Annotated in this window: 44 protein-coding genes, 1 pseudogene and 1 riboswitch (2 of these 46 running past the window's edge); of the genes and pseudogenes, 17 read left to right on the top strand and 28 right to left on the bottom strand. The window is 66.5% G+C overall.

Annotated features, from left to right (window positions below; all coding sequences use genetic code 11):
* On the bottom strand, positions 1-695 hold the start of the coding sequence (locus tag BBSC_RS05905; protein WP_033517506.1) for a CTP synthase. The gene continues 967 nt to the left of window position 1, outside the view; 695 of the gene's 1,662 nt are visible here — the first part of the coding sequence; the start codon lies at positions 693-695; its stop codon lies off the left edge, out of view.
* Positions 696-783: 88 nt separating this feature from the next.
* Positions 784-2,310: a DUF2142 domain-containing protein gene (locus tag BBSC_RS12810; protein WP_051923190.1), complete on the bottom strand. Its 1,527-nt coding sequence runs from the start codon at positions 2,308-2,310 to the stop codon at positions 784-786.
* A gap of 50 nt (positions 2,311-2,360) precedes the next feature.
* Between BBSC_RS12810 and BBSC_RS05890 the strand changes: the two genes are divergently transcribed.
* The gene (locus tag BBSC_RS05890) at positions 2,361-3,554 is read left to right on the top strand and encodes a CTP synthase (RefSeq protein ID WP_144414431.1); all 1,194 of its coding nucleotides are present in this window, start codon (positions 2,361-2,363) and stop codon (positions 3,552-3,554) included.
* A gap of 208 nt (positions 3,555-3,762) precedes the next feature.
* Here the strand turns inward: BBSC_RS05890 and BBSC_RS05885 are convergent, their stop codons facing one another.
* From BBSC_RS05885 to aroC, 3 genes are read right to left on the bottom strand one after another with little or no spacing between them, the layout of a single operon-like run.
* Positions 3,763-4,212 carry a type II 3-dehydroquinate dehydratase gene (locus BBSC_RS05885; RefSeq protein ID WP_033517512.1) on the bottom strand — a complete coding sequence of 150 codons (450 nt, stop codon included), beginning with the start codon at positions 4,210-4,212 and terminating at the stop codon, positions 3,763-3,765.
* Positions 4,213-4,268: 56 nt separating this feature from the next.
* Positions 4,269-5,900 carry a bifunctional shikimate kinase/3-dehydroquinate synthase gene (locus BBSC_RS05880; RefSeq protein WP_033517513.1) on the bottom strand — a complete coding sequence of 544 codons (1,632 nt, stop codon included), beginning with the start codon at positions 5,898-5,900 and terminating at the stop codon, positions 4,269-4,271.
* Positions 5,897-7,090: a chorismate synthase gene (gene aroC / locus BBSC_RS05875; RefSeq protein WP_033517515.1), complete on the bottom strand. Its 1,194-nt coding sequence runs from the start codon at positions 7,088-7,090 to the stop codon at positions 5,897-5,899. The genes BBSC_RS05880 and aroC overlap by 4 nt, the downstream gene beginning before the upstream one ends.
* 50 nt (positions 7,091-7,140) lie before the next feature.
* Between aroC and BBSC_RS05870 the strand changes: the two genes are divergently transcribed.
* On the top strand, positions 7,141-7,608 hold the full coding sequence (locus BBSC_RS05870; RefSeq protein ID WP_033517517.1) for a prepilin peptidase: 468 nt from the start codon (positions 7,141-7,143) through the stop codon (positions 7,606-7,608).
* 31 nt (positions 7,609-7,639) lie between these two features.
* Here the strand turns inward: BBSC_RS05870 and mltG are convergent, their stop codons facing one another.
* The 6 genes from mltG to BBSC_RS05840 form a co-directional block, all read right to left on the bottom strand.
* Positions 7,640-8,821, bottom strand: coding sequence for an endolytic transglycosylase MltG (gene mltG / locus BBSC_RS05865; protein ID WP_033517519.1), 1,182 nt, complete (start codon positions 8,819-8,821; stop codon positions 7,640-7,642).
* On the bottom strand, positions 8,818-9,288 hold the full coding sequence (gene ruvX, locus BBSC_RS05860; protein WP_033517521.1) for a Holliday junction resolvase RuvX: 471 nt from the start codon (positions 9,286-9,288) through the stop codon (positions 8,818-8,820). The genes mltG and ruvX overlap by 4 nt, the downstream gene beginning before the upstream one ends.
* 7 nt (positions 9,289-9,295) lie before the next feature.
* The gene (gene alaS, locus BBSC_RS05855) at positions 9,296-11,974 is read right to left on the bottom strand and encodes an alanine--tRNA ligase (RefSeq protein WP_033517523.1); all 2,679 of its coding nucleotides are present in this window, start codon (positions 11,972-11,974) and stop codon (positions 9,296-9,298) included.
* Between the two features lie 109 nt (positions 11,975-12,083).
* Positions 12,084-12,323, bottom strand: a complete 240-nt coding sequence (locus BBSC_RS05850) for a hypothetical protein (protein ID WP_033517525.1) — start codon at positions 12,321-12,323, stop codon at positions 12,084-12,086.
* Positions 12,323-12,706, bottom strand: coding sequence for a DUF948 domain-containing protein (locus tag BBSC_RS05845; RefSeq protein WP_033517527.1), 384 nt, complete (start codon positions 12,704-12,706; stop codon positions 12,323-12,325). Before BBSC_RS05845 ends, BBSC_RS05850 begins: the two co-directional genes overlap by 1 nt.
* 100 nt (positions 12,707-12,806) lie before the next feature.
* Entirely contained in the window at positions 12,807-13,481 is a 675-nt protein-coding gene (locus BBSC_RS05840; RefSeq protein WP_033517528.1) for a histidine phosphatase family protein, read from the bottom strand.
* A 52-nt stretch (positions 13,482-13,533) separates the two neighbouring features.
* On the opposite strand from BBSC_RS05840, the gene BBSC_RS05835 reads away from it, so the two are divergent.
* Complete coding sequence (locus BBSC_RS05835) at positions 13,534-13,899, top strand: phage holin family protein (protein WP_033517530.1); 366 nt, start codon at positions 13,534-13,536, stop codon at positions 13,897-13,899.
* A gap of 111 nt (positions 13,900-14,010) precedes the next feature.
* Positions 14,011-14,976 (top strand): hypothetical protein, encoded by a 966-nt coding sequence (locus BBSC_RS05830; RefSeq protein ID WP_033517532.1) that lies wholly within the window; start codon positions 14,011-14,013, stop codon positions 14,974-14,976.
* Between the two features lie 788 nt (positions 14,977-15,764).
* Here the strand turns inward: BBSC_RS05830 and rpsD are convergent.
* The 6 genes from rpsD to BBSC_RS05800 form a co-directional block, all read right to left on the bottom strand.
* On the bottom strand, positions 15,765-16,391 hold the full coding sequence (gene rpsD / locus BBSC_RS05825; protein WP_033517534.1) for a 30S ribosomal protein S4: 627 nt from the start codon (positions 16,389-16,391) through the stop codon (positions 15,765-15,767).
* 288 nt (positions 16,392-16,679) lie between these two features.
* Entirely contained in the window at positions 16,680-17,489 is an 810-nt protein-coding gene (locus tag BBSC_RS05820) for an ABC transporter ATP-binding protein (RefSeq protein WP_033517536.1), read from the bottom strand.
* 1 nt (position 17,490) lies between these two features.
* On the bottom strand, positions 17,491-18,705 hold the full coding sequence (locus BBSC_RS05815) for an ABC transporter permease (protein ID WP_033517537.1): 1,215 nt from the start codon (positions 18,703-18,705) through the stop codon (positions 17,491-17,493).
* Positions 18,706-18,838: 133 nt separating this feature from the next.
* Entirely contained in the window at positions 18,839-19,234 is a 396-nt protein-coding gene (locus BBSC_RS05810; RefSeq protein ID WP_033517539.1) for a DUF4418 family protein, read from the bottom strand.
* 507 nt (positions 19,235-19,741) lie between these two features.
* Complete coding sequence (locus BBSC_RS05805; RefSeq protein ID WP_033517541.1) at positions 19,742-22,426, bottom strand: ATP-dependent helicase; 2,685 nt, start codon at positions 22,424-22,426, stop codon at positions 19,742-19,744.
* Positions 22,427-22,575: 149 nt separating this feature from the next.
* Positions 22,576-24,618 carry an acyltransferase family protein gene (locus BBSC_RS05800; protein ID WP_081892937.1) on the bottom strand — a complete coding sequence of 681 codons (2,043 nt, stop codon included), beginning with the start codon at positions 24,616-24,618 and terminating at the stop codon, positions 22,576-22,578.
* 198 nt (positions 24,619-24,816) lie between these two features.
* Between BBSC_RS05800 and BBSC_RS05795 the strand changes: the two genes are divergently transcribed.
* Positions 24,817-25,398, top strand: a complete 582-nt coding sequence (locus BBSC_RS05795) for a xanthine phosphoribosyltransferase (RefSeq protein WP_033517543.1) — start codon at positions 24,817-24,819, stop codon at positions 25,396-25,398.
* A 156-nt stretch (positions 25,399-25,554) separates the two neighbouring features.
* Complete coding sequence (locus tag BBSC_RS05790; protein ID WP_033517545.1) at positions 25,555-26,901, top strand: nucleobase:cation symporter-2 family protein; 1,347 nt, start codon at positions 25,555-25,557, stop codon at positions 26,899-26,901.
* 52 nt (positions 26,902-26,953) lie between these two features.
* Here BBSC_RS05790 and BBSC_RS05785 read toward each other — a convergent pair whose 3' ends face one another.
* Positions 26,954-28,174, bottom strand: a complete 1,221-nt coding sequence (locus BBSC_RS05785; RefSeq protein WP_046726250.1) for an MFS transporter — start codon at positions 28,172-28,174, stop codon at positions 26,954-26,956.
* Between the two features lie 283 nt (positions 28,175-28,457).
* On the opposite strand from BBSC_RS05785, the gene BBSC_RS05780 reads away from it, so the two are divergent.
* Positions 28,458-29,447, top strand: coding sequence for a hypothetical protein (locus BBSC_RS05780; protein ID WP_033517547.1), 990 nt, complete (start codon positions 28,458-28,460; stop codon positions 29,445-29,447).
* Here the strand turns inward: BBSC_RS05780 and BBSC_RS05775 are convergent.
* The 3 genes and pseudogenes from BBSC_RS05775 to BBSC_RS05765 all read right to left on the bottom strand — a co-directional run bounded on the left by BBSC_RS05775 (position 29,434) and on the right by BBSC_RS05765 (position 31,544).
* The gene (locus BBSC_RS05775; RefSeq protein WP_033517549.1) at positions 29,434-29,850 is read right to left on the bottom strand and encodes a VOC family protein; all 417 of its coding nucleotides are present in this window, start codon (positions 29,848-29,850) and stop codon (positions 29,434-29,436) included. The genes BBSC_RS05780 and BBSC_RS05775 overlap by 14 nt on opposite strands.
* A gap of 57 nt (positions 29,851-29,907) precedes the next feature.
* Positions 29,908-30,633: pseudogene (locus BBSC_RS05770) on the bottom strand (MFS transporter); the annotation flags it as partial.
* 122 nt (positions 30,634-30,755) lie between these two features.
* Positions 30,756-31,544, bottom strand: coding sequence for an SGNH/GDSL hydrolase family protein (locus tag BBSC_RS05765; protein ID WP_144414430.1), 789 nt, complete (start codon positions 31,542-31,544; stop codon positions 30,756-30,758).
* Positions 31,545-31,710: 166 nt separating this feature from the next.
* On the opposite strand from BBSC_RS05765, the gene BBSC_RS05760 reads away from it, so the two are divergent.
* Positions 31,711-33,189 carry an ATP-binding protein gene (locus BBSC_RS05760; RefSeq protein ID WP_033517551.1) on the top strand — a complete coding sequence of 493 codons (1,479 nt, stop codon included), beginning with the start codon at positions 31,711-31,713 and terminating at the stop codon, positions 33,187-33,189.
* A 127-nt stretch (positions 33,190-33,316) separates the two neighbouring features.
* Here the strand turns inward: BBSC_RS05760 and BBSC_RS05755 are convergent, their stop codons facing one another.
* The 5 genes from BBSC_RS05755 to BBSC_RS05740 all read right to left on the bottom strand — a co-directional run bounded on the left by BBSC_RS05755 (position 33,317) and on the right by BBSC_RS05740 (position 40,247).
* Positions 33,317-34,732, bottom strand: coding sequence for an ABC transporter permease (locus BBSC_RS05755; RefSeq protein ID WP_033517553.1), 1,416 nt, complete (start codon positions 34,730-34,732; stop codon positions 33,317-33,319).
* Complete coding sequence (locus BBSC_RS05750) at positions 34,719-35,957, bottom strand: ABC transporter permease (protein WP_033517555.1); 1,239 nt, start codon at positions 35,955-35,957, stop codon at positions 34,719-34,721. Before BBSC_RS05750 ends, BBSC_RS05755 begins: the two co-directional genes overlap by 14 nt.
* 142 nt (positions 35,958-36,099) lie before the next feature.
* Positions 36,100-37,071, bottom strand: coding sequence for an ABC transporter ATP-binding protein (locus BBSC_RS05745; protein ID WP_033517556.1), 972 nt, complete (start codon positions 37,069-37,071; stop codon positions 36,100-36,102).
* Between the two features lie 215 nt (positions 37,072-37,286).
* On the bottom strand, positions 37,287-38,165 hold the full coding sequence (locus tag BBSC_RS14370) for an HAD-IC family P-type ATPase (protein ID WP_051923187.1): 879 nt from the start codon (positions 38,163-38,165) through the stop codon (positions 37,287-37,289).
* A gap of 3 nt (positions 38,166-38,168) precedes the next feature.
* Positions 38,169-40,247, bottom strand: a complete 2,079-nt coding sequence (locus BBSC_RS05740; RefSeq protein WP_197074453.1) for a cation-translocating P-type ATPase — start codon at positions 40,245-40,247, stop codon at positions 38,169-38,171.
* A gap of 458 nt (positions 40,248-40,705) precedes the next feature.
* Between BBSC_RS05740 and BBSC_RS05735 the strand changes: the two genes are divergently transcribed.
* The 3 genes from BBSC_RS05735 to tenA all read left to right on the top strand — a co-directional run bounded on the left by BBSC_RS05735 (position 40,706) and on the right by tenA (position 43,602).
* Positions 40,706-42,034, top strand: a complete 1,329-nt coding sequence (locus tag BBSC_RS05735) for a sensor histidine kinase (protein WP_033517577.1) — start codon at positions 40,706-40,708, stop codon at positions 42,032-42,034.
* Positions 42,031-42,693, top strand: a complete 663-nt coding sequence (locus BBSC_RS05730) for a response regulator transcription factor (protein ID WP_033517579.1) — start codon at positions 42,031-42,033, stop codon at positions 42,691-42,693. The genes BBSC_RS05735 and BBSC_RS05730 overlap by 4 nt, the downstream gene beginning before the upstream one ends.
* 35 nt (positions 42,694-42,728) lie before the next feature.
* Positions 42,729-42,827: riboswitch (TPP riboswitch) on the top strand.
* A gap of 61 nt (positions 42,828-42,888) precedes the next feature.
* Positions 42,889-43,602, top strand: a complete 714-nt coding sequence (gene tenA / locus BBSC_RS05725; protein ID WP_033517581.1) for a thiaminase II — start codon at positions 42,889-42,891, stop codon at positions 43,600-43,602.
* A gap of 101 nt (positions 43,603-43,703) precedes the next feature.
* Here the strand turns inward: tenA and BBSC_RS05720 are convergent, their stop codons facing one another.
* Positions 43,704-44,621: a cation transporter gene (locus BBSC_RS05720; protein ID WP_033517582.1), complete on the bottom strand. Its 918-nt coding sequence runs from the start codon at positions 44,619-44,621 to the stop codon at positions 43,704-43,706.
* A gap of 407 nt (positions 44,622-45,028) precedes the next feature.
* Between BBSC_RS05720 and BBSC_RS05710 the strand changes: the two genes are divergently transcribed.
* Positions 45,029-47,908: a transglutaminase domain-containing protein gene (locus tag BBSC_RS05710; RefSeq protein ID WP_081966302.1), complete on the top strand. Its 2,880-nt coding sequence runs from the start codon at positions 45,029-45,031 to the stop codon at positions 47,906-47,908.
* 153 nt (positions 47,909-48,061) lie between these two features.
* On the opposite strand, the gene BBSC_RS05705 is transcribed toward BBSC_RS05710, so the two are convergent.
* A complete protein-coding gene (locus BBSC_RS05705; RefSeq protein ID WP_033517588.1) occupies positions 48,062-50,539 on the bottom strand; it encodes a phosphoketolase in 2,478 nt (825 codons plus the stop codon).
* A 465-nt stretch (positions 50,540-51,004) separates the two neighbouring features.
* Here BBSC_RS05705 and guaA point away from each other — a divergent pair, with 465 nt between their 5' ends.
* The 5 genes from guaA to BBSC_RS05680 all read left to right on the top strand — a co-directional run.
* The gene (gene guaA / locus BBSC_RS05700) at positions 51,005-52,567 is read left to right on the top strand and encodes a glutamine-hydrolyzing GMP synthase (protein ID WP_033517590.1); all 1,563 of its coding nucleotides are present in this window, start codon (positions 51,005-51,007) and stop codon (positions 52,565-52,567) included.
* Between the two features lie 290 nt (positions 52,568-52,857).
* Positions 52,858-54,339: a DUF1846 domain-containing protein gene (locus tag BBSC_RS05695; RefSeq protein ID WP_033519501.1), complete on the top strand. Its 1,482-nt coding sequence runs from the start codon at positions 52,858-52,860 to the stop codon at positions 54,337-54,339.
* A gap of 154 nt (positions 54,340-54,493) precedes the next feature.
* Positions 54,494-56,164, top strand: coding sequence for a phosphate acetyltransferase (gene pta / locus BBSC_RS05690; RefSeq protein WP_033519502.1), 1,671 nt, complete (start codon positions 54,494-54,496; stop codon positions 56,162-56,164).
* A gap of 352 nt (positions 56,165-56,516) precedes the next feature.
* Positions 56,517-57,206: a PadR family transcriptional regulator gene (locus BBSC_RS05685; RefSeq protein ID WP_033519503.1), complete on the top strand. Its 690-nt coding sequence runs from the start codon at positions 56,517-56,519 to the stop codon at positions 57,204-57,206.
* Position 57,207: 1 nt separating this feature from the next.
* Positions 57,208-57,671: the 5' portion of an ABC transporter ATP-binding protein gene (locus BBSC_RS05680; RefSeq protein WP_081893004.1), read on the top strand. Its footprint extends 343 nt past the window's final position; the window shows 464 of its 807 coding nt (coding positions 1-464); the start codon lies at positions 57,208-57,210; its stop codon lies beyond the right edge, outside the window.

The raw sequence follows: 57,671 nt of genomic DNA, 5'->3' as shown, positions 1-57,671 counted from the left end.
ATGGACTGGTTGAGCGGGCGGTCGGAGCGCAGCACGAGCGCGTCGGGCGAAATGCCGAGCTGGCGCAGCATCATCACGGAGTGCTGGGTCGGCTTGGTCTTGAGCTCGTGGGCGGCGGAGATGTACGGCACCAGCGAGACGTGCACGAACATGCAGTTCTCCGGGCCGAGGTCGCGGCGCACCTCGCGCGCGGCCTCAAGGAACGGCTGGGACTCGATGTCGCCGACCGTGCCGCCGATCTCGGTGATGATCACATCGACGTCGTCGGACGCCTGGGCGCGCATGCGCGACTTGATCTCGTTGGTGATGTGCGGGATGACCTGCACGCACTGGCCGAGGTATTCGCCGGCGCGCTCCTTGCGCAGCACCTCCTGGTAGATCTGGCCGGTGGTGACGTTGGCCTTCTGGCTCAGGAAGACATCGAGGAAGCGCTCGTAGTGGCCGATGTCGAGATCGGTTTCGGCGCCGTCCTCGGTCACGTAGACCTCGCCGTGCTGGAACGGGTTCATCGTGCCCGGGTCGACGTTGATGTACGGATCGAGTTTCTGCTGCAGGACGTGGATGCCACGGCTGCGCAGCAAGCGGCCAAGTGAGGATGCGGTCAGGCCCTTACCGAGTGAGGAGACAACGCCGCCGGTGACGAAAATATGTTTGGTGACGTGTTCTTGAGCATTGCCATGTGTTCTTCTAACCATGGAATTTCACTCTATCATTCGCATATGACTCGGCGTGTTACCGATAACGGTATTCCGCAACAGCGAAGGCGCCTGCCGCAACGGTCTGTCAGCGTGCGGGTGCCGGGCTGCGCTGCGGCATAGCCGGACGGCGAAGCGCGCTGACGGCCTCGGCGCCGCACAGCACGCCCAGCACGGCCAACGGCAGGAAGTAGCGATGCTGCATGCCGTCGATCATCGGGGATTCTGCCGGCGTATACTGCAGCCACAGCGCCAGATACGTCAGCAGCATGATGCCGACGATCAGCACCGCCGCGAACCACCAGAACGCCGCATGAACCGGTCGCAGCACACGGCGTGCGGTGGCGGCTGCCAGGACGATCGCCATGCCGGCGATGGCGATCCAGCAGCACCGGATCACCACGGAATCGGGCCGGTTGCCCATGTTGGACCGGCCGGTGACGATGCTCAGCGCGATCGCCTTGACCACGGCAATCATGGTTGCGGGATCGGCGAGCAACGCATGGCGGCGCGCGATCATCTCCTCATATGGCACCAGCATCGGCGTGGTGACGAACCAGCCGGTCACAGACATCCAGAACATCAGCCACGCGGCCGATACGGCATTGCCGGCCACGCCGATCCACAATCGGGGATCGCGCCAGACCGGGACGGCGGCGGACGGGGACGCACCGGATGGGGATGCGCCGAACGGCGATACGCCAACGCCCCGCTGGAGCCACGGCACGGCGAGCGCCAGCAGCATCAACGGCGCATAGGTGAGCTTGCACATCGCCAGCATCAGGCATACGCCCGCCAATGCGGCGCAATAGCCCTTTCCAACCCGTCGGTACATCGTACGGAACACCATGCAGGACAGCAGGAACGCCAACGCCTGAGTCAGGCTATCGGCGGAGATCGCAAACGAATAGCGATGGGTGACCAGCGGGCACAGCATGACCAGACCGACCAGAATGCGCCATCGCGGCAACAGGGCGACCGCGCCCGCCGTGCAGGCCGCGTAGACGACCAGCATGATCGCCTCCGCGAGATGGTAGGTGATTCCCGCGTCCAGCCCCAACGCCTTGCCTACCGCGAATCCTGTCAGTTGCGGCAGGTAGACGGCGGGAGTGTTGGTGGCGGTGTTGTTGTACGGCACATCCGCGCCGGCGTCGTCCGACGCCGTGATGGTATCGACCAGCACCGCGTTGGGATCGTAGCCGTCATAATGCGTCTCGGAGTATTCGATCCATTGCCAGTCCACGCGGCCGCCAACGTTGCCGCTGCCGTCGCCGCCGTGCAGACGGCTCATCGCCTGCACCGGGCGGGCGAGCACATCGCCGTTGAGGATGCCGTCGACACGGTAAACATGCGACCATACGTCGGGGATGTGCCCGGGCGCGGTGACCGCCATATAGCCGATGCCGCCCAGCAACGTGACCGCCAGCACGATCCACGGCATGACGGCGCGAAGCACGGCAAGGGCTCTGGCGGAGGCGGTCTTGCCGGATGGTGCGCCGGATAGCACGCCGGATGATGTGCCGGATGACGGCGTATCCGCCCGCCGGTGATGCGGCGCCCGGTGCCGGGCGCTTGCCCCGTCCTCGCTCGGAGGCAGCCTCTTCGCTCCTCGCATGGCCCGTTCTCCTTCTACCGCTCAAGCACCATCCACAGGCCCCGGCCGGGATGGTAATTCCACGTCACATCAATATCATCCCACGAATCGCTGATATCCATATCCCACCGTCATTAGTTCGTCGCGTCAAACTTTTCGCCCACACCTATTATTTGTCACCAAGCAAGTCCCAGTCATCCCGAACTTCTCAGCCGGGTTATCCACAACACGCCGAAGGGGCTTCCCTGCGTCCACAACGCCCGGAAAACCGTCGATGCAATGGTTCAAGGCGGTATGGTCTGGGCATGAGAACCAACGATTCCATCAATCGGCTTGCGACCGAAGCGCGACGGGGACGGCGATGCATCGCGCCATCCAGCCCGGCGGAGGATCGCGCGCTGCGCCGACGCGCCGCGGTCGGGGAGATGACCAAACCGTTCCCGGGCCTGTTCATTTGCACCGAGTATTGGAACCAGCTCGTCGCCAGCGAGAGAATCGTTCATATCGCCCGGTCATTGGCGGGCCGGCATCCGCAATGGGTGTTCGCCGGACCGACCGCGGCGGCCATCCACGGGTTCGAACATCAGTGGTCCATTCACGAGGACGGCGTATTCATCGTGAGCAGGCATGCCCAATCCGGCCGCAACAAATATGGCGTCAATCGCATCTACATGACGGACGATCAGGCACTGATCGTGCAGAGTCTGGCCGTCACGTCGCCGGCACGCACCGTGCTGGACTGCGCGCGTTTCCTATCATTCCATCATGCGCTGCCCATCGCCGATTCGGCGTTATCCATGCATCCGGATCTGCTGGAGCGAATCGGATCGCTGCGTTGCCGCCGCGACCGCACGCCGGTGGAGCGCATCATGCGATACGCCAACCCGCTCAGCGACAATGGGGGCGAATCCCTTGCCCGGGCGATCATGATCGAGGAGGGGTTCCCGGTCCCGGCATTGCAGCGCGTGTTCACGGACCCGCGGGATCCGCGCCACTGGTACCGCGCCGACTTCACATGGTCGTTCCCCGATGGCCGCATCATCGTGGCGGAATATGACGGTCTGCGCAAATATGTCGATCCGACGATGACCGACCGGCAATCGATCAAATCCGTGGTACATCAGCAAACCCAGCGGGAACGGGATCTTATGGCATGGGGCGTCACGGCGATAGTGCGTTTCGATTATGAGGATGCCGTCAGACGCCAGCCTTTGGCGAACAAGCTGGTCCAGGCCGGAATCCCCCAGTACGCCCGACCGTGGTAGCACGGAATACTCCCTACTTTTACACGCCAAAACCTCTTTTTGCGTGTAAAACCCGGGACCGCCGCCCGCCTATTCCCGGGTTCTACACGCGAACGGCCCCATTAGCGTGTAAGAATCGGGAGTCCCATACGGCAACTCCCGGGTTTTACACGCCAAAAGGGGTTCTGGCGTGTAAAACCCGGGAGCAGGCAGACGCAGCAGCAGCGGATCAGGCGGCGAGCAGATGGGCGATGGCTTCCAGGGCGAGCTTGTAGCCGTAGAAGCCGAGGCCGGTGATGGTGCCGGTGGCGACCGGGCTGATGACCGAGCGCTTGCGGAACTCGTCGCGAGCGGAGGGGTTGGAGATGTGCACCTCCATCAGCGGCAGCCCCGCGTCGCCGATCATGTGGGCGGCGTCGGCCAACCCGTACGAATAGTGCGTGAAGGCGGCCGGGTTCATCACCACCGGGGTCTTCTCGTCGACGGCCTGATGCATCCATCCGATGATCTCGGCCTCGTCGTCGGTCTGGCGCACCTCCACGTCGAGCCCGAGCTCGGCGCCCCACGCGGTGCACAGCCGGCGCAGCTCGGCAAGGTCCTGCCGCCCGTACACATCGGGCTGGCGCACACCAAGGCGCCCGAGGTTCGGTCCGTTGACGACGATGACTTTGATGGTCATGATGACGCTCCTTGCTACTGGTTCTTAAGATTGCCTGCCGACCTGCCGCCTGCCCGTCACCGGCCCGGCCGGATGCGGCGGAAGGCCTCCTCGACGGCCTCGGCCGGCGGGTTGTCCAAATGCACCGGGTGGCCGATCGAATCGAGCACCACGAAGCGCAGCGTGTTGCCGCGCGCCTTCTTGTCGCGGTGCATCAGGGCGAGCACGTCCTCGAACGAGCCGCCGTCCCACGAGGTCGGCAGGCCGAGCGAGGCGAGCAGCGAACGGTGGTAGTCCACCAGATCGGCGTCGATGTAACCGCACAGGTGCGCCAGCTCGGCCGCATAGACCATGCCGACGGCCACCGCATTGCCATGGCGCCAGCGGAAATGCTCGAGCTTCTCGATCGCGTGGCCCATGGTGTGCCCGTAGTTGAGGAACTCGCGCAGGCCGGCCTCCTTGAGATCGGCAGAGACGTGCCGGGCCTTGACGCGCACCGTGCGCTCGATGAGCTCGGCCACCACGTCCTCAAGATCGGAGCCGAGCAGCGAGGCGCCGTCGAAGGCGCGCAGCTCGGCCGCATGCTCCTCGAGGATGCGCAGGATCTCCGGGTCGGAGATGAATCCGGATTTGGCGACTTCGCCGAGCCCCTCGATGAAGATGTCGTTGGGCAGCGAACCCAGCGTGGTCATATCGGCCAGCACGCCGGCCGGCGTATAGAACGAGCCGACCAGGTTCTTGCCGACCTTGGTGTTGATGCCGGTCTTGCCGCCGGTGGAGGCGTCGACCATCGCCAGCAGCGAGGTCGGGCAGTTCACGTAGCGGATGCCGCGCATCCATGTGGCGGCCACGAATCCGGCCAGATCGGTGGCCGCTCCCCCGCCGACGCCGACGACCGCGTCGGAGCGGGTGAAGCCCTCGTCGCCGAGGCGCTCCCAGATGCCGTTCGCCACGGTGATGGTCTTGCCGGCCTCCGCATCGGGAATGACGATGTCGGACACCTGGTACCCGGCCTGCCGCAGCAGGGCGCGGGCGCGGTCGGAATGCCGCTGCACCGGCTGGGTGTGGATCAGCGCGATGCGCGCCGGCTTGCCGCCCAGCACGGCGGGCAGATGGTTCATCGCGCCCTCGCCGATGCGCACGTTGTAATCGTCGGCCGCGACCACGTCGACGTGGACGACACGCTCCTCGATCATGTTCATCACCTTTCTCGCCGCCATCTGCGGCGTGGAACCATGGGTCCGCACATGCACGTTGGCAACCCGGTCGAACACCGGATCGCGCTGCCGGTACAGGCGCATCCAACGCTCGTTCGCGTCGCCGCCGTCGAGCATCGGGCGGCCGCCGCCGCGGTTGGCGCGTTCCATGGCCTCCTGCGGGTCGGCCTGCAGATAGATCACACGCCCCCCGTCCGCGACGTACGCCGCCAGCGCGTCCTGCGTGGCGGGGGTCATCGGGGCACCGCCGCCGAGCGCGAAGATGCCGCCGAAACCGTCGATCGTGCGGCGGATCAAATCGCTCTCGACCTCGCGGAACGCGGGTTCGCCGTACCGCGCGAAATAGTCGGGGATGCGCATGCCGACCTCGCGCTCGATCTCCAGATCGGCGTCCCGGAACGGCAGTCCCATCATCTGCGAGACCTCGCGGCCGACCCGGGTCTTGCCGGCGCCCATCATGCCGATGATCACGGCAACGGGATGAGTGCTCATCTCATGTGCTCCGGCCAGGAGGCGAGGTAGCCCTCGGCGTTGCGGCGGATCTCGTCGACGCTGTCGCCGCCGAATTTCTCCAGCACGAAGCGGGCCAGCGTCAGGCGCACCATCGCCTCGGCCACCACGGAGGCCGCAGGCACGGCGGTCGAATCGGAGCGCTGGTTGATGGCCTGCGCCGCGTCGCCGTTGGCCACGTCGACCGTGCGCAGCGCGCGCGGGATCGAGGGGATCGGCTTCATCGCGGCGCGCACGCGGATCGGCTCGCCGTTGGACATGCCGCCTTCGATGCCGCCGGCGCGGTTCGACAGGCGCGTGATGCGGCCGTCCTCGCCCGGCACCATCTCGTCATGCGCTGCAGAGCCGGCGCGCACCGCCTCGCGAAAACCGTCACCGACCTCCACGCCCTTGATGGCCTGGATGCCCATGAGCGCCCCGGCCAGAGCCGCATCAAGACGACGGTCCGACTCCACGTAGGTGCCCAGACCGGCCGGCACGCCGTAGGCGATCACCTCGACCACGCCGCCGACCGTGTCGGCGTTCGACTTGATCTCGTCGATGCGCGCGATCATGCGCGCCTCGGCGTCCTTGTCCAGCGTGCGCACCGGCGAGGCGTCGAGCGCGGCGACGTCATCGGGGGTCGGCAGCACGCGATCAGCAGTATCGTCCACGCCGGCTCCCCCGATCGAGATCACGTGCGCGACCGTACGGATGCCGAGCGTCTGCTCGAGGAGCAGGGCCGCGATCTGGCCCAGAGCCACGCGCGACGCGGTTTCGCGTGCACTGGAGCGCTCGAGCACCGGGCGGGCGTCGTCGAAGCCGTACTTGCGCATGCCGGTCAGATCGGCATGGCCCGGGCGGGGGCGACTCAGGGGGGCGTTGCGCCCCTCACGGGGAAGTTCGTGGTCGAGCGGATCGGCGCTCATCACCTCGACCCACTTGGGCCATTCGGTGTTCGCGATCTCCACGGCGACCGGCGAGCCGAGCGTGAGCCCGTGACGCACGCCGGTGAGCAGACGGACCTTGTCCTGCTCGAACTTCATGCGCGCGCCGCGGCCGTAGCCGAGGCGGCGGCGCGCCAACGCCGCGACGATGTCGTCCGTGGTGACACCGACGCCCGCGGGAAGCCCCTCGATCATCGCGACCAATGCCTCGCCGTGCGATTCTCCAGCCGTCTGCCAACGCAACATATGCGTGCTCCTCACTTTCGAAAAACCAACTTCGGGCTATTGTAGCGGTTATGACATACCTTGCGTTGCTTCCCGGTCTGATCTGTGGACTGGCGGTCGGCGTCGAAGACGTACGCCACCGCCGCGTGCCCCGCGCGTGGATCGCCGTCGGGTGTCTGCTGCAGCTGGTCGCGATCCTGATCTACGCCCTGGCGGCGAACAACCTGTTCGCGCTTCCGCAGGCCATGCTGTTCGCCGCGCTCAGTGCGGCGGTGCAATGCCTGCTGGCGCTGATCCGGCCCGGCGCGCTCGGTTTCGGGGATGTGACCTGCACGCTGATGACCGGTCTGGGCGTCGGCATGCTCGGTCTGGGCGCCGTGGTCGCATGGTGGCTGGCGATGGGGCTGATCGGCGTGGCGTGGACGCTGCTGTGGATACGGTTCGACCCGCAATCCGATTCGCCGTACGCGGGCAAGGCGCCGTTCGCTCCGGTGATCGTGATCGCGGGTCTGGTGGCGGAACTGGTGTCGTTGGCGTGACGCGGCCATGTCGCGCCAACGGCCGGGGTGATCAGTAGTCGGGGTTGTTCGACTCCCACGTCCGCAGTTCGGCGACGAACTGCTCGAACTCGTCGGCGCTGCTGGTGAACTTGGTCTCGCCGGTCTTGAGGTTGACCGTGCAGAAATACGTCCAGTCGCCCTGCTCGGGGTCGAGCGCGGCCTTGATCGCGCTGTCGCCGGGATTGCTGATCGGCGTCGGTGGCAGACCGGTGTGCTTGCGCAGGTTGTACGGATTGGAGTCGTCGGCCAGCTGGTCGTTGGTCAGATCGGTGCCTTTGATGCCCAGGCCATAGGCCACGGCCGAATCCATACCCAGGGTCATGCCCTGGTCGAGACGGTTGTCGATGACCCTGGTGACCTTGCCGTAATATTCCTCGGAATTCACCTCGGCTTCGGCGATGGACGCGATCTTCAGGATGTCCTCGCGCTTGGCGCCGGCCGGCACGCCCAGCTGGTCGAGCTTGGCGATGCGGGCGTCGACCATGCCCTTGATGATCTCGGTCACGCTGCGGTTCTGCACGTCATAGGTGCCCGGTTCGAGCCAGCCTTCGAAACTGCCCGATGCCTCGGACGGCAGGATGCCGGAGCCGCCGCCCTCGACGACGGTCTTGAACTCCTTTTCATCGATGCCGCTGAGGGTGGCCGCGCTGACGATCACGTCGCTGAGCCGTTCGCCGGGGCGCACCTCGAGGAATCCGCTCGCCTTGGACTGATCGGACAGGATGGCGACCACGTCGGAGGCCTTCATATGCGTCTTGAGCGTATAGGTGCCCGGGTAGAGCACCGCGCCGTTGCCGGACACGGTGCTGGTGAAGGCGGCCTCCGACTTGACGATGTCGGCCTTGACCAGATTCTTCGCCACGTCGACGGCGCTCTGGCCCTTGTCGACGGTGAACGACACCTCGGTGTCGCCGGGGCCGGCGTAGTCCTCCACCACCGAGCTGTCGGCGCGGTTCGCGGCGCGCCACGCCTTGATCATGCGCAGGCCGAAGAAGCCGCCGACGGCGAGCAGCGCCACGATGACCACGATGCTGATCGCGACGGCAACGCGCTTCTGCTGGCGGCGCCTGCGGCGGCGGCGCATTTCAGCGCGTGATTTCGGGGGCAGCGGCGGCTTGTCCGAAGACGCCATGCCGCGATCATCGACCCAGTGGGTGTTATCGGCGAAAAAATCCTCGATATCCTCAGTCACTGATCCGCTCCCTTGTCTTCTCGTCCATCCAATGCCGACTGCAGTATCACCACCGCCGACTGCTGGTCAACCACCGGACGATGCTTCCGACCGGAGACATGCGCCTGTTGCAGTTGTCTGTGAGCGCTGACCGTCGTCAGCCGTTCATCCACCAATGTTACCTGAGGAAGCTGCGGGATCCGGCACTCGCCCTCATCCATCAGATTCCGTATCCGTTTCGTAAGATTCACGGCCCAGCGGCGCGCCTTCTTGGCGCTTTTGCCCTCCGTGCCGTCGAGCATGAGCGGCAACCCGACCACGACGTGGTCCACCGATTCGTCCTCGATGACGTCGATGACCTCGTCCAGAGCCTGGAACGAGTCGCCGTATACCCTGATGTTGCCTATCGGATGCGCAAAGGTGAGCTCAGGGTCGGACAACGCGAGTCCGACCCTGGCATCACCCAGATCAATGCCGAGCCATACCACCGGCTGCTCAGCCCCTCATCGCCTCGTTCGCCAAGGCCTCGAGCGCCGCGTCGATGCGGGTCGCATCCACGCCGCCGCCCTGGGCGAAGTCCGGCTTGCCGCCGCCACCGCCGCCGAGCATCTTGGACGCGCCGCGCACCAGATCGCCGGCCTTGATGCCGGCCTTGCGCGCGGCCTCGTTGGTGGCCACGGCGACCATCGGCTTGTCGTCCTCGGACACGCCGGCCAGCGCCACCACCACGGGGGTGTCGTCGCCGAGACGGCCGCGCACGTCGAGCACGGTCTTGCGCAGCGCGTCGAAGGAACCGAAGTGACCGACGTTCTTCACCGCGGTCTTCACCGGAGCGGTGGATTCGCGCGTGTCGGCCACCAGCTGCGGCACGGCCGCGGCCAGCTGGTCCTCGTACATGGCCGCCAGACGGCGATCGGATTCCTTGAGCTTGGCGAGCAGCGTGTTCACGCGCTCGGCCAGCTCGTCGGGGCGGGCGTTGAGCTTGTCGCTCAGCTGGGAGACGAGCGCGTGCTCGCGCGCGCCGTACTCGTAGGCGCTCTGGCCGACCAGCGCGTCCACGCGGCGCACGCCGGAGCCGATGGAGGCCTCGGACAGGATGTTGACGGCGCCGATCTTGCCGACGCGGTCGACGTGCGTGCCGCCGCACAGCTCGCGGCTCCAGCCGTCCTCGCCGATGGTGACCACGCGCACGATGTCGCCGTACTTCTCGCCGAACAGGTGCATCGCGCCCAGCGCGATCGCGTCGTCGAACTTCATCTCCTGCGTGGTGACCGAGAGGTTGTCGCGCAGGCGGTCGTTGACGCGCGCCTCGACGGCGCTCATCACGCCCTTGGTCGGCGCCTTGGACCACTGGAAGTCGAAGCGCAGGCGGTTCGGGGCGTCCTCGGAGCCGCGCTGGGTGGCCTGCGGGCCGAGCTCTTCGCGCAGCGCCTTGTGCACCATGTGCGTAGCGGTGTGCGAACGGGCGATCGCGCCACGGCGGTCCACGTCGATGTTGGCGCTCACCTGCGTGCCGACGACCAGCGTGCCTTCGGTCAGGCGGCACTGGTGGACGATGAGGTCCTTGATCGGCCTCTGCACGTCGTCGACCTCGAGCACCGCACCGTCGTCGGACAGGATCTCGCCCTGATCGGCGAGCTGGCCGCCGGCCTCCGCGTAGAACGGCGTGCGGTCGAGGATGACCTCGACGGTCGCCGGGGCGGTGACGGCGGGGACGGAGCCCTTACCCTCCTGCATGATGCCGAGCACGGTGCCGCGCGCGGACAGGTCGGTGTAGCCGAGGAAGTCGATCGGGCCGGCCAGCGTCTTCTTGAAGTCGTCGTATACGGACAGATCCACGTTGTGGCGCTTCTTCAGGGCGTCGGCGCGGGCGCGGGACTTCTGCTCGCTCATCAGCTCGCGGAACTTCGCCTCGTCGACCTTCACGCCCTGATCGGCGGCCATCTCGAGCGTCAGCTCGATCGGGAAGCCGTAGGTGTCGTGCAGGGTGAACGCGTCGTCGCCGGAGACGGTCGGGTCGCCGGTCTTCTTGGCGTTGCTCACGGCCACGTCGAGGATCTGGATGCCGTTCTCGAGCGTGCGGCGGAACGCGTCCTCCTCGCCGTAGGCGGCCTCGGACACGTCGTGGAAGGTCTTGTCGAGCTCCGGGTAGCTGGCGACCATGGCGTCCTTGGAGACGGGCAGCAGCTCGGGGATCACCGGATCGGTGACGCCGAGCACGCGCATCGCCTGCACGGTGCGGCGCAGCAGGCGGCGCAGCACGTAGCCGCGGCCGACGTTGCTCGGGCGCACGCCGTCGGACATGATCATCAGCGCGGAGCGCACGTGGTCGGCCACGACGCGGAACTTGACGTCCGCCGCCGCGTCCTCGCCGTACTTGCGGCCGGACAGCCGTTCCGCGGCCTCGATGACCGGGAACACCTCGTCGGTCTCGTAGATGTTCTGCTTGCCCTGCATGAGGTAGGCGAGACGCTCGAGGCCGGCGCCGGTATCGATGTTCTTCTGGTCGAGCTCGCCGACGATGTGCATGTCGGTCTTGGACTTGACGTTGTCGACCGCGTAGTTCTCGAACACGAGGTCCCAGATCTCGATGAATCGGGTCTCGTCGGCCGCGGGGCCGCCGTCCTTGCCGTACTCGGGGCCGCGGTCGACGTAGATCTCGGAGCAGGGGCCGCCGGGGCCGGGGCCGCCGGTGGTCCAGAAGTTGTCCTCCATGCCGAAGATCTGCATGTGCTCGGGGTCGAAGCCCTCGTTCCTCCAGATCGAGCGGGCCTCTTCGTCGTCGGTGTAGGTGGTGACCCACAGCTTCTCCGGGTCGAAGCCGTAGCCGCCCTTGTCCTGCGGGGTGGTCAGCAGCTCCCACGCGAAGTGGATCGCCTCCTCCTTGAAGTAGTCGCCGAAGGAGAAGTTGCCGAGCATCTGGAAGAAGGTGCCGTGGCGGGTGGTCTTGCCGACCTCGTCGATGTCGAGCGTGCGCACGCACTTCTGGTTGGAGGCCATGCGCTTGTACGGCGGGGTCTGCTCGCCGAGCAGGTACGGGATGAACGGCACCATGCCGGCGATGGTGAACAGGGTCGTCGGGTTGGGCGAGATCAGGGACGCGGACGACACCACGAGGTGATCGTGCTTGCCGAAATAGTCAAGATAGCGCTTCGCGATTTCTGAAGTGCGCATGAATGGTTGAACTCCTTGCATGATCGGGCGCAACGGCCCGCAACAGTTGTCGAAAATGAATTATGAAAGCGATTGCTGATCGGCTGGTTTCCACAACGCAGCGCGCGTATCAGCGGCTCACGCGCTGGGCATAGGTGGTGTTGAGCTCAGCCTCGCGGGCTCGACGGGTCGCGTTGAATTCATTGATCAGGCCTTCGAGGGTCCGCATGGTCACGTGATCCTGATCGGGACCAAGCACGAACTGGCGCATCGCATCGGGCGTATTGGCCTTCACGTACGCATTCGCCTTGGACACGGCGATCACGCCGGCGGCGAATCCGACGCCGAACCAGAACAGTCGTTTGAACATCACTCCCCCTTCGCGGACTGTCCGTCGTTATGCTTCACGAAAAACGACTGTGCCGTGCTCTTGAGCGCGTACGCGGCCGAGGCGATCTTGATGATCGGACGGCCAAGGAACGAACCGTACAGATCGGTGAGAGCGCCGACGTTGTTGGCCGTGGTGGATGCCGCCGCGGAGATCCGGTTGACGTCCTCGAGCGACTTGTTCACTTGCTTGACGGTGGTCACGCCCTCGTCAAGCGCCGGGATCGCGTGCTCCCCGGACTGCTTGACCGTGTCGGCGATCTGATCGAACAGTTTGCCTAGACGGATCAGCGGGTAGATCAGGAAGCCAGCAAGGACCGCGAACGCGATCGCCGCGATCAGGCCGGCGATATCTCCAACACCCATCATGAACCTCTTTTCAGCATCACGGCGCAGGGCCGCACACAGTACCCGCACCAGCCTAACGAACGGCCCAGACCGTATCCGGCTTCGGGCCGCCAGTGCGTCACTGGTTGTACGACGCGATGGTGATCGCCTGGTCGAAGGGCTTGCTCGTGTCGAAGTCGAGCACGGTGACCGATCCGTTGGCCGGCCGCTCGCTCAGGTCGAGGTCGCTGCCGCCGAAGCGGCGCCCCAAGCTCAGCAGCGTGTTGCCGTGGGAGATCTGCAGCACGTCGTCGCCGTCCTTGAGATCCGGATTCGCGGCGATCAGCGCGAAGGCGCCCTCGACGCGCTCCCAGTACTCGGCGTCGGATTCCGCATCGTGGAACGGGTCGGCCTCCTTGAGGAAGTCGCGCGTGGCGGCGAGCCCGAACTTGGAGACGATGTCGTTGTAGCTCTTCGCGCCGTGGGGGCCACCCGCCGCGGTCCATGCCATCGACATGTCCTGGCCTTCGAAATAGCCGTAGCACTGCTCGCGGAAGTGCATGTCGGACACCAATTTCGGACGCGCGTGACCGGCCGCCTCGTTGATGTCGAGGATGCGCGCGGCGGTGATCTGCGCGCGGGAGGTGTCGGAGCAGTAAGCCGCGGCGAAGTCGAAGCCGCGCAGCTTGGCGCCGGCCTTGTCGGCGTCGGCGAGCCCGGATTCGGTCAGCGGCGCGTTGCACCAGCCCTGCAGTCGGTTGTAGCGGTTGAACGTGGTCTGCCCATGGCGGACCAGATGCAGATGCAGAATCATGGTTATGATTATGTCACCATATCGCCATGGTTGCTCGCGTAGGCTTGGGGTTATGAGTCATTTTCTTTCCCGTTGGTTGGTATTGACGATCGCGGCCGGCGTCATGGTGGTGGTGCTTCCCGGCATGGAGGCGGTCGGCGAGCCGCCGATCCTTGGCATCGGCGCGTTCGCGCTGTTCATGGCGTTGATCAACGCCTCGATCAAGCCTGTCGTGCATATTCTGGCCTTGCCGTTTTCCATCCTGAGTTTCGGCATCATCGCCTTGGTGATCAACTGGCTGTTCATGCGTCTGGCATCATGGCTCGCCCTGTCGCTGTTCGGCGTCGGCGTGATCATCGACGGATTTCTGTGGTCGGTGCTCGGATCGCTGATCATGACGATCGTCTCCGGTCTGGTCACCGACGTGATCGGCGAATAAGTCGGTCACTTATCCACAATCGGTTATCCACAACACGCCGAGAGTGCCTCCGTGCGTGCACCATGGCCGGTTTCCCGTCTGCGGCCGGAATATCCGCGGTAGCGTTGCCGCATGAAGCCCCATCGAAGAATCATCGAGCTGCTCGGCGAAGCGCAGCGTGCGGACCGATGCGCCATCGCACCGAACAGCGCCGATCATGCAGCGCTGCTTCGCCGCGCGCACAACGGCGAGATCGCCAATCCGTATCGGGGCCTGTTCGCGGACGCCGGGTACTGGAGCCGTCTCGACCCGTCGCAGCAGGCACTCCATATGGCACGGACCCTGACCCTGATGCATCCGCGTTGGGTGTTTGCCGGCCCCACCGCGGCGGCCATCCACCGGTTCGAGCACCCATGGTCGATCCATGGTCCCGGACTCTATATCGCCGATGACGTCAACGGTTCCGGCATGCGGCACAACACGAGGCTTCACCGCGTCTACATGCCGTCCATCCCGATGTGGAAGGTCGACGGCATGCGGGTCACCTCCGCCGCGCGCACGCTGGTCGACTGCGGGCTGTTGCTGCCATTCACCAAAGCCCTTGCCATCTTCGATTCGGCATTCAGAATGACCGCCGTCACCGACGACGAGGTCATGGCGATCTGCGCCGGCATGCGCCGCGACTGCACCGACGTCGAACGACTGCTGGCGTATACGGATGCGCGCAGCGACAATGGGGGCGAGTCGTTGATCCGCGGCGTCATGATCGAAGAGGGATTCGCCGCGCCCGAATTGCAGCAGGTATTCGCCGATCCGGAGAACCCGTCCCACCAGTATCGGGTCGATTTCATGTGGCGATTGCCTGACGGGCGTATCGTCGTGGCGGAATACGACGGCATGACCAAATACGTGGATCCGGCCATGACGGACCGGCGGTCGATCAAAGCAGTGGTCAATCAGCAAACCCAGCGGGAACGATGCCTTCTAGCCTGGGGCGTCAACGCCATTATCCGGCTCGACTACGATGATGCCGTCAACAGAGCGTCGCTGGTCGGCAAACTGCTGCAGATCGGCGTGCCGCGCCGCGGTACCGCGTAGCAAACGGTTGGGTAACAGGCTGGTTCTCGGACACTTTCAACGCCACAGCCCCACCTGGCGTAGAGAAAGGTTGGGTAACAAACCGGTTCTCGGACACTGTCTACGCGTGGAGTCGTTTCAGCGTAGAGACCGGTTGGGTAACAAGCTGCTTCTCGGACACCTTCTACGCCACATGGCTATCCAACGTAGAGGACGGTTGGGTAACAACTTGGTTCTCGGACACTTTCAACGCTGGGAGGGGCTACGGGGTAGAGAACGTCCGAGAAGCAGATTGTTACCCAACCGTCTTCTACGCCGGATGGCCGTACGGCGTAGAAGGTGTCCGAGAACCGGTTTGTTACCCAACCTTTCTCTACGCCAGGTGGGGCTGTGTCGTTGAAAGTGTCCGAGAACCGCACTGTTACCCAACCAGTTTCTACGCCGAAACGGTCCCTCCCACGCGTAGAAAGTGTCCAAGAACCAAGTTGTTACCCAACCGGTTTCTACGCCAAATGCTCGCCTGGCGTAAAGAACGTCCGAGAACCAACCTGTTACCCAACCGGTTTTTACGCCGGATGGCCGTGTGGCGTAGAAAGTGTCCGAGAACCAAGTTGTTACCCAACCGGTTTCTACGCTGAAACGACTCCACGCGTTGAAAGTGTCCGAGAACCGGCCTGTTACCCAACCGGTCTCTACGCCCAAAAACCTACGGCGTATAAAAAAACACGAACGCCCCGGGCGTGAGCCGCGGGGCGTTCGTGCGTATGTATGTCCTTAAGCTGTAAATTCTTACAGTAAGTGGATCCAGATCAGCGAGCGTAGAACTCGACGACGTACTGGATGTTGACCTGCACCGGGATCTCCTCGGCTTCAGGCTTGCGGGTCAGGGTGGCCTTCAGGGAGGCGAGGTTCACGTCGAGGTAGCCGGGAACCGGGGGCAGCACATCGCGGTGCGTGCCTTCGGCGGCGATCTGGAACGGAACGGTGGCCTGGCTCTTGGCCTTCACCTGGATGGTCTGACCGGGCTTGACGCGGTAGGACGGGCGATCCACGATGTTGCCGTCGACAAGGATGTGACGGTGCACCACGAACTGACGGGCCTGGGCGGTGGTGCGGGCGATGCCGGAACGCAGGACCAGGTTGTCGAGGCGGGTCTCGAGATCGGTCAGCATCGCGTTACCGGTCTGGCCGGAGGTGCGGGTAGCCTTCTCGTAAGCGGCGCGCAGCTGCTTCTCGGACACGCCGTACTGGGCGCGAAGACGCTGCTTCTCGCGCAGACGCACCGCGTAATCGGACTCGGTGCGGCGGCGGGTGCGGCCGTGCTCGCCGGGAGCGTACGGACGCTTTTCGAAGATGCGCTGAGCCTTGGGGGTCAGTGCGATGCCGAGGGCGCGGGAAAGACGCACCTGACGGCGGGAACGCTGAACGTTCGTCATTGGTTTAATCCTTTGTTTGTTCTGTCGTTGTCTGAACGGAACGCGGCCCCTGCGGAACCACGTTGAGCCAGCCTCTCCAGCGCTTGTTCGTGCCAGGCACGAACGGCAGGAATCCTTGCGAACCCCGGTCGCCGACCCGCTGACGGGCTAAGGCTCCAGACGGCACACGCCTCGCGGCGCACACCAATCATCAACTATACACACAAGGTACGGACAGCTGGCGCGCCGTCCCGACCACCGCCACAGCCTGCGGCGCATGCCGTCGGCATGGCCCGGACGGCACCCGGCTCAGGCCTCGGCCAGCACGCCGCGGTCCATCCGGTAGATGCGGTCGGCGTACTCGAGCGCGTCGGGATCGTGCGTGACCATGAGCACGGCGGTGCCGCGGCCGGCCACCTCGCGCAGCAGACGCATGACGATGGCCGTGCTTTCGGCGTCGAGATCGCCGGTCGGCTCGTCAGCAATCAGCAGCTTCGGCCGGTTCATCAGCGCACGCGCGATGGACACGCGCCGCATCTCGCCGCCGGACAGCTCCTTCGGATAGCAGGAGGCCAGATCGGCGACCTGCAGCAGGTCGAGCAGCCGGGTCGCACGGCGCTCGAGCGCATCCGGCGCGGCCGCTTCGGCCACCGGCGCCGGCGCGATCACATCGGGCATGCCAGAAGCCGGCGCGGCACCCGCGGGATCGTCCGCAACGTCACCGTCCGCAACATCGCCATCCGCCACGTCGCCGTCCAAGCCGTCATCGTCCACGACGGCGTGCCCCGACAGCACGGCCGGCAGGATCACGTTGTCGATCACGCTCAGGTTGGGCAGCAGCGTCTGGCTCTGCGTGACGAAACCGATCACCTGGTTGCGCAGGGCCGACATCTCGCGGTCGTTGAGCGAGACGACGTCGCGCCCGTCGAGCGTGGCCGTGCCGGAGGTCGGCTTGAGCAGCCCGGTCACCAGGTTGAGCAGGGTGCTTTTGCCGTTGCCGGACCGGCCGACGATCGCGACGAACTCCCCCGCGTCGACGTGCAGGTTCACATGGTCGACGGCCGCGAACGCGCTGCCACGACGGGTGAATTCACGGGTCAGATCCTTGATGTCGAGCATGTCACTCCCCCTCGCGCAGCGTCAGATAGGTTTCGGGCGCGGACAGTTTCACCGCGGTGGCGATCGAAGCGATGAGGCCGGTCGCCACGGCGAACGCGAGGCCGATCACGGCCAGCGCCAGCACGCTGCCGGCGCCGGTCTGCAGATACGGCAGCTGCAGTTGCCGACCGATCAGCGAATTGAACGGCAGGATCACCAGTGAGGCCAGCGCGATGCCGATCACGCCGCCGACGGCGCCGAGCAGGGCCGATTCCCTGACGATCAGGCCGATCAGCGCGCCGCGGGTCGCGCCCATGATGCGGTAGGCGGCGAATTCGCGCTTGCGCTCGTTCATCGCCGACGAGAACACGGCGAGCAGCACGATCAGGCCCATGACCCAGAACACGGCGACGAACACGCTCATGTATCCGGTGAGCGCGTTCAGGCTGGTGCGCGTGGTGGCCGTGACACCGCCGGGATAGACGAATCCGAGCCCCTCAAGACCGGAGGCGTTGGTGATGTTGTTGGCGACGGCGGCGGCGCTGTAGCCGTCCTTGACCTTGACGAGCACGGCGGACACGGCCTTGTCCGCATACTCCTGCGGTACGGCGGTGTGGCCGACCGCCGTGGAATACTCGATCACCCGCGGCACGGTCGCGGTGTTGATGAACACCGAATTGTCCAGGCTCGTGCCGGTGGCGGCGAGCTGCGCGGCGACGGGGAACTCGTGCCCGTACAGCTTGATCGCGCCGTTCTCGGAGACGTTGATGTTCGATCCGACCACGGCCTCGCCGTCGGCCAGCGTGCCGTCGAACTGCGAGGTGATCCACGGGGTGATGACGAAGTCGGTTTTCGGGTTGAAGCCGATGATCTGCACCTTCTCGTCGCAGCAGGCGGCCGCGAGCGACGAGATGTAGGTCTGGGCCGTCGCCTGGGCGATGCCGTCGGCCTTGTTGACCAGCGATTCGATGTCGTTGGTGAAGTAGAACGTGTTGGAGGTCGTGGAGTTGGTCAACAGCGCTTCGGCCTTGGCCTTGGTGTTCTGCGGCACGACCATGAGATCGGCGCCCATCCGCTCCTGCATGCTGTCCAGACCGTTGCGCAGGTTCAGCGACAGCAATGCGCCGCCGTAGAACGCGATCGAGAGCATGGTGACCACGATGATCAGGGCGGCCGTGCGGAACGGCTTGCGTTTGAGATTCTCCAGCGGCAGGCGCTTGAGCGTGATATGGGCCATGGGGGTTCCTGATGTGACGAGGGGTGATGAGGGATAACGAGAATCGACGAGGATCGGCGGGGCCGAGGACGGATGACGCCGGCCGCCTTGTTTTCGGGCGGCCGGCGCGCTTGATCCGTTCGGCCTACTTGGCTTACTTGGCCGGCTTGGCGTCGAGGTATGCGGCGACGAGCGCGCAGACCGCCGCCAGAGCGCCGAGCACGATCAGCGTCGGGCGGGTGGCCATGTGGCAGTGCATCATCGCGCCGGAGCACACGCCGATGAGCACGGTGGGCACGGCGATGGCCAGCAGCGCGTTGAGCGCGACGGCGATGTTCAGCCCGGCCCGCATCTGCGGCTTGACGAACAGCCCGATCACGCCGAGCAGCGCCATGACGACGCCGATGCCGAGCACGGCCTGGGCGGTGTAGTGACAGGCCATCGGCATGTCGTCCTTGACCTCGCACACATGCGCGAAGGTCTGCGGACCGACGGCGATCAGTACGCCGAAAATGATGGCGGGCAGCGTGGCGAACAGTTTTCTGGTCATGTTTTCCTCTCTGGTCATACCTACTGCAGATGACCGTTGGAGATTATTCCAGTCGCGGAATCGAAAAACAAGCCTTGATTTTTTATTTTTCGCCGATATAATTGCGCGCCTGCGGGGTTAATGGGGCATAGCACCGGAGGATAGCCGAAGGCCTGGCATTGCGGTGTCTCGACCACCCCCAGTCGGCTGCGCCGACAGCCCCCGCCAGCGGGGGCATGAACCACCTACGCATTAACGAGATTGATCACGAGAACGAGCCATCATAAGGCCTTCTTCTGCCGGCTCCCCTCCCTGAGGGGATCTGTCCGCGAAGCGGGCTGAGGGAGCGTTCCTGTACACGCACATACAGGCTGTTCCGTTATGACCCCCCTCAGTCGCCTACGGCGACAGCTCCGATCGAAATGCTCGTCAGAGCTTTTCGATTGCTGAGCCGTCATGGGGAGTCCGGTGGACTTCCCATAGGCGAAGTGAGCGGCTTCGCCGCGAAGGCTCCGATCGAAATGCTCGTCAGAGCTTTTCGATCGGAGCGACGCGTAGCATCAGGCGCTTGACGCCGTCGGAGCCGAAATCGACGGTGATCACCGAGTTGCGGCCCTTGTCCTGCGTGTCGACGATCGTGCCGAGCCCGTACTGGTCGTGCGTGATCCTGTCGCCGATGTGGAAATCGGCGATGTTGAGATTGTTGTCCTTGCCGAGCGACGACGACGGCACCGCCTTGGACGAGGAACCGGACGACTTGGGCGCGACGCGGCGCGTCGTGACCTTGCCGCCGCGGGACGACCCGTACGAGCCGTAGCGGGAACCGAAGCCATACCCCGAACCGGAGCCGTACCCGGAGGAGCCATGCCCCGAGGAACCGGACGACCCGTACGACCCGCCGTACGTGGCCCCGGAGCCGAACCGGCGCGACGAGCCGGAGGACGACCCGTACGCCGACCCGGACGACCCCGAACCGTATCCCCCCGATCCGCGGCCGGAACCACCGCGGGAACCGTAGGACGACCCGCCGAAGGTCGTGCCGCTGAAGTCGTCGTCATCCCATCCGCCGAACTCGTCGTCGAACCCGCCGTTGGACCAGTTGGATCGCATGCGCTCCACGCCGGCCTCGCGCCGCTTCCAATCGATCAGCCCGTCGGGGATCTCGTCGAGGAACTGGCTGGGCAGCATCTCGTTGGCCTGCCCCCACTGGGCGCGCACCGCCGCGCGCGTCACGTACAGGCGCCGCTTGGCGCGCGTGATGCCAACATAGGCGAGCCGCCGCTCCTCGGACAGTTCGCTCGTGTCCTCCATCGCGCGCGAATGCGGGAAGGTCCCCTGCTCCATGCCGGTGAGGAACACGACCGGGTATTCCAGGCCCTTGGCGGTGTGCAGGGTCATCAGCGTGACCTTGCCCGAATCCTCGCCCTCGGACGGCAGCTGGTCGGAATCGGCCACGAGCGCGGTGGTCTCCAGGAAGCCGGCCAGCGTGGCGTCGGGCGTGTTCTGCTCGAATTCGGCGGCCACGGACTGCAGCTGGGACAGGTTCTCCACGCGCGAGGCATCCTGCGGGTCCTCCGACTTGCGCAGCTCGTCGAGCAGACCGGACTTGGACAGCATCTCGGCGACGATCTCGCTCGGCTTGCCGTCGTGGGCGACGGCGAACTCGTGCAGGCCGACCATCAGATCGCGGAAGGCCTTGAGCTGCGTGGCGGTGCGCGTCGGCACGCCCTCGACCGACTCGATGTTCGCGATGCCGGCGTAGAAGGTGGTGGCGTGCGCCTCGGCGTAGCCGGCCACGATCGCCTCGGCGCGGGCGCCGAGCCCGCGCTTGGGCACGTTCATGATGCGCCGCATGTTCACGTCGTCGGCCGGGTTGACGATAGCCTGCAGGTAGGCGAGCGCGTCCTTGATCTCGCGCCGCTCGTAGAAGCGCGTGCCGCCTACCAGCTGGTAGGGCAGCCCGGCGTTGATCAGCGCCTCCTCGAGGGACCGGGACTGCGCGTTGGCGCGGTACATGATCGCCATATCCGAATACGCGATGCCCTCCTCGGCGTGCAGCCTCGCGATTTCGGTGCCGATCCACGCCGCCTCCTGCTGCGCGTTGTCGGCCGCGTAGCCGACGATCGGCTCGCCCTTGCCGAGCGCGGTCCACAGCTTCTTCGGCTTGCGGCCCTCGTTACGGGCGATCACCGCGTTGGCCGCGTCGAGGATCGTCTGCGTGGAGCGGTAGTTCTGCTCGAGCATGATCGTCTTCGCGTTCGGGAAGTCCTGCTCGAAGTCCTGGATGTTGCGGATGTCGGCGCCGCGGAAGGCGTAGATCGACTGGTCGGAATCGCCGACCACGGTGATCCACGCCTGCCCTTCGCGCCCGGCCGCCACGGCGGTCGGGGACGTCGCGGCGCCGGGCGCTCCGGCGCCCTCGACCCCGGCGAGCTCGCGCACGAGCACGTACTGCGCGTGGTTCGTGTCCTGGTACTCGTCGACGAGGATGTAGCGGAACTTGTGGCGGTAGTAGTCGGCGACCATCGGGTCGGCGCGCAGCAGCTCGACGGTGCGGCCGATCAGATCGTCGAAGTCCACCGCGTTCGCGGCGGCGAGGCGGTACTGGTATTCGGCGTACATCACCGCATACAGCTCCTCGACGTTGCCGAACCGGCCCATCTGGTAGCCGCGCTGGCCTGGCTTGTAGTCGGGCGCGTACTGCCTGAGCGCGTCGCGCCAGTCCTGAAGGTTGTTCTTGTAGTCGGAGATGCGCCCGAGGATCACGCGCGGCGTGTAGCGCTTGAGATCGACGTTGAGGTCGGCGCCGATGAGCTTGACGAGCCGCTCGCAGTCGGCCGTGTCGTAGATCGAGAACCCGGAGTTCAGGCCGATCGACTTGCCGTCGCGGCGCAGGATGCGCACGCAGGCGGAGTGGAAGGTCGACACCCACATGCGCCGGGCGACCGGGCCGATCAGGCCTTCGAGGCGCTCGCGCATCTCGGCCGCGGCCTTGTTGGTGAAGGTGATCGCGAGGATCTGGCTCGGCCATGCGCCGAGCTGGCTGAGGATGTAGGCGATGCGCCGGGTGAGCACGCGCGTCTTGCCGGAACCGGCGCCCGCGCCGATGAGCAGCGCCGGCCCGCGGTACTGCACGGCCTGCGCCTGCTGCGGGTTGAGGTCGCCGACCAGTTCCTCGGCGGTCCTTGCGATGAGATCCGGATCCTGTTGCACGCTACTCCCCTTGCCTGTATCGATGTCGCCCGCCGTCGCCGCGCGCCGCGGGGACTGCCCGCGCCACGCCGTGCTCGACGCCATATATGTCTACCACATCGTTCGGTCAGCGCCGCCCGGCCAACCGAGCCGGGCCGCCGACCGCGCGATCACCCGTTCCGGTGGTCGCCCGCGTCGTCGGGCTGGTCGCCGACCGGCGGCCGGGCCGCGATCCACGAGGTGATCGTGTCCTTGATCGTCGCCGCGTACAGGTTCTGGCCGTCCGGCTCCGGGTGGATGCCGTCGCTGGACAGCATTTCGGGATGCGCCCCGATCGCGGTGCTCCAATCGACGAGCATCGACGTCGTCGGGTGCGCGCGCACATAGTCGGCGGCCGCCTGATTGGCGACCGGTATCCAGCTGCGGTCGCCGTAGCCGTTGACGATGACCAGGATGTGCCCGTCGCCGGCGGCGTCCGCGATCTGGCCAAATTCGTCGACGGTGGCGGCCGAATTGGTGTTCAGGGAGACGACGACGTACCGGCGCAGCTGGCCCTCCACCTTCATCTGCGCGACGATGTCAGGGGCCGTAGTCACCGCGCGCGAGACCTGCGCGTCGATGACGATGCCCGGCAGCAGGGATTGCAGCGCCGGCGAGGCACCGACCGTGACCGAATCGCCGATCACCGTGATCTGGTCGCCGGTCAGGTTCCGCTCGGCCTCGGCCTTGGCCTTGGCCCGGCGCTCGGCCTCCTCCTTGGCGCGCTTCTTGGCTTCGGCCGCGGTGGCGGCGTCGGCCGTGCGCTGCTGGCGCTGGCCGTCCAGCGCGCTCTGGTTGCGTTCGAGCATGGCCTGCACGCTGGATTTCGCCGGAGCGGCCATGAGGCCGAACGCGAATCCGGTGACGGCCAGCACGACGACCGGAACGGTGACCAACGCGCGCAGCCACGCCGGCACGGCGAAGGCGCGCGCCCCCGCGGCCGGCATCCGCATGGCTTGGCCGGCCGGCCGATACGCCGGCATCGACTGCGACGCGAACGGGCCCTCCGGCACCGGAGCGGACGCGGGGATGCTGCCGACGCTCGAGACCGTGCGCGGATGGCCGCCGGCGGACGGCTGGTCGGACGCGCGATGGAGCCGGGTCCGCGACACCAGCGCGGAGACCGGGCGTTCGGCCATCCACCACGACAGCGCCGCCATCGCCACGCTCAGGGCCAGGGTCAGCAGATAGACCACCCAGACATACCGGCCGCGCAGCTGCGGGAACAGCAGCTGGACCAGCAGATAGAGCGGCCAGTGCCACAGATAGATGCCGTACGAATACTTGCCGAGCAACGCGAGCGGGCGCCACAGGAACAGGCTGGGCATCCAGGATCCCTCGGCGATGCTGCCCGCGATCAGGGCCACGGTCAGCACGGCGGCGAGGACCAGCCCGCCGCGGAATGCCGACTCGTTCTGATCGATGCGCGGCATGAGCAGGATCAGGCCGATCAGGGCGGCCGTCGACAGCCATGGCGCCGCCGCCCGCACCGGCTGCGACGCCGGGGAGCCGGCCGTCTCGTGGCGGTGCACCGCAAACGCGAGCGCCATGCCGAGCAGCAGCCCGAAGCAGTGCGTGTCGGTGCCGAAATAGACGCGGGTCGGATCGTCGCCGGGCCGGTACAGTATCCACATGCCGGCCGCGGACAGCGCCGCCAACGCCACGGCCACACCGATGCGCGCCGCTGCCGCCCGGATGCGGCCGAGCAGCGCCACGATCAGCGGCAGCAGCACGATGGCCTGCGCCAGCAGCGCGACGAACCACAGGTGCCGCAGCAGCTGCGGCGAGGTCATGGCGAAGTAGCTGCCGCCGGAGGCGATCTCGTACCAGTTCGAGCCGAAGACCACGGCGGCGAGGCTCTTGGCCGGCATGCCGACGAGCGCGTCGTGGTCGATGAGGAATCCTAGGGACGTGGCCGCGGCGATCATGAACGCCATGCCGGGCCACAGCCTGGCCAGACGGCGCACGTAGAAGCGGCCGACCGCTATCCGGCCGGTCCGTTCGCGCTCGCGCAGCAGGCTGGTCGTCAGCAGGAACCCCGACACGACGAAGAACACGTCGACGCCGATGAAACCGCCCGGCAGCGTGCGCTGCGACAGGTGATACCAGATGATGCCGATGAGGGCGAAGCCCTTGATGCCGTCCATGCCGTCGTAACGGGGGTATCGTTTCATGCTCGATTGCTGACCTGTCCTGTACACGGGCTTTATGATACGGCACGCCGTCCCGGGACGCGCACGAGCGCCGACTCGCCGCGTCCGTCACCGACGCCGCGTATGCTACGCCAATATCACCGTCCGGTCGGCGCCCACGAGGTCGCGGGCCGGCACCCATATGGATCGCAATACAGCGGACCGGCACGAAGGAGCATCATGCAGGAACTGGAAGATCGCATACGCCGCGAAGGCACCGTCAAAGAGGGCAATGTGCTCAAGGTCGACGCCTTCCTCAACCACCAGTGCGACGTGGCGCTGTACGACGCGATGGGCGCGGCCTGGGCCGGGCATTTCGCAGGTCGCACGATCACCAAGATCCTCACGATCGAGGCGTCCGGCATCGGCATGGCGTGCGTGGCGGCCAGGCATTTCGGCAACGTGCCGGTCGTGTTCGCCAAGAAGGCGCAGTCGATCAACCTCGACGGCGACCAGTACGTCACCACGGTGTACTCCTTCACCAAGCAACGCGAGTTCCCGGTGATCGTCTCGCGCAGGTATCTCGGCCCCGAGGACCACGTGCTGCTCATCGACGACTTCCTGGCCAACGGCAAGGCGCTGCGCGGCCTGATCGACATCTGCGACCATGCCGGCGCCACCGTCGAGGGCATCGGCATCGCGGTGGAGAAGGGCTTCCAGGGCGGCGGCGACCAGCTGCGCGCCGACGGCTACGACGTCGATTCGCTGGCCATCGTCGATTCCATGGACCCGAAGACCGGCGAGATCACCTTCAGGCACTGAAGTCCGGCAGCGGAGCTCCCCTCAGTCAGCCTTCGGCTGCCAGCTCCCCTCAGAGAGGGGAACCATCCAGTCCATGTCCTCGGCTCCCCTCTCTGAGGGTAGCCGTCGAACGCAGTGAGACTGAGGGTAGCCTCCCCGTATCAGAGAGAAAGCACCATGTCAGAGAAGAACAAGAATTCCGTGTCGTTCGAGGCGCTGTCGTCGCTGGACGCGCCGGTGCCCTTCTGGAAGGGCATCCCCTTCGGCCTGCAGCACGTCATGGCGATGTTCGTGGCGAATCTCGCGCCGATCTTCATCGTCGCCTCGGCCGCGAAGATGACGCCGGCCCAATCGGCCACGATCATCCAGGCCGGCCTGCTGGTGGCGGGCCTGGGCACCTGCCTGCAGCTGTACGGCGCGTGGCTGGTCGGCTCGCGGCTGCCGATGGTCACCGGCATCTCCTTCACCTACGTGGCTGCGGCGGTGGCGATCTGCGCCGACAAGGGCTACGGCGCGGTGGTCGGCGCGGTGATGGTCGGCGGCCTGCTGGAGCTGGCGCTCGGCCTCACCGCCAAGTACTGGCGCCGGTTCGTACCGCCGATCGTCTCCGCCATCGTCGTCACCTCGATCGGCTTCTCGCTGCTCAACGTCGGCGCCACGAGCTTCGGCGGCGGCAGCGGCGCCGAGGACTTCGGCTCCTGGCAGAACCTGACGCTGGGCCTCGTCTCGCTGGTGGCCTGCCTGGCGTTCCAGCTGCTCATGAAGGGCACCGCCAAGCAGTTGTCGGTGCTGTTCGGCCTGGTGGTCGGCTATGTGGCGGCGATCGGCATGGGCAAGGTCGACTTCTCCGGGTTCCGGGATCTCGCCATCGTCTCCGTGCCGCAGTTCATGCCGTTCAAGCCGGAGTTCGACTGGGGCGCGATCATCTCGATCGGCCTGCTCTACGTCGTCTCCTCGGTCGAGGTGCTGGGCGACACCGCCGCGCTCACCAAGGTCGGCCTGAACCGCCAGCCCACCGAGCGCGAGACCGCGGGCGCGATCGCCGGCGACGGCCTGATCTCCACCGTGTCCGGCCTGTTCGGCTGCCTGCCGCTGACAAGCTTCGCCCAGAACATCGGCCTGGTGGCCATGACCAAGGTCGTCAACCGCAAGGTGATTCTCTCCGGCGGCCTGATCCTGGTACTCGCCAGCTTCGTGCCGGCCATCGCCGAGATCTTCAACTCGCTGCCGCAGGCCGTGCTCGGCGGCTGCACGATCATGATGTTCGGCAACATCATCCTCTCCGGCTTCCAGATGATCGCCGAAGCCGGCTTCACGCAGCGCAACATCACCATCGCCGCGCTGAGCCTGACCATCGGCATCGGCTTCACGCAGGTGAGCGACATCTTCGCGCACTTCCCGGCGCTGTTCCAGCAGATCTTCGCCTCGAACTGCATCGCCGTCGCCTTCGTCGTGGCCGTGATCCTCAACGCCGTGCTGCCCGGCGAGGAGCATTTCCTCGCTTCCAAGCCCGACCAGCGGTAGGCCAGCCCCCGCTTGCGGCAACGGCCCCCTCGTCACCGAGGGGGCCGTTTGTTCATATGCGGTCCTTGCCGCCCGTACGCCGCAGCACCAGCACGCACGCCAGCATGACCACGGCGAACACCGTGCCGGAGAGGATGCCGGTCCGCAGGTCGTCCCCGTTGGCCGAGGAGACCAGACCGACCATGGTCCCTCCCCCGGCGCAGCCGAGGTCGCCGGCGACGGCGAACAGCGCGAACATGAGCGTGCCGCCGCCGGGCATGCGTTCGGCGGCCAGCGAGAAGGTGCCGGGCCACATGATGCCGACCGCGAACCCGGTCATCGCGCAGCCGACCAGCCCGGCCATCGGCGAGGGCGCGCACGCGGCGAGCAGGTACGTGGCCACGCACAGCGCGGAACTGCCGGCGATGAACGCGCGCAGGTTGATGCGGTGGCCGAACATGCCGTAGACCGTGCGCGACAGGGCCATCATCAGCGCGAACGCGGCCGGGCCGGCCAGATCGCCGACCACCTTGGTCACGCCGAGCGCGGACTCCGCGAAGGCGCTCGCCCACTGGCTCATGCCCTGCTCGGCGGCGCCGGCGCACAGCATCATGACGAACAGCACCCAGAACACCGGCTTGCGCAGCATCTGCCGGCCGCCGATCCGCTCGGCGCCCTCGGGCACGATGGCCGGCATGGGGGCGCCGGCGAACAGGGCGATGCCGAGCAGCGGCACGACCGCCCACAGGCAGGCCAGCACCGGCCACGACCCGATGCCGAACACCCAGAGGAACACCGTGCTGACCGCCACCGTGACCAGCTGGCCCCACGAATAGAACGAATGCAGCAGGCTCATCATCTTCGCCTTGTGCCGCGTCGGGCAGGCCTCGACGATCGGCGAGACCATCACCTCGATCAGCCCGCTGCCGAAGGCGTACAGCACCACGGCGGCCAGGATCGCGGCGAAGGGATCGGCCACGCGATGCGGCAGCAGCCCTAAGGCCAGCAGGCCGGCCGCGGCCAGCACATGGGCCCCGATGATGCACGGCCGGTACCCGATGCGGTCCACGTACCGGCCGGCCAGCAGGTCGACGGCCAGCTGCGTGACGAAGTTGACGGTGATGAGCATCGACAGCCGCGCCAGGTCGATGCCGAAGGTCGCGGCGAAGGTGACGAACAGCAGCGGCGTGTAGTTGTTGATGACCGCCTGCGTCACGTATCCGTTGAAGCAGGCGACAATCGTGCGCCCGTATCGCGCGTCCCCGAGCGCCGCCGGGCGGGGGCCCGAACCCATGGAAGCGCGTCCGTCATCGCGGCCCATCGCCGCCTCCCTCCCGTGCCGTCCCGCGATCATCGCGCGGGATCGCGGCCAGTGCAGTGCGCCGGGCCACGCCGTCATGGTCCGGACAGTTCCCGATCGTAACGGCTCCGACCGACGACGCTCCCGGCGCGAGACGTGAAGAATTGTCATAAAGTCGCGCGATGGCATGGACTCCGTGCGGTCGGGTGTGCCACTCTGGCATGATGGTGGCCGGCGGCGGAACCGGCATCGGAGGCATCGGAACGACGGAGGCACGATGGACCGACAAACGCGGTATGGCAGGCGCCGCTCCCATGGCGCCGGCGTGGTCGTCGCGGCGATCATCGCGTGCGTCGTCGCGGCGCTGGTGGCGTGCTGGACGTTGCTGCCGCAGCTGTTCGCCCCTCGCGAGACCGCGCGTACGGCCGACGATGCGTACTGCGCGGTGGTGTCGGACGGGATCCGGCGCACGCTGGCGCCCGACCAGGCGCGCAATGCGGCGCTGATCGCGAACATCGCCGTCACGAGGGGGCTGCCGGACCATGCGGCGACGGTGGCCATCGCCACGGCCATGCAGGAGTCGCGGCTGACCAATCTGGATTACGGCGACCGCGATTCGCTCGGCTTGTTCCAGCAGCGGCCGAGCCAGGGCTGGGGCACGGAGGAGCAGGTGTCCGACATGACCTACGCCACGAATATCTTCTACGACCATCTGCTGCAGGTGCCGGATTGGGAGACGATTCCGGTGGAGGACGCCGCGCAGGAGGTGCAGCGTTCGGGATATCCGGATCTGTACGCCACCTGGGACGCGATGGCGCACGCCTGGGCCGCCGGCCTGACCGGCGAGCTGCCGGCGGGGGTCTCGTGCGCGTTGGAACCGGCGTCGTCGTCGGATGCGGACGGCCTGACCGGCGCCATCGGCGGCGCGTTGCCGAATGTCGCTGTCGCCGTCGCGCCTGCGGGCGGACAGTCGGACGAGCAATCGGACGGCGGAGCCGGCGACGGCAAAGGCAAGGCGCATGGCTCCGGCGATGCCGGCGACAGCGGCTCCGCATCCGGCACGACGCTGACGCTCACGCTGCCGGACGGCCTGTCAGCCGACGCGCGCGCCCGCCTATGCTGGCAGACGGCGGGCTGGCTGGTCACGCAGGCGCGTCAGTACGGCATCGACGCACTGCGCGCGGACGGCATGGAATGGAACCGCAAATCCGGCGCGTGGACCGGCAGCGAAGCCGCCGAGCAGGTCATCACCGTCACGCTGGCGTAGCTTCGTGGGCCCAGTCCACAACGGCCTCGATGTTGTTGCCGTCCGGGTCCAGCACGAACGCCGAGTAATAGCCGGGATGATACGGCCGCGGCCCGGTGGCGCCGTTGTCGCGGCCGCCGGCGGCGAGCGCGGCCCGGTAGAACTCGTGCACGGCCTGGCGGCTCCCGGCCAGGAACGCGATGTGCGTGACCGGCGAGGCCGGCGAATCTCCGTCGGTTCCGCTTGCGGCCCCGGCGGCCGGCGACACGTAGAAATCGGAATGCGGGGTCCCGTCGTCCACGCCGAAGCCGAGCGTGGGCTCATGATGGGCTTTGGCCACATAACCGAGCGGCGCGAGCGCCCTCTTGTAGAACGCGACGCTGCGGTCGATGTCCCTCACGCGCAATGTCAGATGGTCCAGCATGATCGCTCTCCTCCCGGGCATGTTCCGATTGATAGGTGCAGTGTACTCCCCGCCATGTCAGTGCCGCACCGGCCCGGGCATGGCCTTGAGCAACGGGACGAATCCGGCGCACAGCACCAAGGCCGCGGCGGCGAGGGAGAGCGCCGTGGCGGCCGCCCCGATGGCGGCCACGGCGCGCATGCCAGGTCTCGCGGAGAGCCGCATGTAGACGAACGATCCGACGATGCCGCCGACGCCGCCGAACGCGTAGACCACGGTCAGCGCATCGCCGCCGTAACGGGAGCCGATGCCCAGCAACGCATAGCTTGCCCACAGCGACGGGATCAGCGCGAGCAGCAACGAGGCGGCGAGCAACCTGATCCGGGTCGACCGGGTGACCGTGGCGCGTTGCGGCGTATGCGCCGCATCGGCCGCAGCGGATTCATCGGCGGCTCCGTCACCGCTGCCGCCGGCATCGTCGCCGCCGAATCCCGGCATGAACTCGCGGGTGCGGAACCGCGTCAGCGCGCAGGCGAACGACAGCACCGACGAGGTGAGCAGCATGGCCATGGTGGAGGCGTTGGCCAGGGCCGATCCGGCGACCTGCCCCAGCAGCGTGCCGGCCACGCTGGCGATCACGGCGACGTATCCGCTGTACTTGACGAGCATGTCATCGTCGTCGCCGGCCGCATCCACTTCGAACACCTCGGAGGCCACGTCGATGACCTGCCCGGTCATCAGCAGCAGGCATGACAAGGCCAGCAGCAGCCATTTCCAGTACTCCCAGCCGTCGGGCACCAGCGCGCCCCCCCATGCAACAGTTTTCAAAACGGGATACGGCCACGGCGAGCGGGCCGCCATGCGGTTCTCGAGGCGATGCCGCCCATTCGGCGGCCGCGCCTATCCGCGATTCATCGCATGAGCGGCTATTCCCTGGCGCCGTCGAACAGCAGGCGCATGATGGCGTCGGCCATGACCACGTAGCCGAAGGTGCCGGGGTGGAAGCCGTCGACGGCCCAGAACCGGCTTGGGTCGACCTGATCGGTGTGGGTCAGGTCGAGGAAGGAGACGCCGCGCGCCTCGCACAGCCGGCGGCTCGTGGCGGTCTGCACGTTGATGCGGCGCTCGATGTCGCGGCGCAACGCCCCCGGCAAGACCGGGCTGCGATGCGGCTGTCCGGAGCTGAACAGCACCACCTTGCCGGCCCTGGCCTTGGCCGCGTCCAGCACCGGCGCGATGTCGGCGGCCCATTCGCGCACCGAGCGACCGGCCAGCATGTCGTTGCTGCCGACGCATACGATCAGCACGTCCGGCTTGTCGTCGATATCGCCGATCATCCGGTAGCGCACGCGCCGGGCGGTCGCGCCGAGCCTGCCGACCGTACGCCAGGCCACCGGCCGCCCGGTACGCGCGGCCACGCGCGAGGCGAGCAGCGGCATGATGCCCTTCGACTGGTCGTCCACGCCGCATCCGGCCACCAGCGAATCGCCGACCATGACGGCCCGAATCGGCTTCACGCCGTCCGCGCCTTTCCAACCGGGACCGATCGGCGATTCGATATCCACCGCACGCCCCTCGGCGTCGAACAGGCCGAACCGCTTGCCCTTCGGCTCGGGAGCCAGCTTCACCCGCCCCTTGGCCCACATGCCCTCGATCGGAGCGACGGCGGCATCGATCACGCGCAAAATCCCCATGCCGACCAACATAGTCCGCATACCCCGACCTACCGGCCTCGTCAGCGAACACGCGGAGCCGAACCCCACATCGGCGCTCGTTTCGTCTAGTTCGCCCCGTGAATTCTGGATGAATTGGGGTGAACTGGCGGGGCCGGAGGCGGGCGGGCGGCGGATCATGGGGCACAATGGTGTCAAGGAGGCCGCCATGGTCGATGACTACACCGCGAAGATGACCGAGCTGATCGAGCTGATGCGCATGATCGGCAACGACACGCAGCAGTGCGAGGTCAAGGAGTGCAAGCGCAGGATATCCTCGACCATCACCGACACGCTGTCCGCGTTCTCGAACGGCTCGGGAGGCTGGATCATCCTGGGGCTGTCCGAAAAGAACGGGTTCACGCCGGTCGAGGGGTTCGACGCGCGCGCCATGCAGGAGACGCTGAGCCAGGCCTGCGAGAAGATGACGCCAGTGGTGCGCCCGGTGATCGTCACCTGCCCGTTCGAGGGATCGAATCTCGTGTTCGCGCGCATCGACGAGATGCTGCCGCGCGACAAACCGTGCTTCATCACGGCGCAGGGGCCGCACGGCGGATCGTTCATCCGCACCGGCGACGGCGACCGGCGCATGACCTCCTACGAGGTCGACCGGCTCATCGAGGAGCATCTGCAACCCACCTACGATCTGGATATCGTGCCCGGCGCCACGATCGACGACCTCGATCCGGCGCTCGTGCCGGCCCTGCTGGAACGCGTGCGCGAGCAGCATCCGCGCGTGTTCGCCGGGCGGGACGACACGGCCACGCTGCTGGATCTGCAGGTGCTGCGCCACGACGATTCCGATGGCGCCACGGTCGGCGGCGTATTGCGCCCGACGCTGGCTGGCCTGCTGGCGCTGGGGCGGTATCCGCAGCGTTTTTATCCGCGGCTGAGCATCGCGATCGCCGTATTCCCCGGCATCAGCCGCGATGACGTGTTCCGTGGCGACGAACGGCTGGTGGCCTCGAAGACGGCGGTCGGTTCGATTCCCGTGATGATCGACGACGCGGTGGACTCCCTGATGCGCTGGATCGGCGCGAAGAAACCCGACTATCCGCCCGTGGTGCTGCGCGAGGCCATCGCGAACGCGCTCACCCACCGCGACTACTCCCCCGACGCGCGCGGCACGCAGGTACGGGTCAGCGTGTTCACCGACCGCATCGAGATCACCAATCCCGGTGGCCTGTACGGCACGGTCACGCACGACGTGCTGGCCGGCCCGCACCCGGTGACCGGCACGCCGTTCGTCTCGACCCGCAACCAGTTCCTGTTCACGCTGCTGGAGTCGACGCCGTATCCGGGCGGCGGGTTCGTGAACCCGGAAGGCGGCGACGGATACCAGCGCATCGCCGCGGCATTGCGCGAGGCCGGCATCGAACCGGCGACCACGCGCAACGGCATCAACACCTTCACGATGACGATCACGCGGCAGCGCACGATGGAGAACCGGGCGCCGGGCGATGTGGTGAAGTCGATCATGGCCGTGTTGGAGCGGCATTCGGCGATGAGCGTCAAGGAGATCATGCGCGAATTGCAGTTGACACCGCTGGCCGCCACCTCCGGCATGCGCGAGCTGATGCGCGAGGGCCGGGTCGCCCGCGTCAAGCTCGCCGACGATCCGGTGCAACGATACCGGTTGAAGGGCTGAGGCGGGTGACTCCCCTCAGTCGGCTTCGCCGACAGCTCCCCTCAGGGAGGGGAGCCAGAGATGCAGAGCAGCTCCCGCTCCGAGGGGAGCCGCGCATGGGCGCCGGCATCGGCAGCCGACCGATGCCTCAGGCTTCGGCCAGCTGCGTGGTGGCGGGGGCGGCCAGGGTGGGACGGGAGCGGCGGAACCGGCCGGCGGCCAGGCCGATGCAGATGAACATCACGCCGAACAGCGCGACCAGGCCCACGGAGCCGGCCCATCCGGCGACGCTTACGCCGGTCTCCGCCGCCGTCCCGAAACCGAGCGCGTTGTCGATCGCGGTGCAATACCACCAGCCGGGCAGGAATCTGGCTATGGTCACCATCACGCCGGGCATCATGTCAATCGGCAACGCGACGCCCGACGTGAACATGATGAGCAGGCCGAAGATGTTGGCGAACCCGTTGGCCGCCTCTTCCGAGAACCCGAACTCGCTGAGCATGAATCCGCAGGCGACGGTCATCAGCGCGTACACGCAGGTGGCGCCGAGCGTCATCAGCACTCCCCCGGCGCTCAGGCTCAACGGGTCAAGCCCCGCCGCCATCATCAGACCAATCGACAGCATCAGATAGCCGACGCATACGGCGAGCGCGAATCCGCCCAACGTCAGCAATCGTTGGAGCCCCATCAGGGCCATGCGCCGGGGCGAGGCGGTGAGACGCCGCCGCACTCCGCCGGTGGTGAACGCGCCCAGGATCATCGACCCGCAGATGGTCATCGCCAGGAACAGCGGGTACAGCGCGGTTTTCATGGTGCCGCCGAATCCACTGACCGACGTATCCGTCGCGCTTTCCGGCTCCTCAGCCGGCGTGTCGACCACGGCGACCTGATGGTTCACGTCTTTATCGCTTGCCGATTCGGCGGCCAGCTTGGCGGCCCGGGACAGATCCTCGAGACCCGGCTTGTCGACCGATCCTTCCGGCAGCGAGTCCAGCAAGTCTTGGTCCAGACTCACGCCATCGAAGCCGGCGGCGCCGCCCGTGGCGCCCATCGTGCCGGCGAGCGCCGCCTGGTCGACCGTTGTCCGCGCGCCAATCAGGGCGGTGCGGGTGAGGGAAAGAAACCCGCCGACATTCATCCGGGCCATCGACCCGGAACCTGATGTGTAGCTGGTGACTGTTTCGACGTTCGGCGGATCATCGCCGTCCATCGCCGCAGCAATATAATCGTCGGCGAATCCATTGGGAATGATGACGATCAGGTCCACCCAATTCGATGCGACGGCCTGTTGCAGTGTTTCGCCGGCGTCGTCGAGTTCCACCAGCTCGCTGGAATCCGACAGGTAGGCGCGCATCGACGTGGCGATACCGCCTCGCCCGGAGTCACGGTCGATGATGGCGACACGCGTTTTGGCCGATTCAAACACCGCGGACATGGAATTGGATACGGATGTCAACATCACCCAGCTGATGGAGAGCATCATGATGCCCATGAGCACGAGGTAAATCATCAGGTAGGCCCGGTGCGCGAACAGTACGCGCAGTGTGGCTTTACAGGTGTTCATAGCGTTGCCTCCTCAGCATTGCGATGCCGGTCAAGAGGAATACCGCGCTCATCGCCAGCAGAATGATGCAGGTGGTGATGAACGGCCGGTAGCTGTCGTAGTACAGGATGTCGTAAAACAGGTTTGTCACCTGCTGCGCGGGGTTGATGGTGCCGAGGATGGGCGCGTTGCGGGCTATCCAGTCGCTGAGCTGCATGGCGAAGCCGCCGTACAGTCCGGTGAACAACGAAAGCGTGCAGGAAATGCCGGTCGACAGCCCGTATTTCGTGTTGTACGAGAGTTTAGGCACTGCACCGAGGGCGGTGCCTGCGGAGCTGGTCATGAACGAGGCGATGACGACCGCGAGAATCGCAGCCGGTTCGCGTCCGCCGAATGAAACGTTGCAGGCGAATCGGATATAGGCCAGCGCGATGGACATGGCGACCGACGAGCACAGCCAGCAGGAGAGGAATCCCGCAATGAGCTGTTTGGCTCGGCTCAGCGGCGCCACGCTTCGCCGTATGCCCAGCGCGGACAGGTTGGCCTGCGCGGCGGCGACCATGCTGATGGAGTATCCCATGGCCATCATGCAGGACATGGCCAGCAACGCGTAATAGTATCGGGCGATCGCGTCGGGCCGGAAATGCGTGAGCGTCGTCTCATGGGTCATGTCGACGTTTTGCCCGACGCTCTTCCAGAAGTTCCGGCTGAGCGCCGCCTGCGGGTTGTCGGCGATGGTCTGCCGGGTGACGGAGTCGGTACGGTTGTATAGGTCGATGACGCTGCGCAGGGCCGCGAGGCTGATATCCAATCCGCTGTTTTGCATGAGGTCCTTGGCCTCGATGGTGGTTTCCCGGCTCACGGTCATCGTCAATCGGCCGTTGCCGTCGGCGGTCAGGTAGCCGTTGGCCGTACCGTCGGCGAGCAGCCGCTCGGCCTCCTCCACGGTGCCGACCGTGGTGGTGGTCAGCAGCTTCTGGTCGATGTCGGCGTATGCCGTGCCGTCCGAAGCCGATGCCGTTTTCCCGGCCAGCGCGTCCACGAAGGCGCTGGCAGAGCCAGCCTGCCGCCATCCGGCGTCCTCGACGACGGCCATCGGCACCGGCTTGAGCTCGTATGCCTCGGCCAATCCGCCGAACAGCCCGTTGAACATGGTCGCCAGCACGATCGGGAACACGGTCATCCAGAACAACGCCGACCGGTTGCGCAGGTTCGCTTTCAATGCGACCAGGAATGTGGTCCACATGGTGTCTCTCCTTACCCAGAGACTCCCCTCAGTCACCTTTGGTGACAGCTCCCCTCAGAGAGGGGAGCCAAGTTGCTTAATTGCCTTCTGGTTCCCCTCTCTGAGGGGAGCTGTCGGCGTTAGCCGACTGAGGGGAGCATCGTCAGTCTCTCAGTGCTTTGCCGGTGAGTTCGAGGAACACGTCGTTGAGGGTGGGCGGACGGCTGGTCAGGTGGCCGACGTTGGCGCCGGAGCGTTTGACCGCGTCGAGCACGTCGGTCAGGTTGTGTTCGCCGCGGCGGCACCGCACGTCGAGCTCCTTGCCGTCGTAGGCGGCCTCGATCACGCACGGCAACGCACGGATCCCAGTCATCGCCGAATCCGCCAGATCGAGCGTTTCGATGGTGATGCGCTCGCCCGTGTCGATCATGTTCTTGAGTTCGTCGGCGGTGCCGAGCGCCAAGTGCCGGCCGTGGTCCATGATGAGGATGCGGTCGCAGATCTGCTCGACCTCCTCCATATAATGGCTGGTGTAGATCACCGTGGCGCCGGCCCGGTTGAGCCGCTGGATGCCCTCCAGGATCGAGTTGCGGCTCTGCGGGTCGACGGCGACCGTGGGCTCGTCGAAGAAGATCAGATCAGGCTTGTGCGCGATGCCGCAGGCGATGTTCAGGCGCCTCAGCAGGCCGCCGGACAGCTTGCCGGGCCGGAACTTGCGGAAGTCCTGGAGCCCGACGAATTCGATCGCCTCCTCGACCAGAGGCGCGCGGTCGGTTTTCTTCGGCACGTACAGCGAGCAGAAGTAGTCGATGTTCTCGGCGACGGTCAGTTCGTTGAATACGGCCACGTTCTGCGGCACGATGCCGATGCGGCGTTTCAGCGCATATGAGGTCGGCGTCATCGGCTGGCCGAACACGCGGATCGTGCCCGAATCGTAGGTGAGCAACGCGAGGATGCAGTTGATCGCGGTGGTTTTGCCGGAGCCGTTCGGCCCGAGCAGGCCGAAGATCTCGCCTTGGGCCACGTCGAGGTCGAAGTAGTCGAGCGCCACCATGTCGCCGTAGCGTTTGACCAGCTGGCTGACATGCACGGCCGGCATCGCGCCGCGTTCGAGGGTTCTGTTGTCGGTTGCCATGGCCACTCCCTTCCTTGGTGATCCCATCATCCCAAGCAAGGGCCGCCCGCCGCCACAGGCAAACGTCACGACTCGCCCGTACGGGCATGATATTTGTCACGCATCGCGGCGGAGGCAATGGACCGATCCCGCCCCCGCCAGCGGGGGCGTGCCGGAATAACGTGACGACGATCGCGCCCCCTGCGGACAGCCTAATCGGCAATCCTCACGCCACGCTACATCCGTTCGGAGGGGAAGCGGCACCGCCAGATGAGTTTGCGGAGTTCCTCGATGCCGAGGATCACGAAGGGGATGCAGCACAGGTACAGGTATTCGTCCCAGCTCAGGGGCGCGGTGTGGAAAACGGTCCGCAGGATCGGCACCTCGGTGATGAGCACCAGCAGCACGATCTCGGTCACGATGCCGATGTTGATGGTCCGGTTGGAGAACAGGCCGACAGAGAACGCCGAGTCGCGCCCGGTGCGGCAGTTCCATACGGCTCCGATCTGCGCGAAGACAATCGAGGCGAGCGTCATCGTGGTGGCGGTCACGTACACCGGGTCGGCGTCGTTGCCCAGGCCGGCCAGCGGCACGCCCGGCCATCCGTTGAGCTTGTTGACCAGGAAGTAGCCCATGAGCGAGACCACCGTGGCGAGCACGCCGTACCAGCAGAAGGCCTTGATCATCGTGCGCCGGTCGAGCAGGCGCTCGTTCGGGTCGCGCGGCGGCTGGTTCATCAGCCCCTTTTCGGGCGGCTCGGTGCCCAGGCCCAGCGCCGGCAGCATGTCGGTGCCGAGGTCGATGGTCAGGATCTGCATGGTGGTCAGCGGCAGCGGAATCGCGCCGCCGGAGAACAGGTAGACGGCGCTCGGCACCGCTTCGGGCACGTTCGAGTTGAGGATGTACAGCAGGAACCGGCGGATGTTCGCGTACACCGCGCGGCCTTCCTCGATGGCGGCCACGATGGAGGCGAAGTTGTCGTCGGTCAGGATGATGTCGGCAGCCTCCTTGGCCACGTCGGTGCCGGTGATGCCCATGGCCACGCCGACGTCCGCCTTCTTCAGGGCCGGCGCGTCGTTCACGCCGTCGCCGGTGGTGGCCACGATCTCGCCCATCGCCTACAGGCAGGTGACCACGCGCAGCTTCTGTTCGGGGGCCATGCGCGCGAAGATCACCTCGCCGCGCAGCGCGTCGGTGAGCTCGGCGTCGCTCATCGCGCCCAGATCGGGCCCGGAGATCACGCGCGCGTCCGGGCTGCCGACGATGCCGATGCGCCGGGCGATGGACAGGGCCGTGCGCCCGTAATCGCCGGTGATCATGATGATGCGGATGCCGGCCGCATGGCAGGTGGCCACCGCCTGAGCGACCTCCGGCCGGGGCGGGTCGACCATGACCTGCAGTCCGACAAAGGTCAGGTCCCGTTCGATGGCCTCCGGCGTGCACAGGTCCATCGCCGCCGCGGCGCCGCCGTCGTCCGGAACCGGGGCCGACGCGCCGGATGCCACGGCGTCGTCGACCGGGCCGCCATCCGCTGCGCCGTCATCGGCGCCGGCGGCGCGGTCCAGGTACTCAGCGATGACGCTCGGCACCCTGCGTTCGGCCACGGCCAGCACGCGCAGTCCCTTGTCCGCATAGGCATCGTTGGCCGCCATGATCCGCGAGCGCATGTCGTCGGTCATCGGCTGCGACTCGCCGTCGACCATCACCCGCGTGGCGAGCGCGACCACTTCGTTCGGCGCACCCTTGGTGTAGGCGGCCAAGGTGCCGTCGGGCATGCGGTTGATGACGCTCATGCGCTTGCGCCGCGAGTCGAACGGCAGTTCGCGCACGCGCGGCAGCTTGCGGTTCAGTTCGTCCGGATCGAGCCCGGCCTTGCGGCAGGAGACGAGCAGGCAGGCCTCGGTCGGGTCGCCGTACACCTGCCAGCGGCCGTTGGCGGAGGGCGCATGGGCCTCGCGCACGTCATGGTCCGGCTCGGATTCGTGCAGATGCGCGTTGGAGCAGAGCGCCCCGCCGGTGACCAGCTCGCGCAGCACCGCGTCGTCGGCGGCATGGCGGGCGGCCCCGTCGACGGTGATCTCGCCCTTCGGCGCGTATCCGGTGCCGCTCACCCGGTACTCGTGGGTCACGGTCCACAGGTATTCGACGGTCATCTCGTTGCGGGTCAGCGTGCCGGTCTTGTCGGTGCAGATCACCGACGTGGAGCCCAGGGATTCCACGCTGGAGAGCTTCTTGACCAGCGCGTTGCGCTTGCTCATGCGCTGCACGGCCATGGCGAGCGCCAGGGTCACGGTCGGCAGCAGGCCTTCGGGGATGAAGGCAACCACCATGCCGAGGGAGAAGATGAAGGTTTCGGCCAGCGGATTGTGCACGAACAGCACGTCCAGAACGAAGAACGCGACGCCGATGCACAGGGCGAAGATGGTGATCTGCCGGGTCAGGTGGTTGAGTTCGCGCTGCAGCGGGCTGACGTTGTCCTCCACGTTCTGGGTCAGGCGCGCGATTTTGCCGAATTTGGTGGTCATGCCGGTGTGGATCACCACCGCCCGCCCGTTGCCCTGCGCCACCGAGGTGCCGGCGAACACCAGATTGGGGATTTCGGCGGCCTGCAGGCCCTTGGTGTTGGCCGCGGCCGCGTTCTTGCGCGCTGGCGTGGATTCGCCGTTGAGCGTGGACTGGTTCACCTGCAGGTCGCTGGAGCTGACCAGGCGCGCGTCGGCGGAGATGCTGTCGCCCTCCTCGAGCACCAGCACGTCGCCGGGCACCAGCTCCTCGGCCAGGATCTGCGTGTTCTCGCCGTCGCGGATCACGGTGACGTGCTGCGGCAGCATGTTCTTCAGGGCCTCGGCGGCCTTGCCGGCCCGGTACTCCTGCCAGAAGCTGAACACGCCGTTGATGATGTTCACCAGCCAGACGGCGATGCCGAGCTCCTCCATGCCGGCCAGGAACGCGATGACGCCGGCAGCCCACAGCAGCAGCGCCATCAGGTGGGTGAAGCTCTTGAGGAACGTCACGGCGACGGGCGTCCTGCCTTCCTCCTCGATCAGGTTCTTGCCGTATGTGGACAGCCGTATCTCGGCCTGCGAGCCGGACAGCCCCTCGGCGTCGGTCTGCATGGCCCGGTACACCTTGTCGACCGGCATCAGGCTGATCTCGTCCATCGAATAGTTGGATGCCCTGTGGCTTTGCGTGATCATCGGCTGTCATCCCCCTTGCGGCGGGGCCGGCGCCCCTCGGCGGCGCCCCGCATCCATCTGCAGACAGTGTAGGTCCGCCGCCGCGCAAACGCCATGGGACTAAACCCCACGCCCGGCGCATATGTGGTGTTCCTCCGCACCGGCGGCCCCCTCGGGGAGGGAGCCGGAATCCGGCACGCGATTACGGTACGGGACACTAGTAGTCTCTTGCAAATTGTTGAGTTGATCCTCCCGCTGGCGGGAGGTGGCGCGTAGCGCCGGAGGGTGGTCGGATGCTTGATACGACTATGCTATCGACCACCCCCAGTCGGCTGCGCCGACAGCCCCGACATCACATGCGACGTGCGCTTCACGCACTGCTATGGGCAGTCCACAGGACTGCCCATCCAGCGGGGGCGTGGGCCACTGCATGATGCCACTAGACTGGGGATCGAAGATCCTGACGAACGGGAGGTCCCATGCGCGTGTTGGCCGAGAAGTGCACGCTGCTGGTGCTGGGCATGGCGCTGGCCCTGCTGCTGCCGCCCGGGGCTCAGCCGGACGGCGTGTTCGTCGCCGGGCTGCTGTCGGCCGTGTCCGCCGCCGGGCTGGCCGAATGGCTGCGCGCCGACACGCGATGGTCATGGCTGCCGTGCCTGGCGTATCCGGCCATCGCCGTCGCCGCGCCGGCATGGAGCGCGTTCGTGCCGCTTGTCGCCTACGATGCGGCGCGCCTGACCGGGGCGCCTCGGGCGGGCAAACCCGGCCGCGGCGCCGCCCGGATCACGGCCCCGCTCCCCTTCTCGGCCGGCGGCGCGACTCCGCTTGCATGGCTTGCGGCCGCCGCACGCTGGTTCTGGGCGCTTCCCTTGGCGGCGATGTGGTTCCGCGCCGCCACCGGCGGCAACGGCCTCGCCGGGTACCTGCCCGTGCTGGTGCTTGCGCCGGTCGCGCTGCTCGGGTTCGTTCTGGGCCGCGCCCGCGCCGGTGTGGACGCGGCGCGGCGCGCGCTGCTGCAGGCGCAGGACCGGGCGCGGGAGTCCTCCCGGTCCGCCCGCTCGCGCATCGCCGACATCGACGAGGAACGCGCCCAGTCGGTCCGCATGGCCACGCTCGGCGAACGCACGCGCATCGCCCGCGAGATCCACGACAACGTGGGCCACCTGCTGACCCGCGCGATCATGCAGGCGCAGGCCGGCAAGGCGGTGGCCGAGGCCACGGGCGACGCCGCCGCGGCCCGGGGGTTCGCCGCATTGGGCGGGACGCTGGACGACGCGATGACGATGGTGCGCCGTTCGGTGCACGACCTTGACGACGACGGCACCGATTTCGTCGCGCAGATCGACGATGCGGTCGCCTCGTTCGACGGCATCTCCCCCGGGTTCGCCGTGACGCTGGCCAACGACATCGCCTCGGCGCCGGCGCCGGTCTCGCGCTGCTTCGCCACGGTGATCAGGGAGGCCCTGTCGAATACGGTGCACCACAGCGCGGCCGCCTCCGCCAGCGTGACGCTGCGGGATTTCCCGGCGTTCTGGCAGCTGGTCGTGCAGGATCCGGGCCCGGCGAACGACGGCCATGCGCGGATGGCCGGCGAACCGACGCGGGGCATGGGCCTGGCGGATATCGAATCGCGGGTGCGGGCCCTCGGCGGCACCGCGGTCTGCGGCCCGTACGAGGGCGGCTGGCGCGTGTTCGCATCCGTGCCGAAACGGCGTCGGACCGATCAGCCGGGCACGCCGGCCGAACCGGAAGCGGCCGCGTGGAAGAGCTTGGAACCGACGACGCACCATGAATCGAGGAGCCGATGAGAATCGCAATCGTGGACGACGATCCGATCGTCTGCCAATCGCTGGAGACCATCCTGGCCGCCACGGGAGCGGGCGACGTGCTGTGGACGGCGCATGACGGCGACGCCGCCGTGCGGCGCTATTTCGAAACGCCGTCCAGCCATCCGGACGTGCTGCTCATCGACATCCAGATGCCCGGCCGGGACGGGCTGGACGCCGCCCGGGAGATTCTCGCCAGGGATCCGGCGGCGCGCATCCTGTTCCTGACCACGTTCTCGGACCGGAACTACATCGCGCAGGCGATGGATCTCGGCGCCAAGGGCTATCTCATCAAGCAGGACGTCGCGGCGGTGGCCCCCGCGCTGCAGGCGGTCATGGCCGGGCAGGTGGTGCTCGGAGCGGAGGTGCTCGGCAAGCTCACCGGCGCGGCGGGCCCCTCCGGCACGGGCCCGGCACCCGCCGCGGAAGGCGTGCCGGGCGGGTCCCTCGACGCGCTGCTGGGCGAACGCGAGCGCGACATCGCCGCGCTCGTCGCCGAGGGGCTCGACAACCGCGACATCGCCGCGACCCTGTACCTGAGCGAGGGCACGGTTCGCAACCGCATCAGCGCGATCCTCGACAAGCTGGGGCTCGCCAACCGCACGCAGCTCGCCATCGCGTGGATCAACGGGCACCGCTAATGCCCATCCCGGGTGCTAGCGTGGTCCCTGCATACGCGGAACACTAGGGGTGCCTTTGCGCTGAGATGGCTGCCGCCAATCCCTTCGAACCTGATGTGGGTAATACCAACGTAGGAAAGTGGTTTCGACGTCAGTCACGTCTGGTGGTCCCAGTGTGCGCTCCCATCCATCCCTTTTCGGAAAGCGACACGTACCATGACCGACAACACCGTCTCCTTCTCGCAGCGCCTGCTCAAGGCCGGGCAGCCCATCCTCGAGGAGATCATCAAGCATCCGTTCGTGCAGGGCATCGCCGACGGCGATCTGCCCAAGGAGGCGCTGACCTTCTACGTCGGTCAGGATTTCAACTATCTCAACGCCTTCATCAAGGTGTACTCCGGCGCGATCCAGAAGTGCGTGACCCGCGACCAGATGGCGTTCTTCGCCGGGCAGATCGGCTTCATCCTCAACAGCGAGATCCACCCGCACCACAACTTCTGCAACGTGGCCGGCGTGGCGTACGAATCCCTGCAGCACGAGGCCCAGGCCCCGTTCACCTACCTGTACAACGAGCACATGTACAACGCGGCGCGCACCGGCGATCTGATCGACGTGGTGGCCGCGATGACGCCGTGCCCGTGGACGTACACCGAAATCGCCAACCGCCTGGTGGCCGAGGGCAGGAACACGCCGGACAACGCGTTCAAGCCGTGGATCGACTTCTACGCGCACGTCGACGCAGCGGACGGCGAGGGGCTGCTGCCGAAGATGTACGCCATGATCGACGCCGAGGCCCCCAAGTACGACGCCTCGCATCTGGACCGCACCGAGGAGATCTTCCTCAAGAGCTGCGAACTGGAATGGGAGTTCTGGGATCAGGCGTACCACCAGCGCGGCTGGCGGTTCGTCAAGCCCGCGAACGTGCTCTGACCGGCGGTCTCCTTCCCTCTTGCGTGCGATCGGATCGGTCGGCACCCGACGGCCGTTCCCCGGCCGGTCCGATCGCGCCGTCCTTCAGTCGAAGCCGTCCGTCAGTCGAAGACGAAGTCGACGTCGACGATGTGGAAGCGCTCGGCGAGCGCGCGCTCGAGCGAGCGCTTGCGCCCAACCAGCTCGGTGGCGCTGATGAATTCGTCCCGGCACGCCAGATAGACCTCGACGTTGTAGCTCATGCCGGTCTTGTACACCTGCACGGCGTCCAGCGCGGTGCCGTTCGGCAGGTGGGTGGCGGCCAGATCCGCCGCGTGGGCGGTGGTCGGCCCGTCGGTCACCGCACCGCCGACCAGTTCCACGAACGAATCCCGGAGCACGCCGATCGGCTCCTTGGCCGAAACCGCCACCAGCAGCGTGGTGATGAAGAAGTCGCCGGTGTAGTGCAGGAACGCCAGCGGCGAGCCGTCGGGAACGAACAGCAGCAGCACCGCGACCGCGCCGATGCCCCCGGAGATGACCGCGTCGACGAGCGTCGCCTTGGATTCGGCGACCAGCAGCGTGCTGGATCCCCCGATCCTCGCGTTCTCGCGGCGGTAGTAGGCGAACAGCCCCAATCCGATGGCCACCATCGCGATCTCGTAGTAGACGACCGGCCCGAGCGTCATCTTCTCGCCGATGCCGTACCGCACGTAGTCGAGCGCGCTCTGGCTGACGCTGATCAGCGAGAAGGCGAGCAGCGCGATCGTCAGGATCGCCTTGCCGATGGCGTACACCGGCTCGAGCGCGAACAGCCCGTTGGGGAACCGCTCGGTGGTCCTTACGCTGCGTTTGGAGATCCAGATGGCGACGACGCCCGACACCAATGCGATCAGGGTGATGGCCGCGTCGAGGAAAATCGCCTCGATGCCGGTGGCGAGAAAGACCGCGACCCCGGCGAGGCCCATGACCGCGTTGGCACCGATGCCGACGATCAGCGCGCTGCGTTCCACGCGCTTGTGCTGGACGGTGTGCTGCATAGGGTACTCCTTACCGTTGCATGCGTCGTATACGTTCATGCCCGGTCGTTCAAACGCTGTTCGCGAGTCCCATATGCCCCGTGCGCATGAATCATGGTACCGGAATGCCGGGATCCGTTACGCCCGGGGCGATCCGCGTGTCGGGGGCCGCGCATCCGGCCGGGACCGCGGCGGAGAGCCCCTCCCATGCGACACGCGCCCCCATGCACGGGGGTGCCGTCCGTTGCCGCATGGACCGCGCCCGGTCCACGGCGACGGGCGTTTCGGGGACCGCGCGTTCCCCGAGGTCCCGTTGAACGCGCATCCGGGCCTCAGTACGATGACCCCAAGGCCGCGCCCGCGCACGCCGCGCGATGCCGCCGGCTTCAAGCGCCTACCGTCAGGGGGCCTACCGTCAGGGGGAACACATGGATCACACGCATAACGGTCACCGCTTCGGTGGCGACAATCCGAACGATGGCCGACCACGGAACGATGGCCGGCCGCAGAACGGCACCGCCGGCCAGCAGCCGGCCATGCCGCGCCAGCCGGCGCCGGAGGGGCCCTTCGCGCCGCCGCACCGCCAGCAGCAGTCCCAACAGCCAGGGCAGCCTCAGCGATCCAACCCCCAGCAGCCGACGCAGCCCTGGCCGGCCCAGCCGATCCCGCCGATGCAGGGCGCGCATCCGGCGCGGCCGGGCGCCCAACAGCCCCCGGACCAGTCGCCATGGCAGGGTCGGCCGCAGCCGGCGCAGCAGCACGGCCCCTGGTCGCGGCCCACGCCGAATCAACCGTATCAGCCGTACCAGCCGCAGTCCCAACCGCATCGGCAGCCAGCTCCCTTCCGGCAGCCCCGGCCGGGGCGGTCCGGGCGCCCTGCCGGCGGGCCGCCGAACGGGCGACGGCGCAATCCCGTGGCGGCCGCCTTCGCACGCCATCCGCGCATCATACTGGCGGTTGCCGGCGTCCTGCTCGTGGTGGCGGTCGTCGCGGCCATCGCCATACCCCGCATGCTGCGCCATGACGGCGCGCGGCCGACCGAATCGTACGCCGGCACCGACTACGCCTACGCCGGCGTCAAGGAGCTGTCCGCATTCGAGCCGCTCGACCTGTCCTACATCAAGGACACGCCGGAATTCTCGCAGGCGCTCGGCTCGGGCATCGCCGACTCCAGCGCGCAGGATGACGCCTATGCGCAGGACGCCGTGGCCGAGATCTACACCGATCCCCGCCTGAACCTCAAAATCGACGCGGAATACGATTACCTGACCAAGTCGATCGTGCCGAGCGAGACCATGCGCGCCACGCTCGACATCAACGATGCGACCACGCGGATCCAGGAACGCCTCCGGGCGGAGGGCAAGGACGATCTGTTCTACATGCTCGCCGGCTCCAAGGACATGGACCAAGCCAACAAGGCCCACGACGACTGGTTCAAGAGAATGCGGGACAGGAGCAAGCACGGCGACGCCCCGGACGATCCGTACCAGGGGCAGCCGGATCGCGGCAAGACCGTGCACGGATGGTTCCACCACCCAAGGTATTGGGTGGTCCTGCATTTCGACGGGAACGGCAGGAAGCTCGAGCGGCCCGAGGTGCTGCAGATCAACGTCAAGGAGCACGGACTGGCGGCGCCGGAGCCCCTGTCGGCCACCATCGACGACCAGGGATGGCTCAGCCTGTCGTGGAAGGCGGTCAAGGGCGCCAAGCAGTACGCGATCGCCGTCTTCAACAAGCGCGAATCGGAGCCGACCATCCTGGACATCGCCGACGGGAACGCCACCTCGTGGAGCGCCGCCCGCGCGCCGATCGGCGATTCGAACTCCCCGGCCCTGATGGCCACCGACATCAACGGCGACCAGCTGAAGGACAAGGACCGCACCGACGCCGACAGCCGATACCTGATCACCCAGAACGGCGCCGTCGGCGTCGGCGTGATCGCGATGAACGACGACTTCGCCTCCGCGCCGGCCTACAAGCAGCTGATCGGCAAGGGCGTGTCCGCGGGCAGCGACTTCGCGTCCCTGGCCGTCGGCGAGTTCACCTTCAACTCGGACAGCGAAACCGGGTGGGACCGCGTGAATTCGAAGATCTACCGGCTGCCCGACGATGCCGGCGAGCTGCTGGCTGACATCGCCTCATACCCGCAGACCGTGCCCTACGTCGCCGCGGACGGCTCGCTGCGCAACGGGTCGACGCAGGCGCTTGCCGGCGAGATCGCCCCGGCGAGCAAGGTGCTGGTGAATTCGTTCCTGGGCAGGCCCGACCAGTACCGGATCGACGCGGTCGGCGGCCCCGACACGCTCGTGGCCACGCTGCGGTTCTACGCGGCCGGCACGCGCGCCCCCAAGTCCGTCGAGCACACGCTCGTCGTGCCGAGCGCGGACTACGACATCGCCGGGCTGCTCAAGCAGTACAACACCGATTCGCTCAAGCGCTCCGCCCAGACCGGCATGGTCGTGCAGTCCGTGTCCGACAACGATCTGAAGAAGGCGGTGGAGCAGAACAAGGTCGACAGGAAGAAGGCGGAGGTCAAGCCGGACACGCCGCTCAACCAATTCACCGACAAGGCCAGCGGCGATCCGCTGGTGCAATTCATCATGGCGAAGTTCAGCGCAGGCGAGGGCACCTTCCCGGTCGACCAGTTCAAGCACCCGGGGGAACAGGACGAGGTGTTCGCGGCCCGCGCCACGGACGCCGCGGCGATGGCGTGGTACCAGAACTCCTTCGCCTACGACGGGGGCACGTACGGCCCGTCGTACTACGCCGGCAACATCGTCGCCATCGTGGACAAGGACAAGGTCGACACCGTATCCGCGGCGGCGGATCAGGCGATCGCCGAGATCAAGCCGTCCGGCTCGGACGCGGACAAGATCAAGCAGATCAACGATTGGATCACGGGCAAGGTCGAGTACGACTACGCCGCCTACCAGATGGGGCAGGAACGCCCCGTGCCGATCTATCTGCCCGCGCACAACGCGTGGGACGGCTTCGAGCACGGCAAGGTGGTCTGCGACGGCTACGCGAGCATGTTCCATGCGATCGCGATGAAGGCCGGCCTGCAGACGATGGTCGTCACCGGGCACACGTCGCAGGGCGGGCACGCTTGGAACGTGGTGAAGGTCGACGGCAAGTGGCGCACCGTGGACTGCACCTGGAACGACTCCCCCGCCGGCGACCAGTACCTGCTGGTCGACACCAGCGCGTTCTCCGATCCGCGCACCTACGACGCCGAATGGATCCAGGACGACGACCCGCTGCTCAATACGATCCTCACCGACGTCGGCGGCTCGCTGTCGGTGCAGTGACGAGTAGGTGCGGCGCCGGCCGGCGCCGCACCCGCTTCTGGCGGCCGCTCGAACGACATCGCACACGCGGATACGCATAAGGGAAGGCCCCCGAGGTGATCCTCGGGGGCCTTCCCTTACGGTTTGGCCGGTATGACCGAAGTCAGACCAACGTCACTCGTTGTCGCCGGCAGTGGCAGCGGTGGCGGTGACGGCACCCTGCACGTCGGTCTTCACGCCGGAGTACACCCAGTCGGTGTAATCCGGGTGATCGTAGCCCTTGTCGACCGCGAACTGGAAGGCTTCCTTGCGGAAGGCCTCGAGCTCGTCGATCTTGTCGGCGTACTTCTCGGCATCGATCATGCGCAGGGCCTCGGCGGTCAGCTCGTAGCGATCGATGTTGTTCACGCGCACCATGTCGTACGGCGTGGTGGTGGAGCCCTGCTCCTCGTAGCCGTGAACGTTGAAGTTGTCGTGGTTCGGGCGGTCGTAGATCAGGCCACGGACGTCGCGGGCGTAGGAGTGGTACGCGAACAGCACCGGCTTGTCGGCGGTGAAGATGTCGGCGAACTCCTCGTCGGTCAGCGCCTCGTCGTTCTCCTTGGCGGACTGAAGCTTGACCAGGTCCACCACGTTGACGACCTTGAACTTGACGCCAAGGGCGGCAAGCTTGTCGGCGGCGGCCATGAGCTCCTGCTGCGGAACGTCGCCGGCGGCGGCGAGCACGATGTCGGCCTCGTCGTTGGACTTGACGTTGGAAGCCCACTTCCACTCGGCGGCACCCTTCTCGAGCTCGGCACGAGCCTCGTCGAGGGTCAGCCAGGTGGCGGCCGGCTGCTTGCCGGCGATGATCGCGTTGATCTTGTTGGTGGACTTGTAGCACTTCTCGGCGACGGCCAGCAGCATGTTGGAATCAACCGGGAAGTAGATGCCGATGACGTGGTCGTTGTTGAAGCACTTGTTCAGCAGCAGCGAGGTGACGCCCGGATCCTGGTGCGAGAAGCCGTTGTGGTCCTGACGCCAGACGTGCGAGGAGACCAGCAGGTTCATCGAGGAGATCGGCTTGCGCCACGGGATCTCGCGGACGGTGGCCTCGAGCCACTTCGCATGCTGGTTGAGCATGGAGTCGATCACGTGCACGAAGGACTCGTAGGAGCTCCAGATGCCGTGACGGCCGGTGAGCAGGTAGGCCTCGAGGAAGCCTTCCATCTGGTGCTCGGACAGCTGCTCGGTGACCTGACCGGTGACGGCCATGTGCTCATCGGTCAGCTCGGAGATGTAGCCGGCGTCCCACTGCTTGTTGGTCACCTCGTAGGCGGCCTGCAGACGGTTGGACGCGGTCTCGTCCGGTCCGAAGATACGGAAGGAATCCGGGTTCAGCTTGATGATGTCGCGGGTGTAGACGCCCAGACGACGGGTGGCCTCGAGCTGGCCCCAGCCGTGGCCGAACTCCTTGACTTCCTTGACCTCGTAGTCCTCGAGCGCCGGGAGCTTGAGATCCTCGCGGATCACGCCGCCGTTGGCGTTCGGGTTGGCGCCGATGCGCAGCTCGCCCTTCGGCATGAAGGCCAGGACATCGTCCTTGACCGCGCCGTTGGCGTCGAACAGCTCTTCCGGCTTGTAGGACTCGAGCCAGTTCTTGAGGACCTGGAAGTGGGCCTCGGTGTCGCGGGCGGAAGCCAGCGGGACCTGGTGAGCGCGCCAGGAGCCCTCGGTCTTCTTGCCGTCGATGAACTTCGGGCAGGTCCAGCCCTTCGGGGTGCGGAAGATGATCATCGGGTAGAACGGACGATGCATGTCGTCGGTCTGGGCCGCGGCCTTGATGTCGCAGATCTCGTCCCAGATGGACTCGAACAGGTCGGCGAAGCGGCGGTGGATCGACATGTGGCTCTCATCGTCGAAGCCGGCGACGAACTCGTAGGGCTCGTAACCCATGCCGTGGAAGAACTCGTGGAGCTCCTCGTCGGAGATGCGCGACAGGATGGTCGGGTTGGCGATCTTGTAGCCGTTGAGGTGCAGGATCGGCAGCACGATGCCGTCGGTGCGCGGGTTCACGAGCTTGTTGGACTGCCAGCCGGTGGCCAGCGGGCCGGTCTCGGCCTCGCCGTCGCCGACGATGGCCGGGACGAACAGGCTCGGGTTGTTCATGACGGCGCCGTACGCGTGGGACAGCGCGTAGCCGAGCTCGCCACCCTCGTGGATGGAGCCCGGGGTCTCCGGAGCGAAGTGGGACGGGATGCCGCCCGGGTAGGAGAACTGGCGGAAGAACTTCTGCAGGCCGGCCTCATCCTTGGTGATCTTCGGGAAGGTCTCGGTGTAGGTGCCGTCCAGGTAGGACTGCGAGGTGCCGGCGGGTCCACCGTGGCCCGGTCCCATGATGATCACGGTGTTCTGCTGGTGATCGGCGATGAAGCGGTTGATGTGGCCGATGAGGAAGTTCAGGCCCGGGGTGGTTCCCCAGTGGCCCACCAGGCGGTGCTTCACGTCTTCGCGAGTGAACGGTTCCTTCATCAGCGGGTTGGAACGCAGATAGATCTGGCCAATGGACAGATAGTTGGAGGCGCGCCAGTACTTGTCAACGCCTTCGAGGGCTTCCTCGGAAACCGGAGCGTCAAGCTTCTTCCAAGGGGTGCCAATAACAGGACTCGTCATGTGTACTCCTGTACTCCTGCACAGTATTGTGCGATTGGTTATTATCGGTAGGTCATGAACCGCGTGAAACCTTGCAATCTCACGTTGGCTCAATCCCAATCACTTTGCATCATACGAGCGATTCGCGACTTTTGGCCGTTTTTTGCGTGTGTGTGCAGAAATGTTAACTAAATTACGCAAAATGTTTGCTTTGATTATTCGAATTGTTCACGACGAATTTTCTTGAAGATATCGTGAAAACGGCGGAATACAGCCATAATACGGCATCTCGGGAGCGATCTTCGCGTTCGTTTCAACCCTCGGAAACGCGGCGTGTTGTCAATCGAACGTGCGCATCTGTGAACTTCCCCGGCGTGTTTCGGCCGGGCGCCAATGTCGCCTTACACCGCCACAATGGTGCTACTTGTTGTCGTTCCATGCGACATCGCACCGATACGTATATCGAACATATATAAGGGAGCATTCATGGCATCAGGTCCTGTACTCGTCGTCGACTTCGGAGCCCAATACGCGCAGCTGATCGCACGCCGCGTGCGCGAGGCCAACGTCTATTCGGAACTCGTGCCGCATTCCATGCCGGTCGACGAGATCCTGGCCAAGGATCCGCAGGCCATCATCCTGTCCGGAGGCCCCGCCTCCGTCTTCGAGCCCGGCGCGCCGCGCGTCGACAAGAAGCTGTTCGAGGCCGGCGTTCCGGTGCTCGGCATCTGCTACGGCTTCCAGGCCATGGCCTACGCGCTCGGCGCCGACGTGGACAAGGCGGCGCTCGGCGAATACGGCAAGACCGAAACCGTCATCGACGACGCCGAGGGCCTGCTCGCCGGCTCCCCGGACGAGCAGAACACCTGGATGAGCCACGGCGTCGCGGTCAAGACCGCCCCCGAAGGCTTCGAGGTGCTCGCCCACACCGCCGGCGCGCCCGTCGCCGCCATGCAGGACCCGTCCCGCAAGCTCTACGGCGTGCAGTGGCACCCGGAGGTCAAGCACACCCCGCTCGGCCAGAAGCTCATCGAGACCTTCCTGCACGAGTGCGCCGGCCTGCCCGACAACTGGGACGCCTCCAGCATCATCGAGGACCAGGTCGCGAAGATCCGCGAGAAGGTCGGCGACGCCGAGGTGATCTGCGGCCTGTCCGGCGGCGTCGACTCCGCCGTCGCCGCGGCCCTCGTGCACAAGGCCATCGGTGACCAGCTCACCTGCGTGTTCGTCGACCACGGCCTGCTGCGCAAGGGCGAGGTCGAGCAGGTCAAGCACGACTTCGTCGCCGCCACCGGCATCAGGCTCATCACCGTGGACGCCGAAGCCGACTTCCTCGAGGCCCTCAAGGGCGTCTCCGAGCCCGAGCGCAAGCGCAAGATCATCGGCGAGAAGTTCATCCGCACCTTCGAGAAGGCCCAGCGCCAGGTGCTCGAAGAGGCCGGTGCCCGCGGCAAGGAAGTGAAGTTCCTCGTGCAGGGCACCCTCTACCCCGACGTCGTCGAGTCCGGCGGCGGCGACGGCGCGGCCAACATCAAGTCCCACCACAACGTCGGAGGCCTGCCCAAGGACATCAAGTTCCAGCTCATCGAGCCGCTGCGCACCCTGTTCAAGGACGAGGTGCGCGCCATCGGCACCGAGCTCGGCCTGCCCGACGAGATCGTCTGGCGCCAGCCCTTCCCCGGCCCCGGCCTGGGCATCCGCATCATCGGCGAGATCACCAAGGAGCGCCTCGACCTGCTGCGCGAGGCCGACGCCATCGCCCGCGAGGAACTCTCCAAGGCCGGCCTCGACCGCGACATCTGGCAGTGCCCCGTCGTGCTCCTGGCCGACGTCCACTCCGTCGGCGTCCAGGGCGACGAGCGCACCTACGGCTCCCCCATCGTCCTGCGCCCGGTGAGCTCGGAAGATGCCATGACCGCCGACTGGTCCCGCCTCCCCTACGACGTCCTCGCCACCATCTCCACCCGCATCACCAACGAGTGCCGCCAGATCAACCGCGTGGTGCTGGATTGCACCTCCAAGCCCCCGGCAACCATCGAATGGGAGTAATTGGATGACGGAGTGTCCTCTGCGTTGCTCCCCGGTCGACGTGCCTTAGCACGCCTTCCCTCGGTGCGCCTTGAGGGCACACGCGTCATCCAATTACTCCGCTTGGCCAAGCGCGTGATGGGTTGAAGCGCATTTCGGTATCCTATGTCGTTATTCGTTCAATGATTCCAGCTCCCCTCGGAGAGGGGAGCCAGATGTATGGCGCAGCCCCGTCGGCACCCGCCGGCGGGGCTGCGCCATACGGTATAATCCTTCTGTTTACGATGACGTTCGGAAAGGGATGCCGACCCATGCGACAGGGATTCGACAACGACAAGTACATCGAGCTGCAGGCCGCCAACATCAAGAAGCGCATCGCGCAGTTCGGCGGCAAGCTCTATCTGGAATTCGGCGGCAAGCTGTTCGACGACTACCATGCGTCGCGCGTGCTGCCCGGCTTCGAGCCCGATTCGAAGTTCCGCATGCTCAAAAGCCTGTCGGACGACGTGGAGATCGTCATCGCGATCAACGCCAACCACATCGAAAAGGCCAAGATGCGCGGCGATCTGGGCATCACCTACGACGAGGACGTGCTGCGGCTGATCGATGTGTTCCGCTCCCGCGGATTCCACGTCGGCTCCGTCGTGCTCACCCAGTACGCGGGCCAGCCGGCGGCCGACGCCTACCGCCGGCGCCTCGACCAGCTGGGCATCACCTGCTACCTGCACTACCCCATCGCCGGGTACCCGCACGACATCGAGCACATCGTGTCGGACGAGGGATATGGCAGGAACGACTACATCGTCACCTCCCGCCCGCTCGTCGTGGTCACCGCGCCAGGGCCCGGCTCCGGCAAGCTCGCCACCTGCCTGTCGCAGCTCTACCACGAGAACAAGCGCGGCATCGCCGCCGGTTACGCCAAATTCGAGACCTTCCCGATCTGGAACCTGCCGCTCAACCATCCGGTGAACATCGCGTACGAGGCCGCGACCGCCGACCTCGACGACGCCAACATCATCGACCCGTTCCATCTGGAGGCGTACGGCGAGACCACGGTCAACTACAACCGCGACGTCGAGGCCTTCCCCGTGCTCAAGGCCATGATGGAGCGGATCATGGGCGAAAGCCCCTATCAGAGTCCGACCGACATGGGCGTCAACATGGCCGGCTACGCCATCGTCGACGACGACGCCTGCCGCGAGGCCGCCAGGCTCGAGATCGTGCGGCGCTACTTCGCGGCCGCCGTCAACGCCAAGCGCACCGGCACCGGCGAGGAGCAGGTCGAACGGCTGCGCTCGATCATGAACAGGGCCGGCGTCGACAAGGATCTGTCGCCGGCGCGGTCCGCCGCGCTGCTCAAGGAGGAGACGACCGGCGCCCCGGCCGGCGCCATGGTGTTGCCCGACGGGCGCGTGATCACCGGCAAGACCGGCGATCTGCTGGGCGCCGCCAGCGCGCTGCTCATGAACGCGCTCAAGGCCGTGACCGGCGTGGACGAGGGCACGCGCGTGATCGACGACGCCGCCATCGAGCCGATCTGCCGGCTGAAGACCGAGCATCTGTCCAGTGCGAACCGCCGGCTGCACTCCGACGAGACGCTGATCGCGCTGTCGCTCACCAGCGCGTCCAGCCAGCAGGCCGCCCGCGTGATCGGCGGGCTGGAGAAGCTGCGCGGCTGCGACGCGTTCTTCTCGGTCATCATCTCGTCCACCGACGAGGAGCTGTACCGCAAGCTCGGCATCAACGTGTGCTGCGAGCCCAAGTACGAGCGCATGAGCCTGTACCACAAGTGACGTTCCCGCCGGATCCGCCGTCGCCGCCCCATGCTGTGACCCAGCTCACATTTGATCAATCGCGTCGTCGTGAGCGCTCACGCACTACAATGGGTGCTTGAGTGTGAACAAAGCGGTCACACGAAGCAGTACCAGCCCGACGAGGAGATCACCCGTGACAATAACCAACATCTACATCGCAAGCCCCGAAGGCGCCAATGGCCGCAACGTCGTCGCATACGGCGTGCTCAAGGCGCTGACCTCCAAGTACAAGACCGCCGTGTTCCGCCCCGCCGTCTCCAACCACGACCAGTTCACCCCGATACTGCTCAACGCCTCCAACGCCGGGCTCGGCGTGGCGCTGTCCACCGGCCTTGACGTGCATCAGGTGCGCCGCGACAAGGAAGGCTCGCGTGGCGACATCGTGGCCGCGTTCCACGACGCGATGAGCGTGTCCCGCGCCGACGCGGCGCTGATCGTCGGCACCGACCAGTCCCACGTCAACGATCCGACAACCTACGAGTTCAACGCGAACATCGCGGCCGACCTGCAGGCCGGCGTGTTCCTGGCCGTGTGCACGGTCGACCGCTGGCCCGACGAGCTCAGGGACACGGTGCAGCTGTCCATCGAAGGCATGGAGGCCGCGGGCAACAAGGTGCTCGGCATCTTCGTGACCGGCTGCGAGCCGCGCCACGCCGTCTCCGTCAAGGAGACCCTCGCCGGCTTCGGTCTGCCGGTGTGGACCATCCCCCAGATGCCGTTCTCCGAGACGTCGCACGCCGACGCGGCCCTCGCCGCGTTCCAGGCCAACGTGCCGACCGAAGAGGTGCTCAAGGCGCTCGATGTCGACATCAACTTCCCGATCACCTCCTACGCGTTCCAGCACAGCCTGCTCGGCCGCGCCAAGATCAACAAGAAGACGATCGTGCTGCCGGAGGGCGAGGAGGACCGCATCATCAAGGCGGCCGACTACCTGCTCGAGCGCGAGATCGTGAACCTGATCATCGTGGGCGACAAGGACGCCATCCTGGCGCGGGGCGGCGAACTGGGGCTCAAGTACCTCAACCGCGCCCGCTTCCAGGCGCTGGACGACGAGAACGTCCTCAAGCCCATGGTGGCCAAGCTGTGCGAGCTGCGTGCCAAGAAGGGCATGACCGAGGAGCAGGCGCGCCAGACGCTGGCCGACGCCAGCTACTTCGGCACGATGCTCGTCGTGCTCGGCTACGCCGACGGCCTGGTTTCCGGCTCGGTCAACTCCACGGCGAACACCGTGCGCCCGGCCCTGCAGGTCATCAAGACCAAGCCCGGCCAGAAGATCGTCTCCGGCGCGTTCCTCATGTGCTTCAAGGACCATGTCACCGTGTTCGCCGACTGCGCGATCAACCTCAACCCGGACGCCGAGCAGCTCGCCGAAATCGCGCTGCAGTCGGCCGAGACCGCCAAGGCCTTCGGCATCGACCCGAAGGTCGGCATGCTCTCCTACTCCACGCTCGGTTCCGGCAAGGGCCCCGACGTGGATATCGTCGAGGAGGCCACGAAGATCGTCAAGGAGAAGGCCCCGGACCTGCCGGTCGTCGGCTCCATCCAGTTCGACGCCGCCTGGTCGCCAACCGTGGCCGCCACCAAGGCCAAGGGCAACGACATCGCCGGCCACGTCAACGTGTTCGTGTTCCCCGATCTGTGTGCCGGCAACATCGCGTACAAGGCCGTGCAGCGCTCCTCCGGCGCGCTCGCCATCGGCCCGGTGCTGCAGGGCCTCAACCGCCCGGTCAACGACCTGAGCCGCGGCGCCCTCGTGCAGGACATCATCAACACGATCGCCCTGACCGCCATCGAGGCGCAGTAGCCCGCACCTCCCGCGGCCCGCATGCGCAGGCCGCCCATCCCTGTTCCCAAGGCCCATCGCCCTCCCGGCGGCGGGCCTTTTCTCATAGCCCCATGAGGCCGGCACCGGCGTGCCCCCGCCAGCAGGAACAGCATCAGTCATCATGGGCCTCCCGTGCCATAATTACCCAAATTCCTAGCACGCATATGAGCGGCATTGCGGGCTAAGAATCTCAGGATCAGGCGAGCGGCAACGCAGCACACCGTCATGAGGCATGGCGACATGCCGGATCAGGCCATTGACAATGCAGCTAGTTACTGAGTAACCTAATAACCATCAAGTTGATTACTCAGTAACCATGCAAGGAGGCAGGATGGCGATCAAGGAAGCACTGCTGGCATTGCTGCAGCGGGAACCCGCCAGCGCGTACCAGCTGAAGAAGGATTTCGACGCCACCACCAGCCAGACCTGGCCGCTCAACATCGGCCAGGTCTCCACCACGCTGCAGCGCCTGCAGCGCGACCGGCTCATCGAGCAGAGTCCCGACGCCGCCGATCTCGCCGCCATTCCCGATGCCGGCGCCGCCGCCGGTTCCGGCCCCGGCGTCGCCACCCGCACCCCAACCTCAACCAAGGTCCAGCAGACCGTGCTTTGGCGGCTGACCGATCAGGGCCGGCGGATCGTGGCCCAATGGTGGAGCACGCCGGTGACGCTGGAGCAGCGCGGCCGCGACGAACTGGTGATGAAGCTCGCGTTCGCGGTGGACACGCCGGGAGTCGACGTCGCCGCGCTGGTGCAGCGCCAGCGCACGTCGCTGCAGCAGCTGCTGCACGACGTGACACGGGCCCGGCGGTCCCTGCCCCACGACGATCTCGCCGGCCAGCTGGTGCTCGACCACCACATCTTCGCCACCGAAGCCGAACTGCGCTGGCTGGACACCATCGACGGCGCATGGCTGCGCGCCCATCTGCGCGCGCATGCCGCGACCACCGCAGGCGCGGCCGCGCAGACCCCCGAAGCCCCCGAACGGGCCGACGATTCCGCAACGGCATCAAGGAGATGACATGACCGCAACGACCACCGGCGATCCGACCGCCTCGCCCCGCATCCAAGGCCAGCAATCCGGCAACGACGCGCACGAAGGCCCGATACTGCGGCTGCGCGACGTATCGCGCACGCACGGCGAGGGCGCGCGGCTCGTGCACGCGCTGAACCACGCGAATCTCACGCTGCATCCCGGCGAGTTCGCGGCGATCATGGGCCCCAGCGGTTCCGGCAAATCGACGCTGCTGAACCTGGCGGGAGGATTGGACACGCCGACCAGCGGCCATGTGCTGGTCGAGGGCGTGGATCTCGCCGCGATCGGCGTGGCCGAGCGGGCGCGGATGAGGCGGCGCTCCATCGGCTACGTGTTCCAGGACTTCAATCTGCTGCCCGCCCTGAGCGCACGCGAAAACGTCCAGTTCCCGCTCGAGCTGGACGGCTGGCCGGTCGGCCGCGCCGTGGACGCCGCGATGCGTGCGCTGGA

Source organism: Bifidobacterium scardovii JCM 12489 = DSM 13734, assembly GCF_001042635.1.
Taxonomy (GTDB): Bacteria; Actinomycetota; Actinomycetes; order Actinomycetales; family Bifidobacteriaceae; genus Bifidobacterium; species Bifidobacterium scardovii.
This window is presented reverse-complemented; position numbering and strand designations above follow the sequence as displayed.

What these genes read in the sequence shown, in the direction of transcription:
- BBSC_RS12810 (WP_051923190.1), bottom strand. Translation starts at nt 2,310, where the DNA reads ATGCGAGGAGCGAAGAGGCTGCCTCCGAGCGAGGACGGGGCAAGCGCC.
- BBSC_RS05890 (WP_144414431.1), top strand. Translation starts at nt 2,361, where the DNA reads ATGGTAATTCCACGTCACATCAATATCATCCCACGAATCGCTGATATC.
- BBSC_RS05885 (WP_033517512.1), bottom strand. Translation starts at nt 4,212, where the DNA reads ATGACCATCAAAGTCATCGTCGTCAACGGACCGAACCTCGGGCGCCTT.
- BBSC_RS05880 (WP_033517513.1), bottom strand. Translation starts at nt 5,900, where the DNA reads ATGAGCACTCATCCCGTTGCCGTGATCATCGGCATGATGGGCGCCGGC.
- aroC (WP_033517515.1), bottom strand. Translation starts at nt 7,090, where the DNA reads ATGTTGCGTTGGCAGACGGCTGGAGAATCGCACGGCGAGGCATTGGTC.
- BBSC_RS05870 (WP_033517517.1), top strand. Translation starts at nt 7,141, where the DNA reads ATGACATACCTTGCGTTGCTTCCCGGTCTGATCTGTGGACTGGCGGTC.
- alaS (WP_033517523.1), bottom strand. Translation starts at nt 11,974, where the DNA reads ATGCGCACTTCAGAAATCGCGAAGCGCTATCTTGACTATTTCGGCAAG.
- BBSC_RS05850 (WP_033517525.1), bottom strand. Translation starts at nt 12,323, where the DNA reads ATGTTCAAACGACTGTTCTGGTTCGGCGTCGGATTCGCCGCCGGCGTG.
- BBSC_RS05845 (WP_033517527.1), bottom strand. Translation starts at nt 12,706, where the DNA reads ATGGGTGTTGGAGATATCGCCGGCCTGATCGCGGCGATCGCGTTCGCG.
- BBSC_RS05840 (WP_033517528.1), bottom strand. Translation starts at nt 13,481, where the DNA reads ATGATTCTGCATCTGCATCTGGTCCGCCATGGGCAGACCACGTTCAAC.
- BBSC_RS05835 (WP_033517530.1), top strand. Translation starts at nt 13,534, where the DNA reads ATGAGTCATTTTCTTTCCCGTTGGTTGGTATTGACGATCGCGGCCGGC.
- BBSC_RS05830 (WP_033517532.1), top strand. Translation starts at nt 14,011, where the DNA reads ATGAAGCCCCATCGAAGAATCATCGAGCTGCTCGGCGAAGCGCAGCGT.
- rpsD (WP_033517534.1), bottom strand. Translation starts at nt 16,391, where the DNA reads ATGACGAACGTTCAGCGTTCCCGCCGTCAGGTGCGTCTTTCCCGCGCC.
- BBSC_RS05820 (WP_033517536.1), bottom strand. Translation starts at nt 17,489, where the DNA reads ATGCTCGACATCAAGGATCTGACCCGTGAATTCACCCGTCGTGGCAGC.
- BBSC_RS05815 (WP_033517537.1), bottom strand. Translation starts at nt 18,705, where the DNA reads ATGGCCCATATCACGCTCAAGCGCCTGCCGCTGGAGAATCTCAAACGC.
- BBSC_RS05810 (WP_033517539.1), bottom strand. Translation starts at nt 19,234, where the DNA reads ATGACCAGAAAACTGTTCGCCACGCTGCCCGCCATCATTTTCGGCGTA.
- BBSC_RS05800 (WP_081892937.1), bottom strand. Translation starts at nt 24,618, where the DNA reads ATGAAACGATACCCCCGTTACGACGGCATGGACGGCATCAAGGGCTTC.
- BBSC_RS05795 (WP_033517543.1), top strand. Translation starts at nt 24,817, where the DNA reads ATGCAGGAACTGGAAGATCGCATACGCCGCGAAGGCACCGTCAAAGAG.
- BBSC_RS05790 (WP_033517545.1), top strand. Translation starts at nt 25,555, where the DNA reads ATGTCAGAGAAGAACAAGAATTCCGTGTCGTTCGAGGCGCTGTCGTCG.
- BBSC_RS05785 (WP_046726250.1), bottom strand. Translation starts at nt 28,174, where the DNA reads ATGGGTTCGGGCCCCCGCCCGGCGGCGCTCGGGGACGCGCGATACGGG.
- BBSC_RS05780 (WP_033517547.1), top strand. Translation starts at nt 28,458, where the DNA reads ATGGACCGACAAACGCGGTATGGCAGGCGCCGCTCCCATGGCGCCGGC.
- BBSC_RS05775 (WP_033517549.1), bottom strand. Translation starts at nt 29,850, where the DNA reads ATGCTGGACCATCTGACATTGCGCGTGAGGGACATCGACCGCAGCGTC.
- BBSC_RS05765 (WP_144414430.1), bottom strand. Translation starts at nt 31,544, where the DNA reads ATGCGGACTATGTTGGTCGGCATGGGGATTTTGCGCGTGATCGATGCC.
- BBSC_RS05760 (WP_033517551.1), top strand. Translation starts at nt 31,711, where the DNA reads ATGGTCGATGACTACACCGCGAAGATGACCGAGCTGATCGAGCTGATG.
- BBSC_RS05755 (WP_033517553.1), bottom strand. Translation starts at nt 34,732, where the DNA reads ATGAACACCTGTAAAGCCACACTGCGCGTACTGTTCGCGCACCGGGCC.
- BBSC_RS05750 (WP_033517555.1), bottom strand. Translation starts at nt 35,957, where the DNA reads ATGTGGACCACATTCCTGGTCGCATTGAAAGCGAACCTGCGCAACCGG.
- BBSC_RS05745 (WP_033517556.1), bottom strand. Translation starts at nt 37,071, where the DNA reads ATGGCAACCGACAACAGAACCCTCGAACGCGGCGCGATGCCGGCCGTG.
- BBSC_RS14370 (WP_051923187.1), bottom strand. Translation starts at nt 38,165, where the DNA reads ATGGGCGAGATCGTGGCCACCACCGGCGACGGCGTGAACGACGCGCCG.
- BBSC_RS05740 (WP_197074453.1), bottom strand. Translation starts at nt 40,247, where the DNA reads ATGATCACGCAAAGCCACAGGGCATCCAACTATTCGATGGACGAGATC.
- BBSC_RS05735 (WP_033517577.1), top strand. Translation starts at nt 40,706, where the DNA reads ATGCGCGTGTTGGCCGAGAAGTGCACGCTGCTGGTGCTGGGCATGGCG.
- BBSC_RS05730 (WP_033517579.1), top strand. Translation starts at nt 42,031, where the DNA reads ATGAGAATCGCAATCGTGGACGACGATCCGATCGTCTGCCAATCGCTG.
- tenA (WP_033517581.1), top strand. Translation starts at nt 42,889, where the DNA reads ATGACCGACAACACCGTCTCCTTCTCGCAGCGCCTGCTCAAGGCCGGG.
- BBSC_RS05720 (WP_033517582.1), bottom strand. Translation starts at nt 44,621, where the DNA reads ATGCAGCACACCGTCCAGCACAAGCGCGTGGAACGCAGCGCGCTGATC.
- BBSC_RS05710 (WP_081966302.1), top strand. Translation starts at nt 45,029, where the DNA reads ATGGATCACACGCATAACGGTCACCGCTTCGGTGGCGACAATCCGAAC.
- BBSC_RS05705 (WP_033517588.1), bottom strand. Translation starts at nt 50,539, where the DNA reads ATGACGAGTCCTGTTATTGGCACCCCTTGGAAGAAGCTTGACGCTCCG.
- guaA (WP_033517590.1), top strand. Translation starts at nt 51,005, where the DNA reads ATGGCATCAGGTCCTGTACTCGTCGTCGACTTCGGAGCCCAATACGCG.
- BBSC_RS05695 (WP_033519501.1), top strand. Translation starts at nt 52,858, where the DNA reads ATGCGACAGGGATTCGACAACGACAAGTACATCGAGCTGCAGGCCGCC.
- BBSC_RS05685 (WP_033519503.1), top strand. Translation starts at nt 56,517, where the DNA reads ATGGCGATCAAGGAAGCACTGCTGGCATTGCTGCAGCGGGAACCCGCC.